Origin of the sequence: Flavobacterium sp. LC2016-12 (assembly GCF_015351595.1) — a bacterium.
Lineage (GTDB): Bacteria > Bacteroidota > Bacteroidia > Flavobacteriales > Flavobacteriaceae > Flavobacterium.
Map to the genome: position 1 here is coordinate 115,343 of NZ_JADKPT010000001.1, position 57,671 is coordinate 173,013.

Annotated in this window: 50 protein-coding genes (2 of these 50 running past the window's edge); 30 read left to right on the top strand and 20 right to left on the bottom strand. The window is 32.7% G+C overall.

Annotated elements, in window-relative coordinates; genetic code table 11:
* Both IRZ99_RS00510 and IRZ99_RS00515 read right to left on the bottom strand, forming a co-directional pair.
* Window positions 1-101 carry the start of a RagB/SusD family nutrient uptake outer membrane protein gene (locus IRZ99_RS00510; RefSeq protein WP_194655413.1) on the bottom strand. It extends 1,411 nt beyond the left edge of the window, so only the first 101 of its 1,512 coding nucleotides appear in the window; it begins with the start codon at window positions 99-101; its stop codon lies beyond the left edge, outside the window.
* Between the two features lie 31 nt (window positions 102-132).
* Entirely contained in the window at window positions 133-3,231 is a 3,099-nt protein-coding gene (locus tag IRZ99_RS00515; RefSeq protein ID WP_194655414.1) for a TonB-dependent receptor, read from the bottom strand.
* 697 nt (window positions 3,232-3,928) lie between these two features.
* Between IRZ99_RS00515 and IRZ99_RS00520 the strand changes: the two genes are divergently transcribed.
* A complete protein-coding gene (locus IRZ99_RS00520; protein ID WP_194655415.1) occupies window positions 3,929-4,567 on the top strand; it encodes a carbohydrate-binding family 9-like protein in 639 nt (212 codons plus the stop codon).
* Between the two features lie 105 nt (window positions 4,568-4,672).
* On the opposite strand, the gene IRZ99_RS00525 is transcribed toward IRZ99_RS00520, so the two are convergent.
* Complete coding sequence (locus IRZ99_RS00525) at window positions 4,673-5,713, bottom strand: LacI family DNA-binding transcriptional regulator (RefSeq protein WP_194655416.1); 1,041 nt, start codon at window positions 5,711-5,713, stop codon at window positions 4,673-4,675.
* A 232-nt stretch (window positions 5,714-5,945) separates the two neighbouring features.
* Here IRZ99_RS00525 and IRZ99_RS21280 point away from each other — a divergent pair, with 232 nt between their 5' ends.
* The 7 genes from IRZ99_RS21280 to yidC all read left to right on the top strand — a co-directional run bounded on the left by IRZ99_RS21280 (window position 5,946) and on the right by yidC (window position 16,023).
* Entirely contained in the window at window positions 5,946-7,037 is a 1,092-nt protein-coding gene (locus tag IRZ99_RS21280; RefSeq protein ID WP_194655417.1) for a galactokinase family protein, read from the top strand.
* A 9-nt stretch (window positions 7,038-7,046) separates the two neighbouring features.
* Window positions 7,047-7,922: a sugar phosphate nucleotidyltransferase gene (locus IRZ99_RS00535; RefSeq protein ID WP_194655418.1), complete on the top strand. Its 876-nt coding sequence runs from the start codon at window positions 7,047-7,049 to the stop codon at window positions 7,920-7,922.
* A 182-nt stretch (window positions 7,923-8,104) separates the two neighbouring features.
* Window positions 8,105-9,478 carry a sugar MFS transporter gene (locus IRZ99_RS00540; protein WP_194655419.1) on the top strand — a complete coding sequence of 458 codons (1,374 nt, stop codon included), beginning with the start codon at window positions 8,105-8,107 and terminating at the stop codon, window positions 9,476-9,478.
* 34 nt (window positions 9,479-9,512) lie between these two features.
* Entirely contained in the window at window positions 9,513-11,441 is a 1,929-nt protein-coding gene (nagB, locus tag IRZ99_RS00545) for a glucosamine-6-phosphate deaminase (RefSeq protein ID WP_194655420.1), read from the top strand.
* A gap of 218 nt (window positions 11,442-11,659) precedes the next feature.
* Window positions 11,660-11,893 carry a DUF3820 family protein gene (locus IRZ99_RS00550; RefSeq protein WP_194655421.1) on the top strand — a complete coding sequence of 78 codons (234 nt, stop codon included), beginning with the start codon at window positions 11,660-11,662 and terminating at the stop codon, window positions 11,891-11,893.
* A gap of 522 nt (window positions 11,894-12,415) precedes the next feature.
* Window positions 12,416-14,029 carry a CTP synthase gene (locus tag IRZ99_RS00555; RefSeq protein WP_194655422.1) on the top strand — a complete coding sequence of 538 codons (1,614 nt, stop codon included), beginning with the start codon at window positions 12,416-12,418 and terminating at the stop codon, window positions 14,027-14,029.
* Window positions 14,030-14,112: 83 nt separating this feature from the next.
* A complete protein-coding gene (yidC, locus tag IRZ99_RS00560) occupies window positions 14,113-16,023 on the top strand; it encodes a membrane protein insertase YidC (protein ID WP_194655423.1) in 1,911 nt (636 codons plus the stop codon).
* Between the two features lie 40 nt (window positions 16,024-16,063).
* Here yidC and IRZ99_RS00565 read toward each other — a convergent pair whose 3' ends face one another.
* Entirely contained in the window at window positions 16,064-17,041 is a 978-nt protein-coding gene (locus IRZ99_RS00565; RefSeq protein WP_194655424.1) for a fasciclin domain-containing protein, read from the bottom strand.
* A gap of 308 nt (window positions 17,042-17,349) precedes the next feature.
* On the opposite strand from IRZ99_RS00565, the gene IRZ99_RS00570 reads away from it, so the two are divergent.
* Window positions 17,350-18,054, top strand: coding sequence for a toxin-antitoxin system YwqK family antitoxin (locus IRZ99_RS00570; RefSeq protein WP_194655425.1), 705 nt, complete (start codon window positions 17,350-17,352; stop codon window positions 18,052-18,054).
* Window positions 18,055-18,182: 128 nt separating this feature from the next.
* Window positions 18,183-18,740: a DUF4956 domain-containing protein gene (locus IRZ99_RS00575; protein ID WP_194655426.1), complete on the top strand. Its 558-nt coding sequence runs from the start codon at window positions 18,183-18,185 to the stop codon at window positions 18,738-18,740.
* On the opposite strand, the gene IRZ99_RS00580 is transcribed toward IRZ99_RS00575, so the two are convergent.
* Window positions 18,741-20,630 (bottom strand): PEP/pyruvate-binding domain-containing protein, encoded by a 1,890-nt coding sequence (locus IRZ99_RS00580; RefSeq protein WP_194655427.1) that lies wholly within the window; start codon window positions 20,628-20,630, stop codon window positions 18,741-18,743.
* Between the two features lie 143 nt (window positions 20,631-20,773).
* Between IRZ99_RS00580 and mnmA the strand changes: the two genes are divergently transcribed.
* The 6 genes from mnmA to IRZ99_RS00610 all read left to right on the top strand — a co-directional run bounded on the left by mnmA (window position 20,774) and on the right by IRZ99_RS00610 (window position 28,924).
* Complete coding sequence (mnmA, locus tag IRZ99_RS00585) at window positions 20,774-21,961, top strand: tRNA 2-thiouridine(34) synthase MnmA (RefSeq protein WP_194655428.1); 1,188 nt, start codon at window positions 20,774-20,776, stop codon at window positions 21,959-21,961.
* Between the two features lie 46 nt (window positions 21,962-22,007).
* Complete coding sequence (locus IRZ99_RS00590; RefSeq protein WP_194655429.1) at window positions 22,008-23,615, top strand: S8 family serine peptidase; 1,608 nt, start codon at window positions 22,008-22,010, stop codon at window positions 23,613-23,615.
* A 12-nt stretch (window positions 23,616-23,627) separates the two neighbouring features.
* Window positions 23,628-24,572 carry a nitronate monooxygenase family protein gene (locus tag IRZ99_RS00595; RefSeq protein ID WP_194655430.1) on the top strand — a complete coding sequence of 315 codons (945 nt, stop codon included), beginning with the start codon at window positions 23,628-23,630 and terminating at the stop codon, window positions 24,570-24,572.
* A 20-nt stretch (window positions 24,573-24,592) separates the two neighbouring features.
* Entirely contained in the window at window positions 24,593-25,003 is a 411-nt protein-coding gene (locus tag IRZ99_RS00600) for a hypothetical protein (RefSeq protein ID WP_194655431.1), read from the top strand.
* Window positions 25,004-25,023: 20 nt separating this feature from the next.
* Complete coding sequence (locus tag IRZ99_RS00605) at window positions 25,024-26,133, top strand: TlpA disulfide reductase family protein (RefSeq protein WP_194655432.1); 1,110 nt, start codon at window positions 25,024-25,026, stop codon at window positions 26,131-26,133.
* Window positions 26,134-26,464: 331 nt separating this feature from the next.
* Window positions 26,465-28,924 carry a T9SS type A sorting domain-containing protein gene (locus IRZ99_RS00610; RefSeq protein ID WP_194655433.1) on the top strand — a complete coding sequence of 820 codons (2,460 nt, stop codon included), beginning with the start codon at window positions 26,465-26,467 and terminating at the stop codon, window positions 28,922-28,924.
* Between the two features lie 73 nt (window positions 28,925-28,997).
* On the opposite strand, the gene IRZ99_RS00615 is transcribed toward IRZ99_RS00610, so the two are convergent.
* The 3 genes from IRZ99_RS00615 to IRZ99_RS00625 are packed head-to-tail and all read right to left on the bottom strand — an operon-like array spanning window position 28,998 to window position 31,283.
* The gene (locus IRZ99_RS00615) at window positions 28,998-29,432 is read right to left on the bottom strand and encodes a DUF4268 domain-containing protein (RefSeq protein WP_194655434.1); all 435 of its coding nucleotides are present in this window, start codon (window positions 29,430-29,432) and stop codon (window positions 28,998-29,000) included.
* A 28-nt stretch (window positions 29,433-29,460) separates the two neighbouring features.
* Window positions 29,461-30,534: a PCMD domain-containing protein gene (locus IRZ99_RS00620; RefSeq protein WP_194655435.1), complete on the bottom strand. Its 1,074-nt coding sequence runs from the start codon at window positions 30,532-30,534 to the stop codon at window positions 29,461-29,463.
* A 2-nt stretch (window positions 30,535-30,536) separates the two neighbouring features.
* Window positions 30,537-31,283 (bottom strand): hypothetical protein, encoded by a 747-nt coding sequence (locus tag IRZ99_RS00625; RefSeq protein ID WP_194655436.1) that lies wholly within the window; start codon window positions 31,281-31,283, stop codon window positions 30,537-30,539.
* Window positions 31,284-31,473: 190 nt separating this feature from the next.
* Between IRZ99_RS00625 and IRZ99_RS00630 the strand changes: the two genes are divergently transcribed.
* Together IRZ99_RS00630 and IRZ99_RS00635 are read left to right on the top strand one after the other, a co-directional pair.
* Window positions 31,474-32,124 carry a CoA pyrophosphatase gene (locus IRZ99_RS00630; RefSeq protein ID WP_194655437.1) on the top strand — a complete coding sequence of 217 codons (651 nt, stop codon included), beginning with the start codon at window positions 31,474-31,476 and terminating at the stop codon, window positions 32,122-32,124.
* 125 nt (window positions 32,125-32,249) lie between these two features.
* Window positions 32,250-33,080 (top strand): 1-acyl-sn-glycerol-3-phosphate acyltransferase, encoded by an 831-nt coding sequence (locus tag IRZ99_RS00635; protein ID WP_194655438.1) that lies wholly within the window; start codon window positions 32,250-32,252, stop codon window positions 33,078-33,080.
* Between the two features lie 108 nt (window positions 33,081-33,188).
* Here the strand turns inward: IRZ99_RS00635 and IRZ99_RS00640 are convergent, their stop codons facing one another.
* From IRZ99_RS00640 to IRZ99_RS00650, 3 genes are read right to left on the bottom strand one after another with little or no spacing between them, the layout of a single operon-like run.
* Entirely contained in the window at window positions 33,189-33,821 is a 633-nt protein-coding gene (locus tag IRZ99_RS00640) for a hypothetical protein (protein ID WP_194655439.1), read from the bottom strand.
* Window positions 33,822-33,829: 8 nt separating this feature from the next.
* Window positions 33,830-34,324, bottom strand: coding sequence for an RNA polymerase sigma factor (locus tag IRZ99_RS00645; RefSeq protein ID WP_026982022.1), 495 nt, complete (start codon window positions 34,322-34,324; stop codon window positions 33,830-33,832).
* Window positions 34,325-34,365: 41 nt separating this feature from the next.
* Window positions 34,366-35,427, bottom strand: coding sequence for a DUF3810 domain-containing protein (locus IRZ99_RS00650; RefSeq protein ID WP_194655440.1), 1,062 nt, complete (start codon window positions 35,425-35,427; stop codon window positions 34,366-34,368).
* Between the two features lie 177 nt (window positions 35,428-35,604).
* Between IRZ99_RS00650 and IRZ99_RS00655 the strand changes: the two genes are divergently transcribed.
* A complete protein-coding gene (locus IRZ99_RS00655; protein ID WP_194655441.1) occupies window positions 35,605-37,065 on the top strand; it encodes an aminoacyl-histidine dipeptidase in 1,461 nt (486 codons plus the stop codon).
* Window positions 37,066-37,313: 248 nt separating this feature from the next.
* Here the strand turns inward: IRZ99_RS00655 and IRZ99_RS00660 are convergent, their stop codons facing one another.
* From IRZ99_RS00660 to IRZ99_RS00675, 4 genes are all read right to left on the bottom strand, one after another.
* Window positions 37,314-38,621: a DUF389 domain-containing protein gene (locus IRZ99_RS00660; RefSeq protein ID WP_194655442.1), complete on the bottom strand. Its 1,308-nt coding sequence runs from the start codon at window positions 38,619-38,621 to the stop codon at window positions 37,314-37,316.
* 180 nt (window positions 38,622-38,801) lie between these two features.
* Entirely contained in the window at window positions 38,802-39,575 is a 774-nt protein-coding gene (locus IRZ99_RS00665) for a carboxypeptidase-like regulatory domain-containing protein (RefSeq protein ID WP_194655443.1), read from the bottom strand.
* 246 nt (window positions 39,576-39,821) lie between these two features.
* Window positions 39,822-41,747: a DEAD/DEAH box helicase gene (locus tag IRZ99_RS00670; protein ID WP_194655444.1), complete on the bottom strand. Its 1,926-nt coding sequence runs from the start codon at window positions 41,745-41,747 to the stop codon at window positions 39,822-39,824.
* Window positions 41,748-41,941: 194 nt separating this feature from the next.
* On the bottom strand, window positions 41,942-42,520 hold the full coding sequence (locus tag IRZ99_RS00675; RefSeq protein WP_194655445.1) for a non-canonical purine NTP diphosphatase: 579 nt from the start codon (window positions 42,518-42,520) through the stop codon (window positions 41,942-41,944).
* A gap of 79 nt (window positions 42,521-42,599) precedes the next feature.
* On the opposite strand from IRZ99_RS00675, the gene IRZ99_RS00680 reads away from it, so the two are divergent.
* A complete protein-coding gene (locus tag IRZ99_RS00680) occupies window positions 42,600-44,378 on the top strand; it encodes an ABC transporter ATP-binding protein (protein ID WP_194655446.1) in 1,779 nt (592 codons plus the stop codon).
* Here the strand turns inward: IRZ99_RS00680 and IRZ99_RS00685 are convergent.
* Window positions 44,359-44,745: a DUF2809 domain-containing protein gene (locus IRZ99_RS00685; RefSeq protein ID WP_194655447.1), complete on the bottom strand. Its 387-nt coding sequence runs from the start codon at window positions 44,743-44,745 to the stop codon at window positions 44,359-44,361. The two genes, IRZ99_RS00680 and IRZ99_RS00685, sit on opposite strands and share 20 nt — an antisense overlap.
* Before the next feature lie 122 nt (window positions 44,746-44,867).
* Between IRZ99_RS00685 and IRZ99_RS00690 the strand changes: the two genes are divergently transcribed.
* The 3 genes from IRZ99_RS00690 (at window position 44,868) to IRZ99_RS00700 (ending at window position 47,122) form a co-directional block, all read left to right on the top strand.
* A complete protein-coding gene (locus tag IRZ99_RS00690; RefSeq protein WP_228518983.1) occupies window positions 44,868-46,046 on the top strand; it encodes a glycoside hydrolase family 88 protein in 1,179 nt (392 codons plus the stop codon).
* An 11-nt stretch (window positions 46,047-46,057) separates the two neighbouring features.
* Window positions 46,058-46,462, top strand: a complete 405-nt coding sequence (locus tag IRZ99_RS00695) for a hypothetical protein (RefSeq protein WP_194655448.1) — start codon at window positions 46,058-46,060, stop codon at window positions 46,460-46,462.
* A gap of 228 nt (window positions 46,463-46,690) precedes the next feature.
* Window positions 46,691-47,122, top strand: a complete 432-nt coding sequence (locus IRZ99_RS00700; RefSeq protein ID WP_194655449.1) for a hypothetical protein — start codon at window positions 46,691-46,693, stop codon at window positions 47,120-47,122.
* Between the two features lie 82 nt (window positions 47,123-47,204).
* Here IRZ99_RS00700 and IRZ99_RS00705 read toward each other — a convergent pair whose 3' ends face one another.
* Together IRZ99_RS00705 and IRZ99_RS00710 are read right to left on the bottom strand one after the other, a co-directional pair.
* A complete protein-coding gene (locus IRZ99_RS00705) occupies window positions 47,205-48,716 on the bottom strand; it encodes an FMN-binding glutamate synthase family protein (RefSeq protein WP_194655450.1) in 1,512 nt (503 codons plus the stop codon).
* Between the two features lie 27 nt (window positions 48,717-48,743).
* Window positions 48,744-49,526: an NYN domain-containing protein gene (locus tag IRZ99_RS00710; protein WP_194655451.1), complete on the bottom strand. Its 783-nt coding sequence runs from the start codon at window positions 49,524-49,526 to the stop codon at window positions 48,744-48,746.
* Between the two features lie 293 nt (window positions 49,527-49,819).
* Between IRZ99_RS00710 and IRZ99_RS00715 the strand changes: the two genes are divergently transcribed.
* Both IRZ99_RS00715 and IRZ99_RS00720 read left to right on the top strand, forming a co-directional pair.
* A complete protein-coding gene (locus IRZ99_RS00715; RefSeq protein WP_194655452.1) occupies window positions 49,820-51,082 on the top strand; it encodes a pyridoxal phosphate-dependent aminotransferase family protein in 1,263 nt (420 codons plus the stop codon).
* A gap of 127 nt (window positions 51,083-51,209) precedes the next feature.
* The gene (locus IRZ99_RS00720; protein WP_194655453.1) at window positions 51,210-51,689 is read left to right on the top strand and encodes a hypothetical protein; all 480 of its coding nucleotides are present in this window, start codon (window positions 51,210-51,212) and stop codon (window positions 51,687-51,689) included.
* Between the two features lie 90 nt (window positions 51,690-51,779).
* On the opposite strand, the gene IRZ99_RS00725 is transcribed toward IRZ99_RS00720, so the two are convergent.
* Window positions 51,780-52,898 carry a GTP cyclohydrolase gene (locus tag IRZ99_RS00725; protein ID WP_194655454.1) on the bottom strand — a complete coding sequence of 373 codons (1,119 nt, stop codon included), beginning with the start codon at window positions 52,896-52,898 and terminating at the stop codon, window positions 51,780-51,782.
* Between the two features lie 48 nt (window positions 52,899-52,946).
* Window positions 52,947-53,915, bottom strand: coding sequence for a transporter (locus IRZ99_RS00730; protein WP_194655455.1), 969 nt, complete (start codon window positions 53,913-53,915; stop codon window positions 52,947-52,949).
* 124 nt (window positions 53,916-54,039) lie between these two features.
* On the opposite strand from IRZ99_RS00730, the gene IRZ99_RS00735 reads away from it, so the two are divergent.
* The 5 genes from IRZ99_RS00735 to IRZ99_RS00755 all read left to right on the top strand — a co-directional run.
* Entirely contained in the window at window positions 54,040-54,324 is a 285-nt protein-coding gene (locus tag IRZ99_RS00735; RefSeq protein WP_072971505.1) for a DUF4834 family protein, read from the top strand.
* Between the two features lie 50 nt (window positions 54,325-54,374).
* The gene (locus IRZ99_RS00740) at window positions 54,375-56,810 is read left to right on the top strand and encodes a YfhO family protein (RefSeq protein WP_194655456.1); all 2,436 of its coding nucleotides are present in this window, start codon (window positions 54,375-54,377) and stop codon (window positions 56,808-56,810) included.
* 68 nt (window positions 56,811-56,878) lie between these two features.
* Window positions 56,879-57,046, top strand: coding sequence for a hypothetical protein (locus IRZ99_RS00745; protein WP_194655457.1), 168 nt, complete (start codon window positions 56,879-56,881; stop codon window positions 57,044-57,046).
* Window positions 57,043-57,516, top strand: coding sequence for a nucleotidyltransferase (locus IRZ99_RS00750; protein WP_194655458.1), 474 nt, complete (start codon window positions 57,043-57,045; stop codon window positions 57,514-57,516). The genes IRZ99_RS00745 and IRZ99_RS00750 overlap by 4 nt, the downstream gene beginning before the upstream one ends.
* Window positions 57,517-57,537: 21 nt before the next feature.
* Window positions 57,538-57,671, top strand: the 5' portion of a protein-coding gene (locus IRZ99_RS00755) for a glycosyltransferase family 4 protein (protein WP_194655459.1). Its footprint extends 1,153 nt past the window's final position; 134 of the gene's 1,287 nt are visible here — the first part of the coding sequence; it begins with the start codon at window positions 57,538-57,540; its stop codon lies off the right edge, out of view.

The window sequence follows — 57,671 nt, forward strand, 5'->3', positions numbered from 1 at the left end:
GTAGTAGTCAAACTGCTGTATACTGTAGGATCCAGGTCCTCATTGCAGGAGTATTGTAAACCTGCAGCAAGTAAAAGCAATAGTATTGTATATTTTTTCATTTTGATAAATTTAATGTTATTGAAAAAGCTATTAATGAATTGCTATTTTGATTCCTAATATAAACGTTCTCGAAGCAGGGAAAGAGTTGAAATCAATTCCTCCACCAAGGTTTTGTGCTGTGGCACTATTTGTATGTCCATTTATTTCAGGATCATTTCCAGAATAATCTGTAATTGTCAATAAATTTTGACCGATAGCATATAATCTTATACTGTCAATAAACTTGGTCGGTGCTAAAAGACTTTCCGGGATAGAATATCCGATTGATAAATTTTTAAGACGTATGTAAGATGCATCTTCAACAAATTTTGAATTTACATAACTTCCATATGAACTTTTGTAATAGCCATCTCTTGGGATATCAGTGTTTTCATTTGTACCTGCAACCCAACGATTCAACGCATCTGTACTTGTACTTGATTCTCCAACCATTTTTGTCATATTGTAGACAGAGTAATCAAGAGCACCTTGGAAAAAGAGATTCACATCAAAATTTCCGAATCTAAAATCATTATTAAGACCAACAATGTAATGTGGTGTAGAATTTCCTAAATAGGTTCTATCATTAGCTGTAATCGCACCATCACCATCTAAATCTTCATATTTAGGATCTCCTGGTTTAGATAAAGGTTGTGGGGCATAAACTTCACCAGTTTTGACTACTCCGGCATATTTAAATCCGTATAGTACACTCATTTCCTTTCCAGGTTCTAATCTTGTAAATTCACGACCAGAAACAGTACCACTTGGATTAGAAGTGTTGTAACTGATTATTTTAACATTCTCTGCTAATGAAACTACTTCTTGTTTATTATAAGCAAGATTTAAAGATGTTCTCCAGTAGAATTTGTCATTTTTGAAATTTTCACTACTTATACCAAATTCAATTCCTTTATTATCAACTGTACCCGAGTTAAGTGTTTGGGTACCAAATCCCCACCATCCTCCAACAGGCACATTCAAAAGCGCATCCGTTGTTCTCTTTTTGTATACATCAATTGTAGCGGTAAGTCTGTCGTTGAAGAATCCCATATCTAAACCAATATTGGCTTGAGCTTGTTCTTCCCATTTTAAATCAGGATTAGATAAATTGTTAGGTTCAGTACCTCCAACAAAAGAACCATCAGAAATAGTAACATTCCAAGGAGAAAGATTAGACATGTATAGATAGTCTGGAATTCCATCATTACCTGTAATACCATAACTAACTCTTAATTTTAGTTCTGAAAGAGCCTCTACATTTTGCATAAATGCTTCTTTAGAGATTCTCCACGCTACAGCTCCAGATGGAAATGTACCGTATTTGTTATTTGGACCAAAACGAGAAGATCCATCACGTCTAATTGTAAATGAAGCTAAATATTTGTCATCAAAAGAATAAGCTAACCTTCCAAAATACGAAGTAAGTTTTGTTTCCGTTTTCTGAGTTTCAGGTCTTAAATAAACAGAAGCGCTTTCAAGTTTGTAATAAGTTAAGATATCATTAGAGAAACCAGAACCAGAAGCTTTCATTCTTTCATACGTATCTTTTTGGTTTGATGTTCCAATCATTGCTGTAAATGAATGTTGCTCTTTTATATTAAACTTATATGTTAGATATTGTTCCGTACTCCATCTAAAATAAGTTTTGTTCTCTTCAGATCCTGTACCATTTAATGCTGCTCCTGCAACAAGAGTTCGTGGTGTATATTTTCCCTGAATGTTTTCCTGCCACTCAGCTCCTGCACCAAAATGATAAGTTAAACCTTTAATAATTTCATAATCCATAAACATGTTTCCATTTACAAGGCGGTTAATGGTATGATCTGTTGGCTCTAATAAAAGGGCTAAAGCATTATCTTTTCCTTGGTATTTGTAGTAAGAACCATCAGCATTATAAATAGGAATTGCTGGTGGAGCTGTTTGGATAGAAAACATTGGCGATAAAATATTGTCACCAAAATCACTATTATGGCCTTCGCTTGCAGCACCGTATACATTCGCACCTACAGTTACTTTGTCAGTGAATTTTTTCTCAGATCCAATACGAACACTATATCTTGTAAAATCTGTGTTTTCGATTGCTCCGGTTTGCTTTAAATAATTTCCGGATAAGAAAAATTTAGATGTTTTATCGCTTCCGCTAAAGGTTAGCGTTCTGTTTAAAACTTCTCCCGGACGTGTTGCAGCCTCGAACCAATTTGTATTAGCAATTGGGAAACTCGATGGAAAAACAGCAGGTCTGCCATTTTCTGTAGCAATCGCATTTTGAATAGAAGCATATTGCTGTCCCGTTAATAAGGATGGTTCCTGAATAATGTTTTGGAAACCGTCTGAGATTTCGCCTTCAATCTGCATTTTGCCCGACTTTCCTTTTTTGGTAGTAATCATAATAACTCCATTTCCACCTCTTGAACCGTAAATTGCAGTAGAAGCAGCATCTTTAAGAATCTGAATACTTTCAATATCATTTGGACTAATAGATGCTCCTGTACTTGTAATAAATCCGTCGACTACATACAATGGTGCGTTCGATGTTGTAATTGAGTTTCCTCCTCTAATAACTATAGTAGGAGTAGTTCCCGGCGCATAACTGTTTTGCTGTACTTGAACTCCCGAAGCACGACCTTGCAAAGCCTGACCAACGTTAGAAACTGTACCACCTAAATTTAAGTTGTCTTTACCAACTGAAGCTACAGCACCTGTAATGTCTTTTTTCTTTGCTTTTCCGTATCCAATAACGACTTCTTCTAATTTTTGTCCTGCTTCTTTCATGACAATTTTTAGCGGAGCACCTGTTATTGTCACTTCCTGATCTTCCATACCAATGTAAGTCACAATAAGTTTGGTCGCATTATCTGGTACAGTAATAGCGAAACTTCCGTCAACATCTGTTTGAACACCTGTTTTAGTGCCCTTTACTGTTACGTTTACACCAGGTAAAGGAAGGCCATTTTGATCTGTTATTGTCCCTTTTACCGTTTTTTCAAAAAACAACACCGTATTGTTTTTGTGTGATGTAGTTATTGTCGAAGCAGCCGAAGCTTGAAATGTGAAAACTAACAACGAAAGAACGGTTAGTTTGATTTCTTTTCTGGATAAATTGTTAATCCGAAAATCTCTTGGCTTTTTTTGGGTTAATAATTTCATACTTAAAATTGGGTTTGGTTAATGTTTAATTGTTTTTTCTTGATTGTAAGTTTTAGACTTCTTTTTTTGATTCAGGAATTCATTTTTGCTTTTCTACTGGACTATTTTCTTTTTGAAATATTCAGTTCATTTTTCGATCTCAAAACGAGTTATTTTATGCATTTTCTCTTTTTTGAACTGCTGAAATTGCTTTAAATTTTAACGATTTAACTTCGTTTTAAGATTAATGTCTGACGAAACTATAGATTATATTTTTATAAAACAAGAAAAAGAACAAAAAATGTGCTCGAACACACAAAAAAAATGTTCTCGAGCACATAAAATTGTGTGAAACGTTTTTTTTGACTTAAAATGATGTGATTTTTACAATTATCTTTGGATATAAATGGACTTCTTTATTTGGGCTTATTTAATGCGAATTTGATGTTTACATGAATAATAAATGATGTTTTTGCAAAATCTTATGAATTTCGCAATGACGATATTAATTAGATAGTAATTAAACAGTATTTTCTTATTGTTTTATTTAACAGAAAAAATGCTTTTATCGAAGTTTTATTTAAAATTTGCTTAACACTTTTTACTCCCAATTTTTGAAGTATATTGGTGCTTCGGAAAAGGAGTTAAAATCAAGCCAGATTTTTGCCATTTCAATTTTTTAAAAAATAGAAAATTAACAAATTTAAAATACCGAACTGTGAAAGAATATCAAGTTGTTTTAATAGATAAATATCAAAAAAGAAATGCAGAAATTTTAGATGCTTCTTTATGGGAAAAAGCAAATTGTTTAACTGATTTTTCTTCTCCATGGAAAAATGTTCCCGTTTCGAAAATTGAATTTCGTGCGCTTTACGATTTGGATAATTTGTATTTTAATTTTCGGGTTTTTGATGCTGATATTTATATCGACAAGAAAGATGATAGTGTAGATAGTATTGGAAACTCAGATCGTGTCGAATTATTTTTCAGAACTAACGATTCTTTAAATCCATATTATTGTCTTGAAATGGACACTGCGGCAAGAATAATGGATTTTGAAGCGAAACCAAATAAAGTTTTTGATTTCAATTGGAATTGGCCAAAGGAAGATTTAGAAGTAAAAGCTTCAAAAAAAGAAAATTCTTTTACTGTTGAGGGAAAAATTAGTTTGGCTTCTTTAAATGCTTTAAATTTAATTCAGGGTAATTGTATTGAAACAGGAGTTTTTAGAGCGAAATTCTCTAAAGATGAAAATCAAAACTATCAACCAACCTGGATTTCATGGGTTAATCCAAATACGCCTGAACCTAATTTTCATATAGCTTCTTCTTTTGGTAAATTTATTTTGATGAAGTAACTTGCAACAAAGGCGTAAAGTAGCAAAGTTTTTTAACTTGACTGCTTTACGCCTTTGTGTGTAATTTTTGATGTTGAGGAAAAAAGTTAGTTTAGAATAGTCTAGCTAGTTTACATAAAAAGAAGCGTTCTCCACATTAATAATATCAATTGGTAGTAAAATTGTTTCCGGAATTTCTTTTCGGAATAAAAAATGATCTACTAAAGTACTGACTCCTAAATAAGCTTGTCTTTTTTGATTTTGGTGAATTAAAAAATGAACCAACCCCTGATTTAAAAAATTTACATTTTTCTCAATTAGATCATAACCAATAAGTGCAATTTTTTTATCTTTTAAAGGAGATAAAAAGGAGGCAATTTGATAGGCTTTTGAAGTAGTAATGAAAATACCGCTTAAATTTGGATTTTCTTCCAGAAATGCAGGCAGCTTAGTTTCAATATTTGAATATTTTAATTTTAATGTAGTTAAAGAAAAATCAGATAATTTTTTTTCTTCAAAATAATTCCTGAAGCCTTTTTCTTTTTCCTGCATGTGCACTGCATTTTTTAGACTTTCATCAATATGAATAATGGCAATTTGGCCTTTGTCTAAAATCAGGTTCATTAAACTGGCTGCAACACGTCCGCTTTTGTATAAATCTTGCCCGACAAAACTTTTAATAGAGGAAGATTCAACCTGGTTATTAAAAGTGTTAACTATAATTTCTAGTTCGTCATATTGCTTAATAATTTCAATAGTTTCTTTATGGAATAAGGGTGCGATCAAAACAGCATCAGGTGACTTATCGATTATTTTTTCATTAGTACTTAAAAACGATTTAGTACTTTCAGGATTGAAAAAATAGGTTTCTATTACAATACTATAAGCTTTGAATTCTGTTATTGCATCCTGAATTCCAGTAACACACGGGAACCAGTATGGGTCAATTTCCGGATCAGGCATTAAAACACAGATGCGATAAACTTTTGTGTTCTTTAAATTTCGGGCAATTAAGTTAGGCTCGTAATTAATGACGTTTAAAACTTCGTTAATCTTTTCGAGTGCAGTAGGAGAAACCTTTCCTCTTTTATGCAAAACACGATCGACAGTTCCTTTAGAAACTCCTGCCATTTTTGCAATATCCTTAATTGTGTACTTTTTATCCATATAAGCAAATATAGAAACTTTGTTTTAATTAATGTAAATTTTTTTCGAAGAATTAACAAGTGTGCTCGAGAACATTATTTTAGTGTGTTCGAGCACATTTTTTGTTTTTTTCTTGTTTTATAGAAATATAATATATAGTTTCGTAGAATCAAAACCGAAATTGTAAAATAAATTCATAACCAAATTTCATTGTAAGTATTTAATTTACAATGTTTTAATATAAAATTTTAAAGTGATAAAAATTACTTCATTAGCTCCGGGTCGAACATGTCTCTTTGGAGATCATCAGGATTATTTAGGACTACCTGTTATAGCCTGCGCTATAAATCGAAACATAAAATTAGTTGCCGAAGAAAATCAAACCAAAACGTTTGTTCTTAATATGATCGATATTAATGAAAAACGCGTGATAGATATTGATGCAACTTTTGAAAAATTGGACCCTCGGGATTATTTTGCCTCATCGCTGCGCGTTTTACGCAGACATGGCTGTATACCAAAAGTGGGGTACGATATTACTGTTACGGGAGATATTCCAATTAATTCAGGAACATCGAGTTCGTCAGCTTTATTGATGGCCTGGATTCAGTTTTTAATTACCGCCTTTGGAGTTGATGACGAAGTAACACCCGAGTTTATTGCTAAAATAGGATATGCTTCTGAAGTTTTAGAACACGGAGAGCCAGGCGGAATGATGGATCATTTTAGTATTGGAGTAGGTAATATTGTGTATATTAATACAAAAGATCCTTTTTCGTATAAAATTATCGGAACTAATTTAAAAGGCTTAATTACAGGAGTTTCGGGTGTTCCTAAAGAAACGATTGGGCTAATTGGTGAATTGAAAGGGAATGCTTTGATGGCAATTGATATGGTAAAACAGCATTTTCCAGCTTTTGATTTGAATACTTCTGAAATTGGAGATATTGATCGTTATCGAAATTGTTTGCCAGATAGACTAATTCCGTTTTTTGAAGCAGCTTTAAAAAATTACCATTATACAAAAGAAGCATTAAAAGAATTCGAAAAACCAGTTTTAGATCTTAAAAGAATTGGAGAATTAATGAATCAGCATCATGAAGTTTTACGTGATTTGTTAAAAATTACAGTTCCGCGAATTGATGATATGATAAATGCGGCCTTGGAAGCTGGTGCCTATGGAGCTAAAATTGTAGGTTCTGGCGGCGGCGGAAGTATAGTTGTAATTGCAGATCCTGCAAAAGAAGCGGCTGTAATCGACGCGATTTTGAAAGCCGGAGCACAGGAGGCTTATAGCGTTACCGTTGATCCGGGTGTGAGAATTATTGAAAATATTGAAATTTAAAAAAGAAATATGCACAACAATTTAGTTATTCTTGCGGGCGGAGCATCTTCCCGTATGAAAAAGGAAGCCATTTTAGATAATTTATCGCCAGAAGAAATTGCACAAGCCAATGAAAGAAGTAAAGGTTTGATTGGAGTAGGAGCAAGCGGAAGACCTTTGTTGGATTATCTTCTATTGAATGCAAAAAAAGCGGGGTATACAAACATCTACATAATTATAGGAGAACAAGGCGAGTTGTTTAAGGAATTTTATGGAAACCAGAATGAAAATAACAATTTTCACGGGCTTACTATTTCTTTTGCCGTTCAATATATTCCTGAAGGCAGAGTGAAGCCTTTTGGTACCGCTGATGCCTTGTTTCAGGCAGTAGAACAATTTCCGGAATTAAATACGCAGGAGTATTCAGTTTGCAACAGTGATAATTTGTATTCGGCGAAAGCCTTATTGGCGTTAAGAGAAACACAAAGTCCAAATGCTTTTATAAGTTATGATCGCGATGCTTTAGAATTTCCTTCTGAAAGAATTTCGCGTTTTGCTATCGCCAAATTAGATCAGAATAATCAATTATTGGACATTTTAGAGAAGCCTACAGCAGACGATTTGGAGCATTATAAGGATGTTGATGGAAAAATAAGAGTGAGTATGAATGCTTTTAAATTTAATGGAAGCACTTTGTATACACATCTTAAAAATTGTCCTGTAAATCCGGAAAGAGATGAAAAAGAATTGCCGACAGTGCTTTTAAATTCGGTTAAAGCAAATCCGAATACAACATTAGGTATTCCTTTTTCTGAGCACGTCCCGGATTTAACGGCTAAAGAAGATATTGCCGATGTAAAAGAATATCTAAAGAAACATTATCCGGTTTTAGACTGGAATGTTTAACAAATATTAACACAAAATTGATATTTAAAGTAGTTACGGGTAGCGCATGTTACTTAATTTTTGTTTTACTTTGCAAAAAAAACGCAACAAAGCGTATTTTAATTGCGAAATTGTCGCAAAAGTGTTGGTGCTATTTTAGATGGATAAAAGTATAATCTATTAACACTCAACCAAAAAGTATTATGTCAAACATTGAAAGTATCATACAAGTAGAAAAAAGGAGTGCAATTCTTCCGATGGTTATCCTGACCGCATTGTTTTTTATTCTCGGATTTGTAACCTGGTTAAACGGTCCTTTAATTCCATTTTTTGAGTTAGCTTGCGAGCTTTCTTCTTCACAGGCTTACTTTGTAACTTTTGCCTTTTATATTGCTTATTTTGTAATGGCAATTCCATCATCATGGGTGATCGAAAAAGTGGGATACAAAAACGGTATCTCTTTAGGATTGCTAATCATTGCATTTGGCGCATTCATGTTTTATCCTGCTGCAGGAAGCCGTACGTTTTTACTGTTCTTAATAGCACTTTTTGTTATGGGAACGGGCTTAGCAATTTTACAAACGGCTGCGAATCCTTATGTAGTAGTTATTGGTCCAAGAGAAAGTGCAGCAGCCAGAATAAGTGTTTTAGGAATCGCTAATAAACTTGCCGGTTTTGTGGCGCCAATTATATTGACAGCATTGGTTTTGTCTAATATGCAGGAATTTACAGCCGATAAAATTGCGATGCTGGATTCAGTTTCAAAAGCAAATGCTTTAAATTCTCTTGCATTACAATTACAAAGACCTTATCTTTATATGGGATTGATTATTACGGTTTTAGCTTTGTTAGTTAAGCTTTCTCCACTCCCGGAAATTGATTTGGATGAAGAAGGGAATATTTCAAATTTGAGTATTTTCAAACAAATTAAAAATGCATTCAGACGTCCTCAATTGGTTTTGGGAGTGATCACTTTAATGTTGTATTTAGCTGCGGAAGTTTTGGCTGGAGATTCAATTGGAGGCTTCGGAAAACAATTAGGAGTGTATGGAGATGAAGGAAATTTTTATCTAAAGTTAACTTCTTTCACCATGTCAGCTATGGTTGTGGGATATATACTAGGGATAACGTTGATTCCAAAATATCTTTCACAGGTTACGGCTTTAAAAGGTTCTGGAATTTTAGGAATCATTTTGGTTTTAGCAATTGTTATTATTTCACCTAAATTAATGATTCAATTACCTGGAATTCCAAATTTGCCAATTGTAATTCTTTTAGTAGCATTACTTGGTTTGGCAAATGCACTTTGCTGGCCGGCAATTTGGCCAATGGCTCTTGAAGATTTAGGAGGATATACTAAGATTGGAAGTGCCATTTTGATTATGGGAATTATTGGAGGAGCTATTTTTCCTTTATTATATGGATTGATTACAGAAACTATAAATACATCAAATATTGCAGCAGGAACTCAGGAGGTTTCAAGAAGCGGAAATCAGCTTGCCTATTTAATGTTGTTGCCATCTTATATAATGATTCTTTTCTATGCAGTAAAAGGTCATAAATACCGAAAATGGTAGAATAAACACGAGAAATTAAAAAAAAAACTATATCATGTTAAAAAGTAAAATCGACAAAGCAACAGGATTCGAAAAACGATTCGAAAACATCAACACGGTTGTTTTTGAAAATTCTTCTGATGCTTCAAAAGCAGTTGCTCAGGAAATTGCGGCTTTAATTCAATCCAAACAAAAAGAGAATCAACCATGTATTTTAGGTCTTGCAACTGGTTCTTCTCCAAAAGGATTGTATGCTGAATTAGTTCGTTTGCATAAAGAAGAGGGATTGAGTTTTAAGAACGTAATCAGTTTCAATCTGGATGAATATTATCCGATGGAGCCAAACTCAATCAACAGTTATGTTCGTTTTATGAAAGAATTACTGTTTGATCATGTCGATATTTTACCTGAAAATGCCCACGTTCCGGACGGACTTTTAACAAAAGAACAAATTGCAGATTATTGCCATGATTATGAAGCTAAAATTGAAGCTTTAGGCGGAATCGATTTGCAGATTTTAGGAATTGGAGGAAACGGACATATCGGTTTTAACGAATCTGGTTCGCTTCAAAACTCTAAAACGCGTTTAGTCGCTTTGGATCATATTACAAGAGTTGCGGCAAGCAAAGATTTCTTCGGATTAAGTAATACACCAAGAACGGCAATAACGCTTGGTGTCAAAAAAATCATGGAGGCAAAACAAGTTATTTTGATGGCTTGGGGAGAAGGGAAATCAAACATTGTAAAAAAATCGGTAGAAGATGAAGTGACGAATCGAGTACCAGCTTCATTTTTACAGGAACACAATAACGCCGTTTTTATTTTAGATAAGGAAGCTTCTTCAAAGTTAACCAGAATTAACAAACCTTGGTTGGTAGAAAAAGTAATCTGGACAGATAAATTAATTAGAAAAGCGGTTTTAGGATTGGCGCTTCAGCTTAAAAAACCAATTTTAATGTTAACTGATGCTGATTATATCGAAAACGGAATGAGCGATTTATTGGCAGATTCTGGCCCGGCTTACGATATCAATATTAAAATCTTTAATAAACTTCAAAATACAATCACGGGCTGGCCAGGAGGAAAGCCAAATGCCGATGATTCTAATCGTCCGGAAAGAGCTGAACCGGCTAAAAAACGTGTATTGATTTTCAGTCCACACCCTGATGATGATATTATTAGTATGGGAGGAACGTTCATGCGTTTGCAGGAGCAAGGGCATGAAGTTCATGTTGCGTATCAAACTTCAGGAAATATCGCTGTAGCGGATGATGAAGCATTACGTTTTGCAAGATTCGTGATTGATTACAATGAGAAATTCGGAATCAAAAGTGCTCAGGCAGATGATATTTACCAAAAAGCGGCGACTTTCTTAACCAATAAAAAGAACAGCGAAATTGATATTCCGGAAGTGCGTTATATCAAAGGATTGATCAGGAAAGGAGAAGCGAGAGCAACAAGTCATTTTGTTGGATTGACAGACGATCAGATTCATTTTATGGAATTACCATTTTATGAAACAGGAACAATTGAGAAAAAACCACTTGGAAAAGAAGATATTCAATTGACAATGGATTTGATTGAAAAAATCAAACCACATCAAATCTATGCAGCGGGAGATTTAGCAGATCCACACGGAACACATAAAGTATGTCTGGATGCTATTTTTGAAGCCGTAAAAGCCTTGAAACCAAAATCATTCATGGATGATTGCTGGTTATGGTTGTACAGAGGAGCATGGCAGGAATGGGGAATTGACGAAGTGGAGATGGCAGTACCAATGAGCCCGGATCAGGTTTTGGCAAAACGTCACGGAATCTTCAAGCACCAGTCTCAAAAAGATGGTGTAGTTTTTCAAGGAACTGATGCCAGAGAGTTTTGGCAAAGAGCCGAAGACCGCAATGCAGAAACAGCAGCGTTATACCAACAATTAGGTTTGGCCACATATGCTGCTATGGAGGCTTTTGTGAGATGGCACTACTAAGTTGCTAAGGTTCTGAGATGCTATCCCGAGACTTCGGGACTAAGTTTTTATATTCGCCACGAATTCACGAATTGATTTAAATATAATTCGTGAATTCGTGGCGAAATCTTTTTAATCTGTAGCAAAAAAATAAAAAATTAGAATAGCTTTGCAATAATTAGAAGCAAGAAAGAGAATAAATCTATATTCTTTTCTCTTGCTTCTTTCTTCTTTAAAAAATGGAACAAGACAAAAAACTTCTCATAAAATTAGCTCATACCAAAATGCCTTTCGGGAAATACGAAGGTCGTTTTTTAATTGATTTACCTGAATATTACGTGGTTTGGTATCATAATAAAGGTTTTCCCAATGGAGAATTAGGACAGCAATTGCAGCTTATTTACGAATTAAAATTAAATGGTTTAGAAGAATTAATTCGAAATATTAAAAAGCAATATCCAAAAACCAATTAAATAGTAGGAAAAATCTTTGGTGGTTTAATTTTTTTTATTTAAGTTTGATGTATATAATATTATAATTTTTAAAAACTAATTGATACCACAGAATTCAAGACTGAATTTGTAAATGTGTACAAGTCAATATTTTGAAATTATAATAGACATAAAAAATATTATAATTTTTAAAAACAAATTGGCACCACAGAATTCAAGACTGAATTTATAAATGTGTACAGGTCGATGTTTTAAAATTATAATATTTTTTTTTGCTTAAACTTTCCTGTGAAAATATAATTTTAGGTAGAAAGTAAAATGACTTTGCAATTATTATTAAATTAGAGAGTGATAATTAGTGTCAATTTAAATACATTCTTCAAAAATAATCCTAATAAATCCTTAAAATTATCGATTACAAAACCAAGTAATCGATCTAATTAAAATTTTGCAAATTATCTCATTCTCTTATTGACAAATTATCTAATTAAATTTGTACTTTTGCCAAGTTTTTTACACAACTACAATACAAACAACAACAGAATGAATCAAACAAAATATATTTTTGTTACAGGCGGTGTGACTTCTTCATTAGGAAAAGGAATTATCGCGGCATCTTTAGCAAAATTGTTACAAGGAAGAGGATACCGTACAACTATTCAAAAATTTGACCCGTATATCAATGTAGACCCGGGAACATTAAATCCGTACGAACATGGTGAGTGTTATGTAACGGATGATGGTGCTGAAACGGATTTAGATTTAGGTCACTACGAGCGTTTCTTGAACGTTCCTACTTCTCAGGCGAATAACGTTACTACAGGAAGAGTTTATCTTTCAGTTATTGAAAAAGAAAGAAGAGGGGAATTTTTAGGTAAAACAGTTCAGGTTGTTCCTCATATTACAAACGAAATCAAAGACAGAATGCAATTGCTGGGTAAATCTGGTGATTATGATATTGTTATTACTGAAATTGGTGGAACAGTTGGTGATATTGAGTCTTTACCATATATAGAGTCTGTTCGTCAGTTGGTTTGGGAATTGGGTGAAAATAACGGAATCGTTATTCATTTAACTTTGGTTCCTTATTTGGCTGCTGCGGGAGAGTTGAAAACAAAACCGACACAACACTCTGTAAAAACATTGATGGAAAGCGGTATTAAAGCAGATATTTTGGTTTGTAGAACTGAGCATGAATTGTCTCAGGAATTACGCAACAAATTGGCTTTGTTTTGTAATGTTAAGAAAGAAGCTGTTATTCAATCAATTGATGCTTCAACAATATATGAAGTTCCAAATTTGATGCTTGAAGAAGGATTAGATGTTGTGGCTTTGAAAAAATTAGATTTGCCTAAAAAAGCCGCTCCGGATTTAAAAACGTGGAATACTTTTTTACGCAGATTGAAAAATCCAAAACATACTGTAAATATTGGTTTGATTGGAAAATATGTAGAAATGCAGGATTGTTACAAATCTATTTTAGAGGCGTTTATTCATGCAGGTGCTGCTAATGAAACTAAAGTTAATGTGATTTCTATACATTCAGAGCATATTAATATTGATAATGTCGCAGAGAAATTAGGACCTCTTGATGGTGTTTTAGTTGCTCCTGGTTTTGGTGAAAGAGGTATTGAAGGAAAAATTGAAGCGGTTCGTTTTGCACGTGAAAATAATATTCCGTTTTTCGGAATTTGCTTAGGAATGCAAATGTCTGTTATCGAATATTCAAGAAATATTTTAGGTTACAAAGAAGCAAATTCTACAGAGATGAATGATAAAACAAAACATCCTGTGGTGAATTTGATGGAAGAGCAAAAAACAATTACTGACAAAGGTGGAACAATGCGTCTTGGAGCTTGGAAATGTGATATTAAACCAAACTCATTGGCACATAAAATCTACGGTCAAAAAACGATTTCAGAGCGTCACCGTCACCGTTATGAATATAATAATAAATATAAAGACGAATTACAGAAAGCTGGTTTAATTGCTTCTGGAATAAATCCTGATACTGGTTTAGTAGAAATTATAGAACTTGAGAATCACCCATTTTTTATTGGGGTACAATACCATCCTGAATACAAAAGTACGGTTGCAAATCCGCACCCAATTTTCGTAAACTTTGTGGCTGCTGCAGTTAATGCACATAAAAAATAATAATTAATATTCTAAAAAGGATGTAACGTTTGAGTCTAACTCATTACTAATAACCTTTAACGGATAACTTTTTTAAATTTATAATGGAAGAAAAAAAATTTGACCTTAATTCAATCATTGGTTTTGTATTGATATTTGGAATTTTGATTTGGATTATGTACCAAAATCAGCCTTCTGATAAGGAAATTGCTGCTGAAAAAGCCAAGAAAGAATTAGTTGCTAAGCAAGAAGCTCAGGCTAAAGCTGATAAAACTAAAACAGCTATTTTACCTGTTGCTGCTGCAACACCTGGTGATACGGTTCAATTAGCAAAATTGCAACAAACTTTAGGTGGTTTTGCTTATTCAGCTACACTTCCTTCTGCAAAAGAAGGTTTTACAACTATTGAAAACGAAAAGATGATACTGAAAATCGCCAATAAAGGTGGTTACATAGTTGAAGCTAAGTTGAAAGAATTCAAAAGATTTGAGAAAAACTCCGGGCAGTTAATAGAATTAATTAGAGACAATAATTCGAATCTAAACATTCAGTTACAAACTACAGATAACAGAACTTTAAATTCTAAGGATTTATATTTTGAACCAACGTTGACTAAAAACGGAGCAGATCAAATCTTAACAATGCGTTTGAAAGCGGGTGCAAACGAATTTTTAGAATATAAATACATCTTAAAAGCAAATGACTACTTAGTTGGTTTTGATATTCGTTCCCAAGGATTGAATAAAGTCTTAAATTCTTCTAAACCATTAGATTTACAATGGGATTTGAAAAGTTACAGAAACGAAAAAAGTGTTTCTATTGAAAAGAGATATGCTCTGTTAGAATATGAATATGGTGATGAAAAATATAACTATTTAAATACAGGTGTAGGAAAAGAAGATACTCCGGAAAAAGTAAGCTATATAGCTTTTAAACAGCACTTTTTTACTGCTATTTTAGCGACAGACAAACCATTCGAAAAATCTAAGCTGCAATCTGATGATTTAGTTAAAGACGAGGTTATCGATACAACATTTGTGAAGCAGTTTAGAGCAACAGTTCCTTTAGCTTTTTCTAATGGGGAAGTTGATTATAAGATGCACTGGTATTTTGGACCGGCTGATTACAAAACTTTAAAATCATACGATAAAAACTTCGAAAAAATTATTCCGTTAGGTTGGGGAATTTTTGGATGGATTAATAAATGGATTTTCATTCCGTTATTCGGATTCTTAAGTTCAACAATTGGATTGTCATTAGGAATTGCAATTATCATCTTTACGATTATTATCAAATTGGCGATGTCGCCAATTACATATAAATCATTCTTGTCACAGGCTAAAATGAAAGTTTTACGTCCTGAAATTACAGAGTTGGGAGAAAAGTTTAAAAAAGACCCAATGAAGAAACAACAAGAAACAATGAAATTGTATAACAAAGCAGGAGTAAACCCAATGGCAGGATGTATCCCGGCATTGATTCAGCTTCCTTTTATGTATGCATCATTCCAGTTCTTTCCGTCAGCTTTTGAGTTAAGACAAAAAAGTTTCCTTTGGGCAGACGATTTATCATCTTTTGATGCAGTAGTACAATTACCATTCAATATTCCATTATATGGAAGTCATATTAGTTTGTTCCCAATTTTGGCAGCAATTGCGATTTTCTTTTACATGAAAATGACATCTGGAGATCAGCAAATGGCAGCTCCTCAGCAAGAAGGTATGCCGGATATGGCAAAAATGATGAAAATCATGATTTATGTTTCGCCATTAATGATGTTGATTTTCTTCAATAGTTATGGTGCTGGTTTGAGTTTGTATAACTTTATTTCGAACTTAATTACAATCGGAATTATGTTTGTAATCAAAAACTATATTGTTGATACAGATAAAATTCATGCTCAAATTCAGGAGAACAAATTAAAAGAGCCTAAAAAACAAAGCAAGTTTCAGCAACGTCTTCAGGAAGTTATGGAGCAACAAGAGGCTGCAAAAGGTCAAAATAAAAAGAAATAATAATATTAAAAAGCCGTCTAATTAGACGGCTTTTTTTTAATTAAAAATCAGGTAAAAGAACTTTGTCTATTACATGAATAATTCCATTTGAACATTGCACATCTGTAGCTACTATATTGCTTACTCTACTACTTGCATCAGTGATTGTCGCACCGCCAGTTAAGCCAATTGTAAAATTCTGACCAGCAAAGGTGCTTACAACTTGTCCATTTGTTAATGAAGTTGACTGCACATTAGCTCCTGCAACAACATGATATTTTAAAGTGGTCTCTAAAACATTAGCTGGAATAGCAGCAAGTCCGGAAAATCCAGTTTCAGTTAAGAAACTTGTAAAAGCCGCATTTGTGGGAGCAAAAACGGTAAACGGTGAATTAGCTGTTCCGGATAGTATTCCTGCAAAACCAGATGAAGGATTGAAAGTTAAAGCAGCAACAAGGGTAGTGAAGTTTTTATTGGCTACCGCATGATTAACAATAGTAGGTAATCCGATAACACCGTCAACTATATGAATAATTCCGTTTGATGCTTCAACATCTGCAGTAGTGACTGTTGCTCCACCATTTGTTTTTCCACCATTGATATCGACACCAGAGCCTTTTTCAAGATACATACTTATGGTATTTGAAGATGAAGCACTTCCTTTTGCTAAAGTCTTTACATATCCCGTGGCAATTTCTGTCGATTTTACTTTCGTAATTAAAACATGATTTAATAATATTTCTTTTAGAGCGGGAACAGGAACTGCATTTAAATTAGCATAACCATTGGCAGTTAAAAATGCACTAAAAGCGGTATTAGTAGGTGCGAAAACGGTATAAGAACCGGAAGAATTTAGTGTGGTTGCCAAATCAGCTTTTTCAAGAGCTGCAACCAAAGAGGTTAGATTAGGATTTGCTTTCGCAATAGAGACGATCGTTTGGGGTTGTTGAGATGAATCATCATCATCATTGTTACATGAAATACTGACGAAAGCAATTAATGCCAATAAAGCAATTAATTTAATTTTGATTGTTTTCATAATATTGATTTTTTGTTTGTTACTGCTAAGTTATTTATTTTGTTTAACAATTTTACAAAAACATTAAACAATTATTTATTTTAATATTAATTTAACTTTTTTGTTTAATGGTTTTAATGTGTTGGTTTTCAGTGTTTTTTTTATTGTTTTGTGGGTTTTTTTTGTACTTCCTTGTTTTTTTATGAGTCAGAAAAGTTAAACAGAATTTAAACTTGATTTTAATTAAAAAAAGCGAAATTAATGTTGAAATGATCCTACTTTTGTAAATACTAAAAAATAATTTTTGCTGTTATATAGAAAAACGAATTATGAGAAAATTTTGGATTTTATTGTTAATAAGCGCTTCCGCCTTTTCACAAGATTTCAACAAACTTGATACTAATGGAAAAAAAGACGGAGTCTGGAAAGGGACTTACGAACTTTCAAAACGTCCCCGTTATGAAGGAACTTTTAGTCATGGAAAAGAAACGGGAGTATTTAAATTTTTTGATGATACTAAAAAAGGAGATATTGTTGCAACACGTGATTTTACTTCTAATGACGGAAGCTCGTACACTATTTTTTACGATCAGAATAAAAATAAAGTAAGTGAGGGAAAAGAAGTGGGTAAATCGCGTGAAGGCGAATGGAAGTATTACCATAAAGCTTCGAAAGTAGTTATGACACTAGAAAATTATAAAAACGGAAAGCTGGACGGCGTAAGATCAGTTTTTTATCCGGATTCTAAAATTGCCGAAGAATTGACATACAAGAATGGTTTAAAAGAAGGAACATATAAAAAATACGGTCAAAACGCATTACTTTTAGAGCAAAGTACCTATAAAAATAATGAATATAACGGAGAAGCTGTTTTTTACGATTCTGATGGAGTGATGGCTTCTAAAGGAAAATTTTTGAATGGAAAGAAAGTTGGAATGTGGCAGTTTTACTTAAAAGGGAAGTTAACCAAAGAAGTAAATATGAGCGATCCAAAAAGCAATTATAAAGCCGATTCAAAACCAAAGATGGAATAATAGTTATTGAAACTGCTCGAGTAAAATTATTTTTTTGCCACGAATTCACGAATTTTTAAATCAATAATAAAATTCGTGAATTTGTGGCAAACTTTTTTCTAAATTTGATTTGCTAATACTTTGATTAAATGGATTTAAACGAGCTTATCGGAAGATTTTTATTATTGTTTTTTTCAATTTTGATTTTATATTTTTTCTCTAACAGAAAGGATAACGAAACCATAAATCCGCTGATGGTAATTGTTGGTCTTTGTACTTTTTCGCTTTGCTATTTATTTACCAAAATAGAAATTGGAGTAGGGATTGGTTTCGGGTTATTTGCTATATTTTCAATTTTAAGATTCAGAACACAGTCTTTTACTGTAAATGCTATTATTTTCCTCTTTGCAACCATCACGCTTTCCATTTTAGATATTATGTATCCGTATGAAAAGATTGAAGTATTATTGTTCTTTCAAATAATTATTATCGGATTTTACATTTTAGCTTCCATTTTAGTAAATAAAAAAGCTTCTAAATATTTGAATATTGTTGATGTGAAAATTCCATTGGAAGGTGATTTTTCACTAGACAATAAAAGAATTCGTCAATCGATTCAACAAAAAATTAATGTTGACGATTTCGAGTTCAAAATTATCCTGATCAATACAGTTTCGAATGAAATAGATTTACAGGTTTTTTATTGATTATTCATTGAAAGGGCGAACCTGCTTAATATATAAATCCCGATTTTCTCCAACAATTTTAAATTCTATATCAACTGGATTTAATCTGTTTTTTTTCCAATATCGATTCATTAGAGTTTCTATTTTTTGGCAGATAAGATTCAATCGAATTGTTTCTTTTTTACTTAGCAAAGGCTCATTATTGTTCAGATTAGAATTTGATGTATAATCAACATTGAACTCTTCGTCTTTAGTTTGAGATGGCAAATAATAAGCAGTAAATTGTTCGCAGATTTCTCCTTTTTCAGGTTTAACAACTGAGTTTTCTCCTTTTTGAATATTAACAGTAATACCAGGGAAATTTTTTCTGAAGATGTTTTGGGTTATAATTACACCATTGGCTATTTCATCAGGAAAAGAGCGATGGACCAATACTCCCATAGCGATACTTTGTTGATCGATCTCAAAAAGTTCTCTTTCATTATAAGAGCCTTCATCCCAGACACTCGCCCAAACTTGTTTTATTGCCTTTTCGAAAGTTTTTGTACTATCACCTAAAATCCCTGTTTTAGAATCGTAAAGTCCAGCTCCATTAAAATCATCTAAATCTTCAGCATTGGTAGAGGATCTGAATCTGAAATTTTTAAAAGCAGCATTTTTAAAGGTCTGATTTAGTTTAGTGATTAATTCAGGATCAATTGGTTCTTTTTTAATAACATCACGAATTTTCTTTAATTGATGATTAATCCACACTGTAGAATCTTTGTGCTGATTAGCCAGAAGTTCATTTATTAAAGTTGAAATTGATTTTTTTTGAATGTGCTGCGTATAGTAATAAAACGGTATAGCATGTGCGTTTTCAGGAGTCTTAAAAGAGAGATCTTTGGTGATATCTTTCGAAATCGCAATCAGATAAGACATGTTTTGCGCTTTGGAACCGATAAAATTGACACCTTTTTTTGGAATCGTATTCAAATCGATCAAATCTGTAACGCTATTGTCAACAACCAATTGCTTCTTTTTTGAAACACTTTTTTGCGCTATTTTTTTACTGGTTTCCTTGATGTAAAAAGTATCAATTTCTATTTTTAATTCTACCTTTTTTGAAATCAATCTTTTGATGTTGTTGTCAGTAAAAACAGTCGTATAAGCCATAATAGGAATCTTTCTGTTTTTTCCTAAAAGTACCAAATGGCTTAATGGAGTTTGAAGTTCATTGACAATAATTCCTCTTACATCGGGTAAAATGTCGGGTGTTCCATTCAAAATTATGATTTCATCAGGGCTTGGTCGCATATTCTCTAAATCCTTTATTTTGTATTGTTTGAGGATACCAATAGTACTTCCTGGAACAACTTCCTGATAGGTGACGTCATTAAATATGTAATTTGATTTGACACATGGAATTTTGAATTTATTTTCCACAAACCACTCCATTTTTTCAGGACTATTCAGGTAGAACTTTAAATTTGAACCAATGAAACTGGATTTTAAAACTAAATTGTAAAAGTTCTCAATCAGCGGAATTGGCATACGATCTGAAGCTGCCAGTTCAAAAATCCATTTTTCCGTTCCTTTGATATGATTGAGATTTCCCAATAGATAATTTCTGCTTTTTTCGGTATCGCTATAATTATCTTTATTAAAAGTTTCTACTTCTTGGTCATAGCTTAAATAGTTGGTTACAAAATCATAATGATGGGAAATTAAAGTACTATTGAAATAATACATTTTTTTAGTTTTCAGATCATAAACAATTTTTACCGATTCGATATTGGAGAATTTATCCGATAAGGGTTTGCCTTTAAATGCTTTATACACTTCATAATTGGCCAAAGTAGCGCTGTAGTTTTGTGCGCTTAAAGTGGTTATAGTGAAGAGAAGGATAAAAGTGTAAACAAATTTTCGCATGACATTTTTATTGATGAATAAAAGTAATTAAAAAAAACGATAGGTTTTATCTACTGTGGGATTACATAAACTAATCAAAACTACCAAAATAATCTAGAATTTGACTTACCTTTGCACCCTTGTAAAAATATAAACGATTTAGAATGAAACGTGTAGTAGTAGGACTTTCTGGAGGAGTAGATTCGAGTGTTGCAGCTTATTTATTGCAACAACAAGGATACAAAGTTATTGGCCTTTTTATGAAGAATTGGCATGATGACTCGGTTACTATTTCTAATGAATGCCCGTGGTTAGAGGATAGTAATGACGCTTTACTAGTTGCTGAAAAACTCGGAATACCGTTTCAAACTGTCGATTTAAGCGAAGAATATAAAGAAAAAATCGTTGATTATATGTTCAACGAATATGAAAAAGGGAGAACTCCAAATCCTGATGTGCTTTGTAACCGTGAAATCAAATTTGATGTTTTCATGAAAATTGCCTTAAGTCTTGGTGCTGATTATGTAGCAACGGGACATTATTGCCAAAAAAGTGAAATTGAAGTGGATGGAAAGCCCGTTTATCAATTGATTGCCGGTGCGGACAATAACAAAGATCAATCGTATTTTTTATGTCAGTTATCGCAAGAGCAATTGGCAAAAGCATTGTTTCCAATTGGTGCTTTGACTAAACCTGAGGTTCGCGAGATTGCGGCTGAAATGGATTTGGTAACGGCTGAAAAGAAAGATTCTCAAGGGTTATGTTTTATTGGAAAAGTGCGTTTACCGGAATTTTTGCAACAAAAATTGCAGCCTAAAGAAGGTAAAATTGTTCAGATTGATAAAAACGATCCAATTTATGATATTGAAAAACCTGCTGGTTTATCATTAGAGGAGGAATTGAAATTAGAAGCTCAGAAACGTGCTTATCTTTCAACCATGGGAAAAGTAGTGGGTAAACATCAAGGTGCTCATTATTTTACCATTGGACAAAGAAAAGGTTTGAACGTAGGTGGAACAACTGATCCATTATTTATTATTGCGACTGATGTTGAGACTAATACAATCTATACGGGTTTAACCAGTAATCATCCTGGTCTATTCAAAAAAGCTTTATTCATAGAAAAATCTGAAGTACATTGGATTCGTACTGATTTGGCTTTAAAAGCTGGTGAAACAATGAAAGTGATGGCGAGAATTCGTTACCGTCAGCCTTTGCAAAAAGCCACCTTACATCAATTTGAAGATGGAATGTATGTTCGCTTCGATGAACCGCAATCTGCGATTACGGAAGGTCAGTTTGCTGCCTGGTATTTCGATGATGAATTAGTTGGTTCGGGAGTAATTTCTTAGCTTTATACTTTTTTACGGAGGCTATCCCTCTAAAAAAAAGTAAACTATGAAATACTGTTTCACGTTTGTTTTATTCTTGTCTTCTATTGTGATGTTTTCGCAGGAAGAAGATGCATGGGTTTATTTTAAGGATAAGCCTAGTTCACAGCTATTTTTGGATAATCCTTTATCTATGCTTACTCAACGTTCTTTAGACCGAAGAACGAATCAAAATATCTCATTAGATGTAACTGATGTTCCTATCGAAAAAAGCTATATAAATCAAATAAAAGCAAGTTCCGGAATTACCATTATGGCAATGTCAAGATGGTTGAACGCACTTCATATTCGCGGGACTCAGACCAATATTTCAACACTTAAATCATTTGTATTTGTTGATGAAGTTGTCTTCGCGGATAGGACTTTAAATACTACTTCTAAAAGAGTTTCAGAAAATAAGGAAACCAAAACTAATGACAAGCTAAAAACGACTATTGATTATGCTTACGGAAATTCTGGAAGCCAAATTCAGATGCTCAATGGAGATGTCTTGCATAAACAAAATTATACTGGCGCCGGAAAAATAATTGCTGTTTTAGATGGAGGGTTTCCAAATGTAAATACGGCAGAACCTTTTAAAAGACTGATAGATAATCAGCAAATTTTGGGAGGTTATGATTTTGTATCAAAAAGCGAAAATTTTTATGCAGGTGATGACCATGGCACAATGGTGCTTTCCACGATGGGGGGATATAAAGAAAATGCTTTGATTGGAACAGCTCCAGATGCTTCTTATTATTTATTTATTACAGAATATAATCCGACTGAAAACCCGGTAGAAGAATCTAATTGGGTTGAAGCTGCAGAAAGAGCAGATAGTTTAGGTGTTGATATTATAACCACTTCATTAGGTTATTTTGAGTATGATAATGCTAATTACAGCCATACCTACAGTGATATGAATGGGGCCACCAATTTCATTTCTCGTGGAGCAGAAGCCGCTTTCAGTAAGGGAATAATCGTGGTCGCTTCAGCGGGAAATGAAGGCAGAACGCCTGAACCTCACATTGGAGCACCCGCCGATGCAGTTTCAGTTATCACCGTTGGTTCTGTTGATGCATCAAAAATAAAATCTAATTTCAGTTCAATTGGCCCGAGTTTCGATAATCGAATAAAACCTGATGTTATGGCTCAGGGAACTGCTACAGTTGTTTCCGATGCTTCTGGTACTATTGGAACGGCTAACGGAACTTCATTTTCATGTCCGGTAATGGCTGGAATGATTGCCTGTTTATGGCAAGCTTTTCCAACTAAAACAAATAAGGAAATTCGACAAATGCTTTTGGAGATTTCGGATCGATTTGCAAATCCAAACAATGATTATGGATACGGAATTCCGAATTTTGGATCTACTTTAGGAGTTCAAAATTTTCTCGCTTTTTCTGATTTTTCAATATTTCCTAATCCAGCTAAAACATTTGTTTCTTTTTCTTTTTCAAGTGAAAATTATGAAGCATCAGTCTCAATTTACTCCGTTTTGGGGCAAAAACTAATCGAAAAACAAATTACGAATCAAAACCCAATTCTTTCTATCGAAGCATTAAATAGTGGACTTTATTTCTATACTTTTGATGCCGAAGGTTTGCATAAAACCGGAAAGATAATCAAACAATAAGAACCTGCTTGCATGAATAAAATCACACAACTTTTCAATATAAAATACCCAATTATTCAAGGCGGAATGATCTGGAACAGTGGCTACAAATTAGCTTCTGCAGTAAGTAATTCAGGAGGCTTAGGTTTAATTGGAGCTGGTTCAATGTATCCTGAAGTTTTGAGAGAGCACATTCAGAAATGTAAAAAAGCGACTGATAAACCTTTTGGTGTTAATATACCAATGTTATATCCCAATCTTGAAGAAATCATAAATATTGTGGTGGAAGAGGGGGTGAAAATCGTTTTTACTTCAGCAGGAAACCCTAAAACCTGGACTTCTTTTTTAAAGGAAAAAGGAATTACAGTTGTTCATGTTGTAAGTAGTAGTGTTTTTGCTTTGAAAGCACAAGAAGCAGGGGTAGATGCTATTGTTGCAGAAGGTTTTGAAGCCGGGGGACACAACGGCCGCGATGAAACTACAACATTAACGCTGATTCCGATGGTGAAAGAAAAAATTAAGATCCCGATTATTGCCGCTGGAGGAATTGCAACCGGAAGGGGAATGTTGGCTACAATGATTTTAGGTGCCGATGGCGTTCAGGTTGGAAGCCGTTTTGCAGCTTCAATAGAATCCTCTTCGCACAATAATTTTAAGGAAACAATAGTTAATGTAAAAGAGGGCGATACCCAATTAACTTTAAAGGAATTGGCTCCAGTTCGATTGGTAAAAAATAAGTTTTATCAGGATGTTCAGGATTTGTATGAAAAATGTCCTTCAAAAGAAGAATTAATTCAGCTTTTAGGAAGAGCAAGAGCTAAAAAAGGAATGTTTGAAGGTGATCTTGATGAAGGAGAACTTGAAATAGGGCAAATTGCCGGACTCATTCACGAAATTTTGCCAGTTGAACAAATTATTCAACAAATGATGACTGAATTTGAAGCTGCAGCCCAAGAAAAGGCTAAATTTGAGTTTTAATTTCCCCCAAGAAATACAATATGAATTCTATAAGAACCTACATAATATTACTTTTTTTGGTATTTGGCCTGCAACAGGTTCAAAGCCAGTCATATCAGTTTAAAACTTCAGGATTTAGTGTTTTAGAAAAAAACGAAAGAGGAAAATGGGGTGAGTGGTCCAATCTTGATTTAGTGAATCTCTCGGTAATTTTAGACACTAATAAACACCGAATTGTAGTTTATTCTCAGGAAATTCAACTTTTTAATATTTTGAATTATATCGAAAGAGAAGAAAATGACACCGATGTTGTTTATTCATTCATGTGTAAAGATAATGACGGACGTGAGTGTAAGTTGTCTATTATTACACGTAAAAAGCAAGAGTATCGCAAACAGCTTTATATTAACTATGATGATCATATTATTGTTTATAATATGACTAGTGTTTAATTAATAATAGTTAATTCTAGATGGCAAGTAAATTTATCTTAAGCATTTTATTCCTTGTAAGTTGTATTATTTATTCTCAAAATAAAACAATCTCAGGAAAGATCTCTGGTTTTAAAAATGGAGATAAAGTATTATTAAGTGACCCTGAGCTCAATCAGTTTATTGATAGTACCATTATTTTAAATGATAGATTTGTAATGAAAAGCAGATTGTCTGATGAACCTAAAAGTTTATATTTAGTTTTAAAATCTGAAGGTAAATTTTACTCAACTCAACTTTTTATTGCAAATGAAAACGTTGCAATTAATGGTAATAAAAAAGATTTCCCTTATGATTTAGTAATTTCTGGTTCTGAACATCAAAATAAATTGACTATTTTGAAAAATCAAACTAAGGTATATCAAAAAGAAAGAGATACAATTGTGACATTTCTAAGAAAAGAAACAACAGATACAAGTTCAACTCATAAAACTTTATATAAGAAAAATGTCGATCGTATGCATACGATTGATAAAATAACTGATAGTATAACGAAGATTTATATTAAATCAAATTTGAATTCATTTGCAGGAATTAAAGAGCTGTTTAATTTAAGAAGTACTTATCAGAAAATTGAGTTGGAAAATAGCTATAATAGTTTGCCATCTAACTATAAAGAAAGCGTTTATGGTAAAAGATTATTTAATTATTTAAAAATAGGAGATCAATTAAAAACAGGGGATTTTTTCTTTGATTTTGAAGCAAAAGATCAATTTGGCAAAAAGCATAAATTATCTGAGTTTACAGGTAATTATATTTTATTAGATTTTACTGAAACCTATTGTGAATTTTGTATAAGATCAAAAAAAGAGTTAAAAGAAATTTCTGAAAGTAATTATAAAAATCTTAAGATAGTAAGTTTTAATGCCGATAAATCTGAATTAACCTGGAAAAAAGGTTTGGAACGAGATAAAATTAGTTGGCTATCGCTTTCTGATGGAGAAGGAACAACAGGGAATACATTGCTTAAATATGGAGTTACAGGGTATCCAACCTTTTTCTTAATAGACCCAAATGGAAAAATTGTTTATTCGACTTTTGGTTATGATGATCAAAAAATAAAAAATATGATCAAAGATAAAATGAAATAAAATTTTCAAAACACTTTCATTAATTTGAAAATTTATTAAGAATAATTACTTTAAAAAAGTTTTCAGGTTTAATTAAAAAAAAATAACAAACCCGACTAATTTTAAAAATTTGTCGGGTTTGTTGTTTTAAAATTTTAATGATCTGAGCGATTTAAAGCATGTTTTTGAACTATTTTAAATTACTTAATTTTAAGAGTTATGTAGTGAAAATTGTTATATTTGACTTGTTAAAATTATTCGTTTTTCATTGTTTTTTTAGTAAAAATGATGCGATCGTGAATTTTTTTTCTCAAAAAAAACTTAAACCAAAAACAATTAACCTACACCGCGTATGAAGAAATTCTACTCTTTATTTTTGCTTACTCTTTTCGGAATTTTATCGTCTTATGCCCAAACTATTGATGAATCTTTTATAAAGCCCATCCCTTATAAAGCGGCAAAAATTACTGTGATTAAAGAGCTTGCTGATGGCAAGATTTTAATTGGCGGTAAGATTGATTTCTATCAAGGTAAAAAAGTCGGTAACCTTATTCGAATAAACTCTGATTATTCACTTGATGAAAATTTTACTTTTAATGTAGATCCGAAATTAGAAATTAGAGATGCAAAAATTCAAAGTGATGGAAACATTATAGTTTTAATGGATAATTCGACCGCACTTGCTGCTGATCATTATGCATTGTATCAACTTGATTTGAATGGAGAAATTATAGGTTCGGTAACTGATCTTATTATGGCAAAATCTATAGCAATTCAGGATGATGATAAAATATTAGTCACTGGAGGCGAAATAGGCGCTTATGGTAGCACGAGCTGCTATTTGCACAGATACAATAGTGATTTTTCTATAGATCAAACATTTAATAATGATTTGGAATTTAACAATTTCACAAATACTGTTGCGGTATCTAGTGAGGGCATTTATGTTGGAGGTATGTTTACATCTGTCAATGGAATCGCTAAAAATGGTCTTGTAAGATTAAATTCTGATGGTGCACTTGATACTACGTTTGATATTGGAGAAGGAGGAAAAGGGTATCTATTTTCATTTACACTACAAGATGACGGCAAGTTATTAATTGGAGGGAATTTTTTTAGTTCGGAAGAAAATTCTATAGTACCTTATATGATAAGATTAAACCCAAATGGAACACTTGATTCGAGTTTCAAATGTCAGTATGGTACACCTTTCAGCTCAAAAATTTTCGTTAAAGATTCTTATATATATTTGAATGTAGGAATTAACAACATTGTCGATTATGGTTTTTATTTTGTTAGGTTAAATTCAGATGGATCAGTAGATGAAAATTTTTCACGTGCTAAACTAAACGAAATAGCGTATGATTTTAATATGGGCTTTGTTGCGGACAAAATTATATATAATAGTACAGAGCAAATTGGTAATAGATATGGTTTATCAGTATGCGATTTAAACGGAAATACTTTAGAATCTTCAGATTTACAGACTAGTAGATTTGGAAGTTTTGAAACAGGAGAATCTATTGATGGAAAATTAGTAGTGAAAGGAGATTTTGTTAAAATTAATGATGTAAACACTTTTGGTATTGCATTGATGAATTCAGATGGATCTTTTAATGAATCATTCGTTTTTCCGAAGTATATTGGAGAAATAAGACAATTCCAAGTGGTAAACAGTACGACCATTTTTGTAAGTACTAAAACTAAATTTCTAAAACTGAATAATAAAGGAGAGGTTTTAAAAGATTTTGACTTTAAAAAAGATTCGCAAATTATTGAAATGAGTCGTTTTAAAGTATTAGAAAACGGTAAGATTTTAGTTACAGATCAATGGAATTTATTCAGATTAGATGAAGACGGAAAACAAGAAGCTGTATACACTGCATTAAATTCAGATCCAAATATTTGGATTACAGGTCTTTATTTTGATTTACAAGATAATAAAATTCTTTGTAGTGGTGTGTATAATGTTTTTAATAACGGAGGATATTCATATAAGATAGTAAGACTTAATTTAGATGGCTCAATTGATGATACTTTTAAAATAGACGGTTCAGGTCCGGACTCACCAGTTGGTATAATTAAAATACTTGATTCTGGAGACATTATATTTGCTGAAATATTTTCAACTTTTAATGGAGTTTCAGTTCCAAATCAAATTGTAAAAGTCTCTAAAGATGGTAAAATGGATTTGGAATTTAATGAAAACCAAAAAAGCGGAAAAATTGGAAGTAATGATTATCACGATTACAGAAAAATTGAGCAGTTAGGTTCTGTTATTTATATTACAGAAGGTGACTCCAATGTCACGGCAATCAATCTTAACGGAACATTTGTAAAAGATTTTGAGATGCCGTTTAAAATTGACCATCTAAGCGATATCATTGCTTTACAAGAAGAAACTCCTCCAACCGCAAAATCAAAAGTTAAATCAACATCTAATAATGATAATTATATTTTTGCAATAGGCGCTTCGGATAATCCTGGAGAAAATGCCCCATCATTTATTGTTAAAATAAATGTAGGTAAATCTTCAGGAGAATTAGGAGTTAATCCAACTCCTCAAAAAGAGATTTCAAATGTCCAGGTTTATCCAATTCCTGTTGCAGAGAAAATGAGTTTATCATTTTCAAATTCGATTATACCAACAAAAATTGCCATTTACTCAGTTAATGGAGCAGAGGTGTATGCCGCAGATTTAAAAGATAAACAAACTCCTGAAATAGATATGAGTCAGTTTAATTCAGGGATTTATTTTGTGAAAGTTTTTTCTGATAAAGGAACGGAAACGAAAAAGATAATTAAAAAGTAATTGTCCTAAAGCAGGATTGAATAAAAGGCTCTGAATTTTCAGAGCCTTTCATTTTTGTAATCTTAGAACCTTTTTAATCAATGTCCTTGATGAACTCATCATACTCTAAATAAAACATTTCAAGAGCATGCATTTTCTCATTGAAGAAATCAAAAATAGCATCCCAATTATTACGGTTGCTAAAGCCTAAGCCTGTTTTTTCAACCCAGATTCGGCTGATAGTTTTTCCGCTTTCCAAGGTGTAATTTTTCTCGTAAACTAAATCCTGAACAAATTCTTCTTCGAGAATATTTTTTAAAGCTTCTATTTTTTCAAAATAAGCTGTTCTTTTTTCATCACTTCTGTGTTCGATATCAATTAAAACCTGAGCTTTTTTATTGTCAACGAAAAATTTAAAAGAAAAGTCTTTTATTTTAGTGTCATAAAGAACCCATTTGCGCGGATATTTCTCGGCAAAAGCCACCCAAAATTCTCTTTTTATTTTTTGTGATTCTTCTTTACTGTACATTTTTTTAATTTAGTATAGCCGTAACTATTTAATATTGGAGTTTAAAATTATTTACATATAACGTACTGTTTACACCACCTTCATACAAAATTCCGTCAGCACTTGAGGCAAAAACTACTATAATATGTGTTGGTTTGTCTGTTGCGCTTCCATAAAGTCCGTTGCCAGGTTTTTGATAATCAGGATAAGATGAGTCTAACGTTCCGTAGGTCAAATTTACACTAATATTTTGAAGATTTACACCTGTTGTGGTACTAGTTCTATGCCATCCTGTTGCAATTCTTTTAATAGCACTTGGGTTATCTCTATTTTCGAGGATTACATAAATATCAGCCTGATCTGTTTTGTCCATAACCTTCCCTTTTCCGTCTTGATAAGGTGTTCCGGCTGTATATTTAATTTCTGCCGAAAAACTTTTTGGTTTGGCTGTAAACGGAATCCCAAATTGTGCTGAAGCAGGAGGATTAGAAATATTCAAAACAAATTTTCCTGTAAACAAAGTTCCTGAGCCCATGCGTTGTCCAACAATACCTGAAACGCTGCCAAGATCTTTAGTGATAATTTGCGCGACATAATCTGTACCTGTATTTAGATACGGATAAGTAGTTACGTTAGCTGCGCTTGTAGTTGTTGTACCATCATTTGCGGTAGCCCAAATAGTGTTGTCATTTAATCCAGGTTGTTTGTAAGCTTTTCCAGAAGGCATATACCAGTCATCAAAAGCACTATTTTCTAATTGCGGATTAGCTCCTTCCTGCGTAACAATAATTGTATAAATGGCTTTGTTTCCATTTTCTGCCGTTACAGTGTAAGTTTGCGGAGAGGTAAAATCCCGAATCGTTTCTTTGACAGGAGAAATGGTTGCAAATGTTGACAAGGCTAATGAATCAATAGCTAGTTTAGTGACATCAGCATCGGCATCAACGGTAATATTAATTTCTTTAGTTTCTTCGTTAATAATAGAAAAACCAGATTGATTTTCTATGGTGATATATCGAATATCATTTTTGTCAGAAGTACCAAAATATTGATCGTCAACACAAGCGGCAGTCGTTATTAAAAGACCACATATCAAAATTGAATAGAAGAGGAGTTTTTTCATGATTATTGAGCTCTTTTTTTAATTGGAAAATAATAATAAAACCCAATATTTAATCGAAGTAAATTGATGCTGAAATCAGAATCTGTTCCATGTGATTTCTCTGTAATTGCATCATTTACTTTAGTTTCAGACCATGTTGCTTTAAATCCTGCAATTTGCGCTCCAACTTCTACAGAAAAACCTTTAACTACATTAACCATGATTCCTGGGTTTATTTGTAATTCTATTGAACGATCTTTAGAATAGGTCCTGGTCAATAAATCATCAGTTGTCCTTTCTTCAAGAGAACTGCTAAAAGAAGTTCCCAATAGAATTTGATTGTATAAAAAGAATCGTTCTTTCTGGTCAAGGGGAATAAAATTCTTCATCACACCATAAATACCATATGCGTCTTTGGCATATTGAACTGTAGTTGGAATATTTTGCGAGTCGGTTTCGGTTTGTTCTCTTCGTGTATTTTCATAACTGATTAATGCTCCCAGAGCAAAGTTGTTTTTAATAAAATAACCAGCATCAACGCTTGTTTTAAATTGATTGCGGGACTCATCATTTACATTAACTAATAAGCCTTCTTTTTTATCAGTGTCTTTGGTTGAAAATGAAAAAGTGATACCACTATACATATTCCCTTTTCCAGTAAGTTTATATTTTGAATTAAGACTGTCCTTTGGTATTGTTTGAGCAAAACTTGATTTTGATACAAATATGAAAAGTACTAAAAGTCTATAACTGATTATCTTTTGATGCATAAATTGATTTTTATATGATTTTGGAGTCTTAAAGCATAAAGAGCTAGTTGTTTGCATTATAAAAATACAATTTTTATCGAATTCCTTTATCAGTAATCATAAATTAAGGGATTGATAACTTTAAAACTTGTGAGATGATGATTTCTAGACTATCTTTAGGTTTAATTTTTTACAAAAACTTCCTTTAATCATGGATTTTCAAGATTTTTTACAATATGTTCCTAATTTAATTCCAGTTGAATTGCCGGCCACTCTGGCCCACATAAAGATGGCTCCAAAAGGACGCATTGAAGAACTTAAAAATTTTGATATAGCAACCAAAACTCCAAGAATTGCTGCCGTTATGATGTTGTTTTATCCTAAAAATGATGAAACACATTTAGTTTTAATTGTTAGAAATGCTTATAATGGTGTTCATTCTTCACAAATTGCCTTTCCTGGAGGAAAGTATGAAATTTCAGATGTCAATTTTGAAGAAACAGCACTAAGAGAAACGGAAGAGGAAGTTGGAGTTTCATCTGAAAAAATTGAAATAGTTAAGCATTTTACCCCGATGTATATTCCGCCAAGTAATTTTTTAGTACATCCCTTCTTGGGAATTGCCAAAGAAGAACTTTCATTCTTTCCCGATATCAGAGAAGTAGCTGACATTATTGAATTACCACTGTCAGATTTTTTGAATGATGAAATTATTATCGAAACCACATTGTCAACTTCTTATGTTGCAAATGTTTTAGTTCCGGCATTTAATATTCAAAATCATGTTGTTTGGGGCGCAACCGCGATGATATTGAGTGAACTAAGAGAAGTTTTGAAAATTACTTTTGAGGAAAATTCGTAAAAATGAAAAATTAATGATTTGATATTCATTATAATAACAATTTATTTCCGAAATTGCTTAATAGTATTGCTAAAAGAATAATTTTTGTATGTTTGCGACCTAACAAAAAAACACAATAAGCACGTATGGGATTGTTTAAACGAAATCCTTTTGGACATATATTATTCATCAAGAAATGGTTAATCCGAATCTTGGGTGCCATGACGCACCGCAGATACAGGGGGTTTAATGAATTGCAGATTGAAGGATCTGAAATTATTAAAACGCTGCCAGATAATAATGTATTGTTTATTTCGAATCACCAGACTTATTTTGCTGATGTTGTGGCAATGTTTCATGTCTTTAACGCAAGTTTAAGCGGACGTCAAGATACTATTAAGAACATTGGTTATTTGTGGCAACCCAAAATGAATATCTATTATGTTGCTGCCAAAGAGACGATGCAGGCGGGTTTATTGCCAAGAATTTTAGCCTATGTAGGTGCAATTACCGTAGAAAGAACATGGCGTGCTAAAGGTGTTGATGTTACTGAAAAACGTGAGGTGAATCCTAATGATACTGAAAACATTAGAATTGCCCTTGAAGACGGTTGGGTAATTACTTTTCCGCAAGGAACAACAAAGTCTTTTAAGCCAGTTCGTAAAGGAACAGCACATATTATAAAACAGCATAAACCAATTGTAATTCCGATTGTTATTGACGGTTTCCGTCGCTCATTTGACAAAAAAGGATTGCGAATGAAGAAGAAAGGAATACTACAATCTTTTATAATCAAAGAACCTCTTGACATTGATTATGAAAACGACACCATTGAAGAAATTGTAGAAAAAGTTGAATATGCGATTGAACAACATCCATCATTTTTAAAAGTTATTCCAGCCGAAGTAATTAAGGCAGAGGAAGAACTTAACGAAATGAGAAGATGGAGTTATAAGGAGCCGGAGAATGAAAATTAGATTTGTAAATATTTTTTAGGTTTGACAAAAAGATAAGAGGTTATTATTTTTTTATAGACTCAAAAGAAAACCTTTAGACCATTGCCTCCCTGAACCTTTGTACCTTTTTTAGAAATCAATTTTCTTCAACTCTTTATAATTAGCATATAATCTTCGTAAAAGTGTTCCGTAAAGTAAGCGGTAAAAGCACCAGAAAAGTCCAAAGAAGGCACAGGAAACTAAAAGTGCTATCCCGAAAGTTATAAACATAGCCTTGCCATTTGCAGCTAATTTTTCTCGTATAAAAGCCATGTCCGGATTGTATACAAAAGCGACAAAGAAACTTAATATTGCTATTATAACAATCATTCCCAGATTATACCAAACATAGTACTGCACGGTTTTGCGAGTTCTTAAAATAGCACTCATTAGTGATTTGGTGGCAACAGTTGTTGAAATTGTGGTGTAGTTTTTATAGAAAATAAATACGAAAACCAATCCAACAAAATAATTTAGGTAAGTCAGATATTCAAGTGCGTTGACAATTTCCGGATGATTGATTTTTTGCAAAGCATCATCAGTATTGAGGAATAAGTTTGAAAAAGTCCAAAAAGAAATTTCCAAAATACTGATTATCAAAATCCACTTCACAATAGAAGATGATTTTTTGTGAATCATTTTGTAGATTTCCTGTTCAGAAATTTGTTGAAAAGAAGCCGAGTTCTTTTTCCAGTCTTTTTTTAATAAATCCAGTTCTTTCATAATAATTTTTAAGGATTTAGTATTTTTTTAAGTTTCCCCTTAATTCTGTTCATTTTCACGCGCGCATTCACTTCGCTGATCCCTAGGGTCTCTGCTATTTCTTGATAATCTTTGTCTTCTAAATACATAAAAACTAATGCTTTTTCGATGTCATTAAGCTGATAAACGGCTTTGTACATCAATTTAATCTGTTCTTCCTCTTCATAGTTGTAATCAACATCTTTTACAAAATGCTGATGACTTTCATATTCTACGGTCGATATGGTTCTTTTGGTTTTTCGGTATAAGGTAATGGCGGTATTTAAAGCCACCCGATACGTCCAGGTCGAAAATTTACTGTCGCCTCTAAATTTCGGATAAGCTTTCCAAAGCTGAATGGTAATTTCCTGAAACAAGTCTTTGTGTGCATCTTCGCCAGCAGTATACAATCTACAAATTTTGTGGATTATATTCTGATTAGCCTTCAATTGCGCAACAAATGACTGTTCTAGGTTTTCGCTCATAATGTATTAGTAGTATTGCAATCTATTTTGTTACAGCTTAATTATAATTTTCTGGTTTTATAGTAATTAATTGCCAAATCGATGAATTTGCTGTAGCTATCCATGCCGTCTTTTTGGTTATTTGATTTCAGGAAATTATCATAGAGAAAGTAAAAACCTTCATCAAGAAAAGTATCATACTTTTTGTGAAAATCCTGACTTTCCTTATAGTTTTTTAAGATTCCACTATGAACGTATTTCTTTAATTGATTGAAAATTTTCTCGTTCTTATATTTCCAGATTCCGAGACAATAATTTAAAGTAAAACTATATCCGGCATATTGATAATAAAGATTATCGTTTTTAACAGAAGCTAAAAAACCAATAAAATTGCATTCATTTTCACTCGCGAAACCAATTTGATGAGCCATTTCATGAGCTGTAGTTTGAGGAAAAGTGTACATCGGTAATAAATCATTAATTTGAGCTTCGTTGGTAAACGGATTTAAATAACCGCCAAACCCCATGTAAGTCAGAGGTGTGCTGAATAGCGATTTTTTAACACTTAAGATTTTGTATTCGAAATAGGGATGTTCTTTAGCCAGATTGCCATAACCATTTAAAATCATCTTAAAAGATTCTTTTTGAGAGTAAGGGAAAACAATTTTTGCCCCTGCATCTTTGGTAATCGCAAACTGAATTTCATTCGTCTTGACAATTAGTCTTTTTGTAAAAGCTAAAAGATCGGCATCGCTATATTCTCTTTTGATTTCCATTTTTTGAAAAAGTGGTTCACGATAATAATTAAATGCCCACAATACGTGGAAGAGAAAATAAAAAACGGAGATTTTACCTAAGATTGTTAAAAGATGATCTTTCCAGTCTGTCCTCCATGTTTTTCGTATTTTCCAAAACCAGATTATTATTGATATAATAAGAATTGTATATATACAATCACCAATCGAAAAAGGAATTTTGCCTAAAAGAGTTCTTGAGAAATGCGAAATTCTAACAAATAAATTGTTGCTATAGAATCCTTCAACATAATCAGGAAAATAGGGTAGAATTTTTAAAAAGATAATTTGAATTAAAAGAAATATTGGTAAAATGTATTTTGATTTCACATCGTAAATTTTTGGATACGTAAATATAAATACAATATTAGAACTAAAAAAAGATTGTATTTATGGAATTTGATTTTAAAGTAGATAATTAGTGCTAATTCGTGAAATTTGTGGCGAAAAAAAATATAAACTTTGTAACTTTGACATTCTTAATTGTTAAACTTCAAACAAAATATAATGAGTCAGGAAATAAGAAATCTGGAACCTAAGGCATTATGGAATAAGTTCGCCGATTTGAACGCTGTTCCTCGTCCGTCAAAGAAAGAAGAACGTGTGATCGAGTTTATGAAAAACTTTGGAAATAGCTTAGGTTTAGAAACTTTTGAAGACGAAATTCGAAATGTAATTATCCGTAAACCTGCAACTCCAGGAATGGAAAATCGCAAGGCAATTGTAATGCAGGGACATCTTGATATGGTACACCAAAAAAATGCAGATACTGTTTTTGATTTCGATAAGCAGGGAATTGACATGTATGTTGATGGTGACTGGGTTCGTGCGCGTGGCACAACGCTTGGTGCTGATAACGGATTAGGAGTTGCTACAATTATGGCTATTCTTGAAAGTAAAGATATTCCGCATCCGGCAATCGAGGCTTTGTTTACGATTGATGAAGAAACTGGAATGACAGGAGCTTTAAATCTTAAAGGAGGAATTCTTCAAGGTCAGATTTTATTGAATCTGGATACTGAAGAAGATGACGAAATTGATATTGGATGTGCTGGTGGAATCGATGTAACGGCTACAAGGACTTATCATGAAGAGCAAGTTCCGGAAGGATCAGTTGGACATATTATTACCGTAAAAGGCTTAAATGGTGGTCATTCAGGAATGGATATTCATAAAGGTTTGGGTAATGCAAATAAAATAATGAACCGTTTGTTGTTTGACGCTTTTGAAAACTTCGGTTTACAGGTTGCTGAAATTAACGGAGGAAGCTTGCGTAATGCTATTCCAAGAGAAAGTGTTGCAAAAGTTATTATTTCTGAAATGTTTGATGAAGCTTATATCTTTGATATGCAGGAAATCATCAACGATATTAAAGCAGAATATAAAACGACTGAACCAAACTTATCTATCGAAATCGTAAAATGCGATTTACCAGAAAAAGTAATGGATTTAGGAGTTCAGGAAGGAATCATCAGAGCGATTTATGCGGCTCAAAATGGTGTTTACAGAATGAGCGCTGATATGGAGGATTTAGTTGAAACTTCAAACAATATTGCTCGTGTTATTGTAAAAGATGGTGAAATTTTAGTTGGATGTTTAACGCGTTCTTCTGTTGAAACTTCAAAATTTGATTTGGCGAATTCACTTCGTTCTGCTTTTGAATTAGTAGGTTGTGAAGTTGAACTTTCTGGTTCTTATCCAGGTTGGACACCAAATGTAAATTCTGAAATTTTAGATACTTTAGTAGGAATCTACGAAAAGCAAAATAATGAGAAACCAAAAGTGGTTGCTTGTCACGCTGGTTTAGAATGTGGAATTTTAGGAACAAACTATCCAGATATGGATATGATTTCTTTTGGGCCAACAATTCACGGTGCACATTCACCTGACGAAAGAGCAAGTATTTCATCTGCTCAAAAATATTGGAAATTTGTATTGGAAATTCTTTCTAATATTCCAGTTAAGTAATAGTTTTTAGTGTTCAGTTCTTTAGTATTCAGTGAATCTGTGTACTAAAGAACTGAACACTGTTTACTTTTTAATCTCTTTTCGGAGAATTTTTCTTTTCTCTTTTCTCTTCTTTCTTTTCTTTAGCCGTTTTTAACGGTTCTTTTTTTGCTGTTTTTTTAGCATCTTGACTCTTTGACATATTTTTTTTGATTAAGTTATTTTATTTATTTTCAAGTAAATATACTTTCTATTTTTGGTTTATGATGTTAGTTTTGCTGATATACTTCAATTGAATCTTTGGCAAGTCTTTGTTTTAACCACAATTTCATTTTTATTTGTGTTGGTTCGTCAAGCCCTTTTTTGCTCTGGAAAAGAATTACCGGAATAACTTTTGATTTAGTTGATTCATTCTCAATTGTGTAATTTCCTATCTTAAGTGAAGTTACTGCGGGAAATAAAATTTTAGCTTCATTGTTAATCTGGTTCGTGTTGAAATTATATTGCGATAATTGATTTCTAAGATTATTGATCAAAATATCTTTTTGATCAACAACAGTTTGATTGTTATTAATTTGATTCATAATGTCTTTTCTCAAATTCACGGTATCTTGTCTAATAACTAGTTTTGTATTAGGCAGGTCGTAACTAACCAGTTTCTTGTTGAGATTTGCAATTTCAGTGTCATTGAATTTTTTAGTTAAAAAAGCCAATTCAATTTTTTTGGGATCTGCATTGTATCTTATTTTTTTATAAATAATAGGATAATCTTTATTGTGGAATTCATCCTGAAGAAAAACTTCTACTCTGGAATTATAACTTTTTTGATTGTATAACTGATATGCAAAATAAACACTAGGTGTAATTAAGAATAAAATTAAAATAGATATTCCGTATTGTACTCGTTTTTGATGTTTCTGATCAAGCTGTTTTGCAATAGGATATTTTAAATATTTAACAATTAAAAAGGTAGCGATGCAAATAAAAACGCAATTAATAGTATACAGATACATGGCACCCAAAAAGTACATATAATTACCTAATGCTAATCCGTAACCAGCAGTACAAAGAGGAGGCATTAAAGCGGTTGCAATAGCTACTCCCGGAATCGGATTTCCTTTTTCTACCCGTGTTACGGCTATCACACCCACTAATCCTCCAAAGAAAGCAATTAAAATGTCATAAATATTAGGAGAAGTTCTGGCTAATAATTCGGATTGGGCTTCTTTAAATGGACTAACGTAAAAGTAAATGGTGGAAGTTGCCAAACTTACCAAAGTGGCAATAATCAGGTTTTTAATTGATTTTTTTAAAAGTTCAAAATCATACATCCCTAAACCAAATCCGGCGCCTACAATGGGTCCCATTAGTGGCGAAATTAACATTGCTCCGATAATTACTGCTGTCGAATTCACATTTAATCCAACAGAAGCGATAATTATGGCGCAAGCTAAAATCCAAATATTAGAACCTCTAAACGATACAGAACCTGTAATATTCTCTATTACTGATTTCTTATTTTCTTCACCTTTGTGAAGATCAATAAAGTTTAAAATTTTTTGAGTTAAATCTGTCATGATATTTTCTGGAAAGAAGTAAGGATGTCTAATTTAATCAAAAAAAGGGATTTAATGGGGTATTTGCAAGAGAAAGTGCTCTACATGATTCAATAACGAAGGTAAAAGTTTCTTTTTCAGGCATAAAAAAATCCTTAATTAAAAATTAAGGATTCGAATATTTTGATTTTAAAACAAAATCTAATTTCGTTTTAAAACTTTGTATTGTTCGTAACAGCCGCTAATAGCATCCAGAATTTGCAAATCGTTTGCAGATTGAATAAAGGCGTCAGAATAGTTGCAACGCTGTAAAATATCGGGAATTTCGTCTTTGCTTATTCCTAAAAGAACAGCAAGTGTTTCACGATCGTATTTGGATTCTAAAAGATTTCGAATTGTGTCGTCTTTTTTCATATCCTTCAACTTTTTAAGCTCTTTTCCATTTTTTCCAAAGAAATTGTAGAGCATATCAGCTGGGTTAAAAATAGATCCCAATACTTTTCCAAAGGCATTTGGAGCATATTCACCAGCTTCATAGCCTTGTGTTAGACCAGAAATACTATATCGATAGTTTTCTTTTGTTGGAATTAATTTAGAATCAATTTCAAGATAACCAGTTAAGTTAAAAGGAGCAATAACAACTTCTTCAAGTGCAATTGCTTTTTCTGTAAGTTGAATCCTTGTTACTTTATTTTTTATCCAGTCATTTGTTACTCTGATTCGCAGAGACTGAAATCCTAAAAGTGAGAAATGCAGTGTATCATTTGGCTGCACATCAATTTCAAAATATCCTTTAGCATCAGACTGGGCACCACGTACTTTGTTTGTGTTAATGATATTTACATTAGGAATAGGCTGTTTACTATTATCGTTGTAGATGTAACCAGAAACTCTCTGAGGAATGGTGGTTTCAGTTTCTTGTGCGAAACTGATGGTCGATACTAGTATAAAAAAGAAAACTGCGAAATATTTCATATCCTGATTTAAAGCACTAAAAGTAGTAAATCGGGATTAAATATTTCGCAGTCTTCGAATATAATTATAAGAAAATTAACAAAGCAAGTAGTGTTGCTTTTGGTATTTACATAAAAAGGTAAAATATAATTAAATTAATTTGTTATTGAATTACTAAACTCATACACGGAGGGTTCTTGGTGTAAAAAAAAATCCCAAATTCCAATATGTTTGGAATTTGGGATTTTGTATTTAAGATGATTAAAATTAATCTCTTCTTGGTCTTCTTGGTCTTGGCGAATCACCAAAGCTTTCAGAACGTCTTGGAGCTCTGTCTGAACTTCCTTCGTTTCTTGGAGCCGAGCTTCTAAAGCCACCTTCTCTTTTAGGAGCAGATGAGTTTCTGTCGCTTCTGAAACCACCTTCTCTAGGAGCAGAGTTTCTATCGCTTCTAAAACCTCCGCCACCAGAACCTTCGCGTCTTGGTCCGAAACTTCCACCACCAGAACCTTCACGTCTTGGGCCTCCAGAGCTTCTTCCGCCGCCAGAACGTCCGTTATGGTCACGTCTTCCGCCACCATCATTTTTAGAAATTTCAACATTAATACGACGTCCTTCTAATTGTACGTTGTTTAATACTTCCATTACTTTTTCAGTGTGCTCAGGATCAGTGTTAAAGAAAGAGAAACCTTCTTTTACATCTACTTTGAAAACGTCATCACGACCTAAGTCTAATGTTTCTTTCAAGTAATCTTTTAGCGTCATCCAATCGAAATTGTCTCTTGAACCGATGTTTACAAAATAACGAACTGCTCCATTATTATTGAATTCTCTTGGCTCAGAATCGCTTCTTTCACGTCTTTCTCCTGCTTGAGATGAAATGTCTCTGTTCTTTTTATAGTAAGCAATAAAACGGTTAAATTCTACTGAAACCATTTTCTTAATCAATTCTTCTTTAGATAAACCTTCAAGAACATTATTGATTGCTGGTAAATAGTTGTCAATTTCGTGATCAACTTCAGTATCTTTAATTTTGTTTGCTAAGTGCAACAATTGAATTTCGCAGATTTCGATTCCAGATGGAATAGATTTTTCTTCGAATTTTTGTTTGATAATTCTTTCGATAGAAGAAATTTTACGTAACTCACTTTTTGTAACAATTACAATAGAAGTTCCTAATTTTCCAGCTCTACCAGTACGTCCAGAACGGTGATTATATGTTTCAATTTCGTCAGGAAGTTGGTAATTTACTACGTGAGTAATATTATCAACGTCAATACCACGTGCAGCAACGTCAGTAGCAACAAGCATCTGAATTTGTCTTCCACGGAAAGATTTCATTACCCCATCACGTTGCGCCTGAGATAAATCTCCGTGCAATGCAGCAGCGCTGTATCCATCTTCGATTAATTTTTCAGCTACGGCCTGTGTATCTCTTTTAGTACGACAGAAAACCACAGAGAAAATATCTGGATTTGCATCGGCTAAACGTTTTAAAGCTTCGTAACGGTCACGTGCATTTACTAAGTAAAACTCGTGAGAAACTGTTGCAGAACCTGAGTTTTTAGCTCCAACAGTAATTTCAACCGGTTCGCTCATGAATTGTTTTGCAATTCTGGCAACCTCTTGTGGCATAGTTGCAGAGAACAACCATGTACTTTTTTGATCTGGAGTATCTGATAAAATAGATACGATGTCTTCATAGAATCCCATGTTCAACATCTCATCAGCTTCATCCAAAATACAGTAATCTATATTTTTAATGTTAACCAAACCTCTGTTAATCATGTCTTGCATTCTTCCCGGAGTAGCTACAATAATTTGTGCTCCTCTTTTAATGTCTCTAGCTTGCTCTGTAATACTAGCCCCGCCGTAAACTGCTACCACATTAATACCTTTCTCGTATTTTGAGTAGTTTTTAAGTTCGTTGGTAATCTGTAAACAAAGTTCTCGTGTTGGCGATAAAACTAATGCTTGTGTATTCCTGTTGTCAGCATCAATTTTTTGAATTAGCGGAAAACCGAAAGCTGCCGTTTTCCCTGTCCCTGTCTGAGCCAACGCAACCATATCTGTGTCTTTTTCCAATAATAGGGGAATCGCTTTCTCCTGTACTTCTGACGGATTCTCAAATCCTAGATCTAAAATCGCCTTCAGTAACGATTCATTCAATCCTAATTGTTCAAATTTATTCATATGTGTATTTAAAATAGGGTGCAAAATTACTGTTAATATTCCATATAAACTAATGCATTTTTAAGAATTATGTATTTGTTATGATTTGATTATCAAAAAGTTATGTTTATCGCAAAATCGATTTGACAGGAAAATGAATAATTTTACGTCGAGTAATATAAATTTTACCCTTTAAAATGTTGGATTTTAAACAATTATTTTGTGGAGTTCAGAAAATCAATTAGTTGCTGAGTTGCTTTTGCTCGATGACTAATTTTATTTTTGATTTTTGAAGATAATTCGGCAAATGTTTCTGAATAATTCTCAGGTTGAAAAACAGGATCGTATCCAAAACCGTGATTTCCTGTTTTCTCAAAAGTAATTTTCCCTTTTGCAAGTCCGGTAAATAAATATTGCTCTCCGTTTAAGTTTAAAGCAATAACGGTCTTAAACTGTGCACTGCGATCTAATTTGTCTTTTAGTGCCTTTAAAAGTTTATTCATATTATCGTCAGCATTTTTTTGCTCGCCTGCATATCTTGCCGAATAAACGCCTGGTTCGCCATTTAATGCGGTAACTTCTAAACCAGTATCATCAGCAAAACAATCGTATCCATATTTTTCTGTAACATAATTGGCTTTCAAAATGGCATTTCCTTCTATAGTGTCAGCCGTTTCCGGAATTTCTTCAAAACAGCCAATTTCTTCAAGACTTAATAATTGTATAGATCCGTTTAAGATGCTTTGAATTTCTTTGATTTTATTAAGATTATTTGATGCAAAAACGAGTTTCATAATAAAGAGTTTTGTATGAGTAATTTGAAACACAAATTTAGAATTCTTATATTTGATATGTTGCCTAAAAAGAAAATAAATGGAGATATCCGCCTTATATAAAAAGATAACGCCTTTTGTCAGGCCTTATCGAAAAATGGTTATCGCAACCTTACTGCTTACATTTTTAGGCTCCTTTGCGGCACAGGTAAATGCTTTAATCTTAAAATATACTGTCGATACAATCAGTAACTTGATGGTGGCACACGAACCATTATCAAAAGGATTTCATTTATTAGGTATTATTAGTATTGTATTGCTTTCTAAGGAATTGATTTATTCAGTAGTTCAATTCGGACAGAAATTTTATGGAGAAAAACTGCGAATCTTCATAACCCGTGACATTTCTCAAACGATAGTCGAAAAAATTCTGAGTTACAGAATGGAGTTTTATACTTCTAATGAAAATGAAAGCGGTAAGCTTCAAACCAGAATAGATTTAGGAATTAGCAGTTTGACAAGATTGGTTCAGAATTTCTTTATTGATATTCTGCCTTTGTTTGCTAATGCTTTTGTTGCCCTAATTCTTATGTTTTATGCGAATGTTTATGTGGGTTTGGTGAGTTTATGTATTATTCCGATTTATTTTTATGTAAGTCAATTGCAAGCGACTAAACTAAGCGGATTTAGAAGAAGAATGCGGAATTATCGCGAAACGAAAAATAACGGAATCATAAGTTTAATTGAATCGATAACCGTAATTAAATCTTTTGTCCGCGAACCGATGGAGGCGGAACGTCATCAGAAGATTCAATTTGAAATGACCGAAAATCAATTGGCAACCAGAAAAACCAGTTTCATTTTTGAAAGTATAAAAGGTTTTATTGAGCAAATTGGCGTTGTAATCATCATCATTCTTACGGCTTATTTTGTTTTGAATAATACTATGACGATTGGCGCGATCATGTTTCATATTATGTTGTTTAACAATGTTTCATCACCCATCAGACAATTGCATCGTATTTATGATGAAGTAAATGATGCTTTGATTTATTCCGAAGGTTTTTTCGATATTTTAGAATCTGATCAGGAAAAAGAAACAAGTGGAAGTTATATTCCGGAGAAAATTGTGGGACTAATAGAAGTTAAAAATGTCGATTTTAGTTATCCAAACGGAACTAAAGCTCTTTCGGATATTAATTTTACAATTAAGCCAAATGAAACCAGTGCTTTAGTCGGATTAAGCGGCGCGGGAAAAAGTACTATTATCAATTTATTGGATAAATTTTATCTGCCTTCATCAGGAAAAATTTATTTGGATGGAGTAGATTTAAATGATTATGACACTGATTTTCTTCGTAAGAACATTGGATTAGTATTACAAAAGAACCACATTTTTAAAGGAACTATTGCTGAGAATATTCTTTACGGAAATCCTGATGCTACACAATCTGAAATTATTGACGCAGCGAAACAGGCTTATATTCACGAACAAGTGATGCAATTGCCAAAAGGATACGATTCTGATGCGCATCTACTTTCAGGTGGACAACAACAGCGCATTGCCATTGCCAGATTGTTTTTAAAGAATCCGCCAATTATTTTCTTAGACGAACCAACGGCCAGTTTGGATGCTATTGCAACGGAGCAAATAAAAAAATCGCTTGATGCCATTAAAAAAGATAGAACCGTAATTATTATTTCACATAGTATTTCTCAAATTATCGATGCGTCACATATTATAGTTTTAGAAAAAGGAAAATGCATCGAACAAGGAACACACGATGAATTGTATGATAATAAATCAGTTTATTATGGAATATTTACTGCTATGGCAAATAGTCTGAATATTGAGAAAATTACGCAGACGCTTGATTAGATAAACGTTTTAAAGTCAGGTCTTCGATAAAAAAAACAATTGTAATTCCAAAAGTATAAGCAATCATATCGCTCCAAAGAAAGCCTTGTCCGAGAACATATCTTCCAAAAAGCGTTTTTCTGAGTTCTATGATCCATTCGCCCTGATAAAGTTGTAGAAATTCAATTCCGTAACAAATCAATAAAGAAATAACTGCTACCTGAATTCCTTTGTTGTTGATGAAAACTATTCTGGTAAGAACGTAAATCATAACGGCATACAGTAAGTCACCTGTAAATAAAGGGATGAAGCTTATTTTTCTGGAAAGGATTCCGAGACAAATAATTCCAAGGCAAATAATGAAATAATGAAATCTGTATTTTTTCAAAATTAAATTTTATTGGGCGACATTAGTACATTTTGAGGTAAACAAAAATACAAAGATTCGGAATAGGTATACTTTATTTTATAAATTTATCGATTCTAAAAAAACTTTACAAAAATAACCACATGAATACAAGATTTACTAAACTCGTTTTTACCTTGTTTCTCTTAACAGGTTCTGTCTATTCTCAAAAAACCGATTCATTTAATGTTAAAAAACAACTTGAATATTGCGCAGAACAAGCTTCAAAAACATTAAAAGTAATCCCAGATGACGGAACTTCTCCAAGAACGGTTCCAAATGGAAGCAAAGAATGGAAATTTGTGGATTACAAAGATTGGACAAGTGGATTTTGGCCAGGAGAATTATGGTATTTGTATCAGGCAACCGGCGATAAAAAATGGGAAAAAGAAGCCGATAAATTTAGTCGATTTTTAACTCCATTATCTGTTAGCAAGGCTGGCGACCACGATTTAGGTTTTCAGGTTTTCAATAGTTTTGGAAATGGTTATCGCTTGACAAAAAATAAGGAATATAAAGATGTTATTTTGAAAACGGCTGATACTCTGGCAACACTTTTTAATCCAAAAGTAGGAACGATTCAATCCTGGCCACATAATAAAATGGGCGGTCATAATACGATTATCGATAATATGATGAATTTAGAACTACTTTTTTGGGCTTCTAAAAACGGTGGAAATAAAAAGTTATATGATATTGCTGTAAAACATGCCGAAACAACAATGGACAATCATTTTAGACCAGATTATTCAGCTTATCATGTTTTAATTTATGATTATGAAACCGGTAAAAAAATAAAAGGAAGAACTGCTCAGGGTTACAGCGATGACAGTATGTGGGCGCGTGGTCAGGCTTGGGCTATTTATGGATTTACAATGGTTTACAGAGAAACAAAAGATCCTAAATTCTTAGAATTTGCGCATAAAATAACCCGAGTTTATTTAGATAGATTAACAACAGAAGATTTGGTTCCCTATTGGGATTTTAATGCACCCGGTATTCCGAACGAACCAAGAGATGCTTCTGCAGCAGCCATTGTATCTTCGGCGTTAATTGAATTAAGTTCTTATACAAAAGATGCAACTCTCAAAAATGAATATTTAACCAAATCTAAAAAGATGATTGTATCGCTTTCAGATCATTATCAGAGTCACGATGTCAATTCGGCATTCCTGCTTCATTCAACAGGTCATAAACCAGCCGGAAGTGAAATCGACTGTTCTATAAATTATGCTGATTATTATTATTTGGAAGCTCTTTTAAGACTTCAAAAATTAAAATAAATTAAAAGATTATGATCAAGAAAATTAGCCAAATTTTATTTGTAATTGCGATTGCATTGATGGTGTTAAGCTGTAAAAATACCAAACAGAAACTTCAGGAATATGTGGTTTCATACAATAAAACAGCTGTCAATTTTAAAAGTGAAAATGTTACACTGACAACTGCCAGAGGTTATATAAATGACAATAAAATTGAATTACGATTTGAAACGGATTTAGAGCAAAATGAACCTAATAAAGCAAAGGCGGGAACAGAATTCCCAAAGCTGTTGAAAGAGATGATAAACAAGGATGAAAAATTTAAGGAATTAGTGGAAGAAGGAGTTCAGTTTGATTCTTACTTTCTAGCAAATGATAATACAGTTCTGGAGAAAAAAATAATTAACAGAGAAGAAATGTCTTCATTGTTGAAGTAGTAGTTCTAATTATAACTTTTTTAATATTTTAAACCTCTTTAATCATTTTTAAAGAGGTTTTTTTCTGGAGAAAAATCACTTCTTTTTTGTTTATAATACAATAATTTTGTCATGGCAATTAATTTGTAGTCAAATGATTATATTTTAATATTTTTTTTAACTCATGTTGGTTTTGTGTTAAAAGTTTGTTATGTTTGAGTTAAAAAATAACTATAAAACCAAAAAATTATGAAAAAAATTACCCAAATCGCATTTGCTTTTTCCTTTCTTTTATTGCTGATAAGCTGTAAAAACACCAAACAGAAAATACAGGAACATGTTAGTAATTATAATACTTCCTCTTCTATAAAAGGCGGGAATGTTGTTAGTACAAGTGCAAAAGCATTTTTAAATGACAATAAAATTGAAATAAGAATTGAAACCAATTTAGAAGGAACTGATGCAAACAAATTAGCGTATAAAGACATTTTTCCAAGCTTGCTTAAAGAAATGGTTAAAAATGATCAAATTTCTCCCGAGTTAATTGAAGAAGGAGTAAAGTTTGATGTGTACTTTATATCTTACAATAATATAATTCTTGCTCAACAATTAGTTGATAAGCAAGAATTGGCGGTTATAGAAAATGGTGCTGCAGCAGGCAAAGAAACTGCAAAGCTTTAATTTGAATAAATCCAAAAAACATAAATCCCAAAAAAATAAAAAAAAAGCCTCTTTGAAATTAACAAAGAGGCTTTTTTTATTTTTAATGTTTGGTAACGTTCGTTAATTGATCAGGGAAATAGGAATCTGATAAATTAGCAAATTCATCACCTCGCATAAAGATATTGATATCAACGTCGGCAAAACTTTTCTTTCCTGCTGCTGCTAAAAGTTCATTAGCGGCATGTAAAGTGTTTTTATGAAAATGATACACACGTTCTGATTTATCGGTAACCACCAAACCTTTCATAAGCATTTTGTTTTGAGTTGCTACTCCGGTTGGGCATTCATTATTATGACAACGTAAGGCTTGTATACAACCTAATGAAAACATAAATCCACGGGCACTATTGCACATATCTGCACCTAAGGCAATCGCATGTAGAATTGAGTACCCGGAAATGATTTTTCCACTTCCAATAATACGTATTTTATCACGAATATTTAGGCCAACCAATGTTTTGTTTACAAATATCAGGGCAGGTTCAAATGGCATTCCAACTCCATCTGCAAATTCCAGGGGAGCTGCTCCGGTACCGCCTTCAGCGCCATCAACGGTTATGAAATCTGGATAAATATCTTCTGCAATCATTTCGTGGCAAATGGCTTCAAATTCAGCTGTATTTCCAATACATAATTTAAATCCGATAGGTTTTCCATTTGATAATTCGCGTAATTGTGCTATGAAATGAACAAGCCCTTTACTGTCTGAAAAAGCATGATGACCGGGAGGAGAAAGAATAGTTGTATGTGGTTCAACGCCCCTGATTTTAGCAATCTGAACTGTGTTTTTTGCCGCAGGAAGTACTCCGCCATGACCAGGCTTTGCTCCCTGAGAAAGTTTAATTTCAATCATTTTTACATTTGGAAGATTCGCCTTTTCAGAGAATTTTTCCGGACTGAAATTTCCATCAGCAGCCCGACAACCAAAATACCCTGTTCCTATTTGCCAGGTAATATCGCCACCACCAGCAAGATGATATTCTGTTAAACCACCCTCTCCGGTATTTTGGTAGAAATTTCCTTTTTTAGCACCAATATTTATAGCGCGAACTGCATTTTCACTTAGCGAACCAAAACTCATAGCAGAAACATTGAATAAAGAAGCTAAATAAGGTTGTTTACAATCTTTTCCGCCTACCAAAACACGTGGTAATTCTTCGTTTACTTTGGCAGGAAAAATGGAATGCTTTATTCCTTCGTAATTATCCTGATTTAAATTTAGTTGTGTTCCGAAAGGAGAATTCGAATCAATATTTTTAGCTCTTTGATAAACTAAGGAGCGTTGATTTCTGGAAAAAGGTTTTCCGTCAGTAGATCTTTCAATAAAATACTGCTGAATTTCAGGTGCGATCATTTCGAATAAATACCTGAAGTAACCTAAAACTGGAAAGTTTCTTAAAATAGCGTGTTTTTTCTGAATTGCGTTATAGACACCAACAATGAGTAATATAGGTAAGATGATGACAAGCAGAAAACCACGTTCTGTATAATAATAAATTGCAGCAACAATTAGAAACAATAAGAATCCGTAGATAAAGAATTTTTTTCTCATGTTTTTAAAAAATTTAAAAAGTAATAATTAATTGAACCTCAATCGAACGTAAACATGCTTAATACCTTTTTTGTCTGATTCTCTTTCGTCAATTTCAAGAATATCAGTTAGTGATTTCAGCATGGGGGTAAGCTTGGAAAATCCATAATTTCTTGGATCGAATTCGGGTTTTTTCTTAACGATCAGATTGCCGACATCTCCTAAAAATGCCCAGCCATCGTCGTCCTCAATATCTTCAATTGTGTCTTCAATTAGTTCAATGGTTTGTTTGTCAATTTTATGCAATGCTTTTTCTGAAGGTTTTTCTACTGGTTTTTTAGCATCAGCAGTGACCGTCGTTTTAGGTTTTTTCTTCTGAATAGCGCCGTCCAAAACTTCAATATAAATAAATCTGTCGCACGCAACTATAAAGGAATTAGGAGTTTTCTTTTCTCCAATTCCAATCACTTTCATGCCAGATTCACGTAAACGAATCGCTAAACGGGTAAAATCACTATCGCTGGATACGATGCAAAATCCGTCTAGTTTTCCGGAATAAAGCAAATCCATTGCGTCAATAATTAAGGCAGAATCAGAAGAGTTTTTTCCAACTGTGTAACTGTATTGTTGAATAGGAGTAATGGCATGCTCCAGCAAAACACCTTTCCAGCCATTTGAGTTAGGTTTGGTCCAATCTGCATAAATACGTTTGGTGGTTGGTGTTCCAAATTTTGCTATTTCTTCCATCATACCTTTTACATTGCTGTAAGGTACATTATCAGCATCTATCAGGACTGCTAATTTTAAATCTTTGGAGTTGCTTAAGGGCATTATTGAATTATTTAGAATTTGTGTTTCATTTTTTTAAAATGCATTTAAAATTAGTGAAAAATAAAACAATGGCAGTCTTTTTTCAACGAATTTATAACAGGTATAAATTGTGAGAATTCAATGAACTTATCTTTATTTATTAAGAATTAATATCATAAAATTTTTTATTTTATTTGTAAATCTTTAAAAAACATCAATTTTCATTTCGAATCATTTTCAAATTATTATGATACCATAGAATAAATATTTATTTTTGCTCGCTGATAAATTAAAATTATTACTTCAAATATATTATGGTAAAAGATTTATTCGAAAGAATCCAGAACAATAAAGGCCCTTTAGGAAAATGGGCGTCACAAGCAGAAGGTTATTTTGTATTTCCTAAATTAGAAGGAGAATTAGGTCCAAGAATGCAGTTTGGTGGAAAAGAAATTTTAAACTGGAGTATAAATGACTATTTAGGTCTTGCTAATCATCCGGAAGTTCGTCAGGCTGATATTGATGCTGCAACACAATTTGGAGCTGCTTACCCAATGGGTGCGCGTATGATGTCTGGACATACGAAATACCATGAACAATTAGAAAATGAGTTAGCTGAATTCGTAATGAAACCAGCAGCGTATTTATTGAACTTTGGTTATCAGGGAATGGTATCTATCATTGATGCGTTAGTTACTAAAAATGATATTATTGTATACGATGTAGATTCTCACGCTTGTATTATTGATGGTGTTCGTTTGCACATGGGTAAACGTTTTACATACAAACACAATGACTTAGAAAGTATGGAGAAAAACCTGCAACGTGCTACTAAAATGGCTACTGAAACAGGTGGAGGGATTCTTTTTATTACTGAAGGTGTTTTTGGTATGAGAGGACAACAAGGGAAATTAAAAGAAATTGTTGCTTTAAAAGAAAAATATAATTTCAGATTATTAGTAGACGACGCACACGGTTTTGGTACTCTTGGTAAAACAGGAGCAGGAGCAGGTGAGGAGCAGGGAGTTCAGGATGGTATTGATGTTTACTTCTCTACTTTTGCAAAATCTATGGCAAATATTGGAGCTTTCGTAGCTGCAGATCAAGATATTATTGATTATTTAAAATATAATTTACGTTCTCAAATGTTTGCAAAAGCATTGCCAATGATCCAGACTATTGGTTCATTGAAACGTTTAGAGTTATTGCGTAATAATCCTGAATTGAAAGACAAACTTTGGGAAAATGTAAATGCATTACAAAATGGTTTACGTGAAAGAAACTTCAATATTGGAGATACTAATACTTGCGTAACGCCTGTTTATTTAGAAGGAAGCGTTCCGGAAGCAATGGTAATGGTAAATGATTTAAGAGAAAACTATGGTATTTTCTTATCTATCGTAATTTATCCGGTAATCCCGAAAGGAATTATTTTATTGAGAATGATTCCAACAACTTCTCATACAATAGCTGATATTGATGAAACTTTAGTTGCTTTTGAGGCAATTCGTGAGAAATTAGTTAACGGAACTTACAAAGAAATTGCTAGTAGAACTACAGTTGATTTAGACGCTTAATTAGTAGTTTCAAAAAAAATAGATTTCCTTAAGTGGAAATTATGTAAAAAAAATCCATTCGTTATACGAATGGATTTTTTTTATTTGCGGTAACTTTATAATTCAAAATCAGTAAAAAATAAGAATTATGAAAAAATTACTAGCAGCAACGATCATTATTTTGGGAGTTTTTATTTCTTGTAAAAAAGAAACAACACTTCCACCTCCCCAAATAGAGCCCAACCCTCCTAAAGAAGCAGAAATTGTAGAGCCTGCCGGAGATCAATGTTATACATCCAGACTTAATGGTAATATTGTAGCGCTAAGTTTTAATGTGAACTCGCATCAGGAAGTAAACGGAAAATTAAGTTATAATATAACAGGAAAAGATAAAAATGAAGGAACTATTATTGGTAATATGAAAGGTGATACGCTTATTGCCGATTATACTTTCATGTCTGAGGGAGTTTCTTCGGTTAGAGAAGTTGTTTTTTTACAAAAAGACGGAACTCTTATTGAAGGATACGGAGATGTAGTTGATGCTAATAATAAGGTTACTTTTAAAGATAAAAAGAAATTAAAATTTGATGCAAAAAATACATTGACAAAATCAGATTGCCCACAGTAAAAAAATAAAAAAATTGTAAAAAGAAAAATCCATTCAGACATGTCAGAATGGATTTTTTTACTGAAGAAGGTCGTTGAGACTAAAAAAATCTTAAAGATCTTTTTTATATGTCTTTCTCTGACAATGGATTTTGGGGTCAAAATTTTTCCAAAGTAAATGAATTGCTGTATTCTCAGCTAATTCAGGAGTTCTGATGCAATTTTGAATTCCTTTTTCTGAAAAAGTCTTAAAATATTCATCAAAAATAATAGCTGTAACACCTTTGTTTTGATAATCAGGGTGAACTCCGATTAGATAGAAAACAACATCCTTACTTTTTTTTCTGGCTTGCAATAAATGCCAAAAACCAAATGGGAATAATTTTCCTTTTGCTTTTTGTAAAGCTTCGGTAAAGCTTGGCATTACGATGCTGAAAGCAACTAAATTATCTTCTTTATCAACAACGAATTTGATATATTCAGGATTGATAAAACTAATATATTTCTTTTTAAAATACTCTTTCTGTACATCTGAAATCGCTACAAACGAAGCTAATTTGGCATACGATTCATTAAACAAATCAAACATTTTGTCGACGTGCGGCATAATGTCTTTTGTTTTTGTAAAAGTTAAAGCTCTTAAACCATATCTTTTTTTGATTAATTCCTGGGCTTTGAGGAAAAACTCCGGTTTTACATTTGAGAAAGGAAAAATACTTTCGATATATTCTTTTTCTATCTGAAAGCCTAATTGTTCAAAATGTGTTACATAATAAGGGTTGTTATACCATGTAATCATAGTTCCCATCTGATCATAACCTTCAGTAAGAACACCAACTTTATCTAAGTTTGAAAATCCCATTGGGCCTTCAGCGTGCTCCAGATTATGTCTTCTGCCAAGTTCATATACTTTCTCTAATAAAGCTTTTGTAACTTCGATATCATCAATAACGTCAAACCATCCAAAACGGACTTTCCTTTTATGTTGATTGTTAACTTCAGACCAATTTATGATTGCTGTAATACGGCCAACAATTTCATTGTTTTTATATGCCATATAAAAGTAAGCCTCTGCATGGTCAAAAGCAGGATTTTTTGTTTTGTCAAAAGACTCTAATTCATCAGCAATAATTGGCGGAACCCAATATGGATTGTCTTTATATAATGAAAATGGAAATTTAATATATTCTGTTAATTCCTTTTTGGTTTTGGCTTCTTTAATTGTAATCATTAAAAGTCTTAATTGTTTTCTCTTTTTGAGAGAAGTTCAGTTAGTAATTTATTCGTATTTAGCTTTACGCTTTCTTTCTTGCTCCTGATAGTCTATGTTTTCTTCTGTTTCTTTCTTCTTAGACTTTTTGTCTTTCTTGAATGTCATTTCTTGTTTTTCTTTATACCAGCCATCATAACGCCATGAAAAGCCAACTCCACCATATAATACAGAAGGTGTGCTTTTAAAATTGGTACTTATAGAAGCATCAATCTGCATGTTTGAATTAAGCAAATAGGCAGCACCACCACGAAGAATAGCATCGCTGTAAAAATCGCTTTTATAACCTTGATTTTCAATAAAACCGGACCATTTGTCGTTAAATCCGTGTGTCAAAGTTAATACATATCCGTAACTTGGATAATCGGTTGTAATATAATCAGCAATAAAATTAGTGACAAACACCCATTTTCCGCCTCCAAAAAGATTTTGGGTAATCAATATTACTTTTGGAGAAATACTTGATTCTGGTGAAAAAGAATACGGGTTATCTGCACCAACAAAATTGGCTCCTGCAAATACTGAAACGGCAGGTATTAATTGATGCCAGTTAAAAGAATGATTTGCTTTATAGCTGTAGATATTAGCTGTTTTTTCGTAGTTTTTAAAAGGATCGTAGATCAAATATTTAGCTCCTAAAACGGTCTGTCTGAAGTTGTTTTTTTTGTAACTGGTGTATGGAGTGTCAAAGTTTTCCATTTGATATTGCAGGTCCAGGATAAATTCAAGTTTTTCCATAAATGCGCCATAGCGAACGGTTAAATCAGTTCCAAAACCAGTTGCATCATAATCTAATAAATCGTGTTTTTCTTTAATGCCATAAACACCAATTTCTCCCTGAATAACTGATTTTCCTACTGCATAGGCAGACATGGTTTCGCCGGGACGATTCGAATTAATAATATCGGTGTATTGTGCAAAGAAAATTTGTGGTGATAAGAAAAGAGTTGTAATAAATAAGTTTTTAATTTTTAACATAAATGTATTTTTTGATTAAAAAACTATAACGCATTTCAAATGTACTATATTTTATTATTTATTTAAGATTGATATTTTAATTTTAAACAACGGATTTATTAATTTTGGCAAAAATTATACGATTATGCAAGAAGCATCTTTTACAAATTTGTTTAAAACGATAATGTGGATCATTGCGTTTTATTATATTTTCAAATTTTTAGCCAGAATCTTTTTGCCAGTATTGGTAAAAAAAGCGGTTGAAAAAGCAGGTGAAAATTTTCAGAGACAGCAACAATATAGCCAGGATAACTCATGGCAAAAAACACGTACTAATAATGATGAGATAATCATCAACACCGCTAATGCAAAAAATCCTCGCGAAACCAAAAAGGTTGGCGATTATGTTGATTACGAAGAAATAGATTAAGTTTGTGTCCTAGTTAATAGGATTCATCATTTAACCCAAACCAACCTAAATTGAAAATAGTAAATAAGTTCTATCCGCACGCCCTTGTTATATTGGGCTTTATTCTCGTTTCGTTAATTTATTTTTATCCAGTATTACAAGGAAAACAAATTTTCCAATCGGATATTGCACAATATACCGGAATGGCAAAAGAGCAAAATGACTTTAGAGCCGCTGAACATGAAGAACCTTATTGGACAAACTCTGCTTTTGGTGGAATGCCAACTTATCAGTTAGGAGCTAATTATCCTAACGATTTTGTGGGTAAACTAGATGATGTTTTGCGTTTTTTACCTCGCCCTTCTGATTACTTATTTCTATACTTCTTAGGTTTTTATGGTTTGTTATTAGTTTTAAAAACAGATCCGCTTAAAGCATTTATCGGCGCAATTGCGTTCGGTTTTTCTACGTATTTAATTATTATTCTGGGAGTTGGTCACAATGCAAAAGCGCATGCAATTGCTTATATGCCGCTGGTTATTGCTGGTTTCATATTGGTCTTTCAGAAAAAATATACTTGGGGAGGCTTGCTCACCATGTTTGCGGTTGCGTTAGAAGTCAATGCAAACCACTTTCAAATGACGTATTATCTTTTGATTTTCTTGCTGATTCTTTCGGGATATTTTGCTTTTCAGTTTATTAAGGAAAAAGATTACAAAGGACTTTTAAAAGCTATTGGAGTTTTAACTGTGGCTGGAATTTTTGCAATTGGTGCCAATGCCGGAAATTTATTAGCAACGAGTGAATATGCAAAGTACAGTATTCGTGATAAAAGTGAATTGACTTTTAATCCTGACGGATCTAAAAATGAAACAACTGCTTCAATGACAACGGACTATATTACAGAATATAGTTATGGAATTGCAGAAAGTTTAAATTTAATTGCACCAAGAATTTTCGGTGGTTCAAGCCATGAAAATGTTGGGACAGATAGTCGAATGTATTCGTTTATGATCGAGCAGGGAGTTCCTTCAGATCAGGCACAGGATTTTGTTTCGGGAATGCCAACATATTGGGGAGATCAGCCTATTGTATCAGCACCGGCATATATTGGTGTAGTAGTTTTCTTTTTGGCGGTTCTGGCGCTTTTCATTGACGAAAGAAAAATAAAATATGTATTTCTTGGTGGAGCTTTATTTACGTTGATGCTTTCGTGGGGGAAAAATTTCTCATTGCTGACTAACTTTTTTATCGAATACGTTCCGATGTACGATAAGTTTAGAGCAGTATCTTCCATTCAGGTTATATTAGAATTATGTATTCCTGTACTTGCAGTGATGGGATTACAATCGTTTTTCAAAGCTAAAGACGAACCAAAATTACAGCAAAAAGCTTTAATTCAAACAGGAGTTTTTGGACTTGGGGTTTTATTGATTTTAGTGATTGCTAAAGGAATGTTCCACTTTACAGGAATGAGTGATAATGCTTACTTGCAAAGTTATGGACCTGCTTTTGTTGATGCATTAAAAGAAGACAGAATGAGTTTGTATTCTGCAGACATATTGCGTTCAGGATTCTTTATTGTGATTACATTTGGAATTTTATGGTTGTTCATTAAGAATAAATTAGCTCAGAATACGACATTAATTCTTGTGGGTATCTTAATGATTTTCGATTTGTTTTTTGTTGATAAAAGATACGTTTCTGCCAAAGATTTTGTGAGTCCGGTGCAAATTGCAGCTCCATTTCAGGAAACTCCAATTGACGCTAAAATTTTAGAAGATAAATCAATCTATCGTGTTTTTGATGTACAAGGGCAGTTACAGGGAAGATCTTCTTATTTTCATAAAACCATTGGTGGATATAGTGCTGTACGCCCAAGAAGAATGCAGCAATTAATGGATTATCAAATTCAAAAAGGAAATATTGAAGTGCTTAATATGTTAAATGTTAAGTATGTAATTCAAACTGATAAAGAAGGAAATGAAGTTCCAGTTGCAAATCCTGAAGCAAATGGAAATGCATGGTTTGTTGGTGCGGTAAGATTGGTGAATAAACCTGACGATGTTATGAAAGCTTTAAACGACCTTGATACTAAAAAGGTTGCTGTTTTTAATGTTCATGATTATGAAAGTAAATTTGAAAATGCTCGAGCCAAAAAACAATGGGATACAACCGGAACAATAAAAGTCGTAGAATATAAACCAAACTACATTAAATATCAATCGGATAATGGAAAAGATGGTTTAGCTGTTTTCTCTGAAATGTACTATAAAAATGGATGGAATGCTTACGTTGATGGTAAATTGACAGATCATTTCCCTGTAGATTATGTTTTAAGAGCCATGGAAGTTCCAGGCGGAAAACACACGATTGAATTCAAATTTGAACCACAAGTTGTAAAAACCGGAGGTACAATTACACTAATAAGTTCTATAGGAATGGTATTCCTTTTGATTGGTGGGATTTATTTTGAAAAAAGAAAAACTAAAAACTCACCAATTTAATTTTACTTCTTGGCTTATTTATTGCTTAGATCATTTAGTATCTTTGCGAAGTATTTAAAGACTGAAAAATGAAAAAAAATGTTTTAAGTTTTGGTACCCCAAAAGAGTTAGAAGATAAAAGAATTGCTGAAATAAAATCGCTTTCTTATTTAGAAAGATTAGAGCGGTTGATGGCAATTATTGAAGTTTCCAATATGCTCAAAAATGGTATGATAATTCAATCTAAAAAAAGATGAATGAGCAGATAATTTCTATTTGGAATAGTTTTTTTGAAAATAAAGTTAAGTATATAACTATCGGAGGATTTGCAGTTAATATATATGGCTACAATAGAAATACCGGTGACATTGATATTTATTTAGAAGATACCATTGAAAATAGAATTAATTTAAGAAAAGCATTAAAATCAATTAATCTGGGCGATTTTGAAACCATTGAAACAATGCAATTTATTCCAGGTTGGACTGATTTTAGTCTAAGTTATGGTTTAAGATTAGATATCATGACTACAGTTAAAGGTTTAGAAGATAAATCTTTTGCGTCATTGCTAGATGATGCTACAATTGTTATGATAGATGAGACTCCTGTGTATTTTATTGATTATGATAATTTAATCATCGCTAAAAAAGCTGCTAACAGGCCTAAAGATATTTTAGATATTGAGGAGCTTGATAAGATCAATAACAATACAAAAGAGAATAATTAATATTTTCAGAAATTAAATAAATTGGAACCAAAAAAGCTTTTAATTATTACATATTATTTTCCACCTGCTGGAGGCCCTGGTGTGCAGCGTTGGTTAAAATTTGTAAAGTATCTGCCTGAATTTAATGTTCAGCCCATTGTTTATGTTCCTGAAAA

Coding starts and splice junctions, on each gene's coding strand:
- IRZ99_RS00550 (WP_194655421.1), top strand. CDS start 11,660: ATGGAACAAGACAAAAAACTTCTCATAAAATTAGCTCATACCAAAATG.
- IRZ99_RS00595 (WP_194655430.1), top strand. CDS start 23,628: ATGAATAAAATCACACAACTTTTCAATATAAAATACCCAATTATTCAA.
- IRZ99_RS00630 (WP_194655437.1), top strand. CDS start 31,474: ATGGATTTTCAAGATTTTTTACAATATGTTCCTAATTTAATTCCAGTT.
- IRZ99_RS00655 (WP_194655441.1), top strand. CDS start 35,605: ATGAGTCAGGAAATAAGAAATCTGGAACCTAAGGCATTATGGAATAAG.
- IRZ99_RS00615 (WP_194655434.1), bottom strand. CDS start 29,432: ATGTACAGTAAAGAAGAATCACAAAAAATAAAAAGAGAATTTTGGGTG.
- IRZ99_RS00635 (WP_194655438.1), top strand. CDS start 32,250: ATGGGATTGTTTAAACGAAATCCTTTTGGACATATATTATTCATCAAG.
- IRZ99_RS00565 (WP_194655424.1), bottom strand. CDS start 17,041: ATGAAAACAATCAAAATTAAATTAATTGCTTTATTGGCATTAATTGCT.
- IRZ99_RS00695 (WP_194655448.1), top strand. CDS start 46,058: ATGATCAAGAAAATTAGCCAAATTTTATTTGTAATTGCGATTGCATTG.
- IRZ99_RS00575 (WP_194655426.1), top strand. CDS start 18,183: ATGGATTTAAACGAGCTTATCGGAAGATTTTTATTATTGTTTTTTTCA.
- IRZ99_RS00690 (WP_228518983.1), top strand. CDS start 44,868: ATGAATACAAGATTTACTAAACTCGTTTTTACCTTGTTTCTCTTAACA.
- IRZ99_RS00700 (WP_194655449.1), top strand. CDS start 46,691: ATGAAAAAAATTACCCAAATCGCATTTGCTTTTTCCTTTCTTTTATTG.
- IRZ99_RS00610 (WP_194655433.1), top strand. CDS start 26,465: ATGAAGAAATTCTACTCTTTATTTTTGCTTACTCTTTTCGGAATTTTA.
- IRZ99_RS00745 (WP_194655457.1), top strand. CDS start 56,879: ATGAAAAAAAATGTTTTAAGTTTTGGTACCCCAAAAGAGTTAGAAGAT.
- IRZ99_RS00525 (WP_194655416.1), bottom strand. CDS start 5,713: ATGGATAAAAAGTACACAATTAAGGATATTGCAAAAATGGCAGGAGTT.
- IRZ99_RS00720 (WP_194655453.1), top strand. CDS start 51,210: ATGAAAAAATTACTAGCAGCAACGATCATTATTTTGGGAGTTTTTATT.
- IRZ99_RS00590 (WP_194655429.1), top strand. CDS start 22,008: ATGAAATACTGTTTCACGTTTGTTTTATTCTTGTCTTCTATTGTGATG.
- IRZ99_RS00735 (WP_072971505.1), top strand. CDS start 54,040: ATGCAAGAAGCATCTTTTACAAATTTGTTTAAAACGATAATGTGGATC.
- IRZ99_RS00620 (WP_194655435.1), bottom strand. CDS start 30,534: ATGAAAAAACTCCTCTTCTATTCAATTTTGATATGTGGTCTTTTAATA.
- IRZ99_RS00645 (WP_026982022.1), bottom strand. CDS start 34,324: ATGAGCGAAAACCTAGAACAGTCATTTGTTGCGCAATTGAAGGCTAAT.
- IRZ99_RS00600 (WP_194655431.1), top strand. CDS start 24,593: ATGAATTCTATAAGAACCTACATAATATTACTTTTTTTGGTATTTGGC.
- IRZ99_RS00725 (WP_194655454.1), bottom strand. CDS start 52,898: ATGATTACAATTAAAGAAGCCAAAACCAAAAAGGAATTAACAGAATAT.
- IRZ99_RS00705 (WP_194655450.1), bottom strand. CDS start 48,716: ATGAGAAAAAAATTCTTTATCTACGGATTCTTATTGTTTCTAATTGTT.
- IRZ99_RS00750 (WP_194655458.1), top strand. CDS start 57,043: ATGAATGAGCAGATAATTTCTATTTGGAATAGTTTTTTTGAAAATAAA.
- nagB (WP_194655420.1), top strand. CDS start 9,513: ATGTTAAAAAGTAAAATCGACAAAGCAACAGGATTCGAAAAACGATTC.
- IRZ99_RS00640 (WP_194655439.1), bottom strand. CDS start 33,821: ATGAAAGAACTGGATTTATTAAAAAAAGACTGGAAAAAGAACTCGGCT.
- IRZ99_RS00730 (WP_194655455.1), bottom strand. CDS start 53,915: ATGTTAAAAATTAAAAACTTATTTATTACAACTCTTTTCTTATCACCA.
- IRZ99_RS00515 (WP_194655414.1), bottom strand. CDS start 3,231: ATGAAATTATTAACCCAAAAAAAGCCAAGAGATTTTCGGATTAACAAT.
- IRZ99_RS00710 (WP_194655451.1), bottom strand. CDS start 49,526: ATGCCCTTAAGCAACTCCAAAGATTTAAAATTAGCAGTCCTGATAGAT.
- IRZ99_RS00675 (WP_194655445.1), bottom strand. CDS start 42,520: ATGAAACTCGTTTTTGCATCAAATAATCTTAATAAAATCAAAGAAATT.
- yidC (WP_194655423.1), top strand. CDS start 14,113: ATGGAAGAAAAAAAATTTGACCTTAATTCAATCATTGGTTTTGTATTG.
- IRZ99_RS00555 (WP_194655422.1), top strand. CDS start 12,416: ATGAATCAAACAAAATATATTTTTGTTACAGGCGGTGTGACTTCTTCA.
- IRZ99_RS00715 (WP_194655452.1), top strand. CDS start 49,820: ATGGTAAAAGATTTATTCGAAAGAATCCAGAACAATAAAGGCCCTTTA.
- IRZ99_RS00570 (WP_194655425.1), top strand. CDS start 17,350: ATGAGAAAATTTTGGATTTTATTGTTAATAAGCGCTTCCGCCTTTTCA.
- IRZ99_RS00660 (WP_194655442.1), bottom strand. CDS start 38,621: ATGACAGATTTAACTCAAAAAATTTTAAACTTTATTGATCTTCACAAA.
- mnmA (WP_194655428.1), top strand. CDS start 20,774: ATGAAACGTGTAGTAGTAGGACTTTCTGGAGGAGTAGATTCGAGTGTT.
- IRZ99_RS00535 (WP_194655418.1), top strand. CDS start 7,047: ATGCACAACAATTTAGTTATTCTTGCGGGCGGAGCATCTTCCCGTATG.
- IRZ99_RS00670 (WP_194655444.1), bottom strand. CDS start 41,747: ATGAATAAATTTGAACAATTAGGATTGAATGAATCGTTACTGAAGGCG.
- IRZ99_RS00665 (WP_194655443.1), bottom strand. CDS start 39,575: ATGAAATATTTCGCAGTTTTCTTTTTTATACTAGTATCGACCATCAGT.
- IRZ99_RS00540 (WP_194655419.1), top strand. CDS start 8,105: ATGTCAAACATTGAAAGTATCATACAAGTAGAAAAAAGGAGTGCAATT.
- IRZ99_RS00580 (WP_194655427.1), bottom strand. CDS start 20,630: ATGCGAAAATTTGTTTACACTTTTATCCTTCTCTTCACTATAACCACT.
- IRZ99_RS00605 (WP_194655432.1), top strand. CDS start 25,024: ATGGCAAGTAAATTTATCTTAAGCATTTTATTCCTTGTAAGTTGTATT.
- IRZ99_RS00680 (WP_194655446.1), top strand. CDS start 42,600: ATGGAGATATCCGCCTTATATAAAAAGATAACGCCTTTTGTCAGGCCT.
- IRZ99_RS00625 (WP_194655436.1), bottom strand. CDS start 31,283: ATGCATCAAAAGATAATCAGTTATAGACTTTTAGTACTTTTCATATTT.